This window comes from Pseudomonas oryzihabitans (genome assembly GCF_014522265.1).
Taxonomy (GTDB): domain Bacteria; phylum Pseudomonadota; class Gammaproteobacteria; order Pseudomonadales; family Pseudomonadaceae; genus Chryseomonas; species Chryseomonas aestiva.
Window position 1 is genome coordinate 227769 of record NZ_CP017024.1, and the last position, 55959, is coordinate 283727.

Annotated in this window: 48 protein-coding genes and 5 pseudogenes (2 of these 53 running past the window's edge); 36 read left to right on the forward strand and 17 right to left on the reverse strand. The window is 66.7% G+C overall.

Features of this window, described 5'->3' with window-relative positions; all coding sequences use genetic code 11:
* Window positions 1–1472, forward strand: a pseudogene (locus BGI51_RS01095) (putative bifunctional diguanylate cyclase/phosphodiesterase) (it extends 474 nt beyond the left edge of the window).
* A 375-nt stretch (window positions 1473–1847) separates the two neighbouring features.
* On the opposite strand, the gene BGI51_RS01100 reads toward BGI51_RS01095, so the two are convergent.
* Window positions 1848–2729 carry a LysR family transcriptional regulator gene (locus tag BGI51_RS01100; protein WP_187980056.1) on the reverse strand — a complete coding sequence of 294 codons (882 nt, stop codon included), beginning with the start codon at window positions 2727–2729 and terminating at the stop codon, window positions 1848–1850.
* 119 nt (window positions 2730–2848) lie between these two features.
* On the opposite strand from BGI51_RS01100, the pseudogene BGI51_RS01105 reads away from it, so the two are divergent.
* Window positions 2849–3945: pseudogene (locus tag BGI51_RS01105) on the forward strand (tRNA-dihydrouridine synthase).
* Window positions 3946–4108: 163 nt separating this feature from the next.
* Here the strand turns inward: BGI51_RS01105 and BGI51_RS01110 are convergent.
* Window positions 4109–4621: a GNAT family N-acetyltransferase gene (locus tag BGI51_RS01110; protein WP_187980057.1), complete on the reverse strand. Its 513-nt coding sequence runs from the start codon at window positions 4619–4621 to the stop codon at window positions 4109–4111.
* Between the two features lie 276 nt (window positions 4622–4897).
* On the opposite strand from BGI51_RS01110, the gene BGI51_RS01115 reads away from it, so the two are divergent.
* Window positions 4898–5113, forward strand: coding sequence for a hypothetical protein (locus BGI51_RS01115; protein ID WP_187980058.1), 216 nt, complete (start codon window positions 4898–4900; stop codon window positions 5111–5113).
* Window positions 5114–5140: 27 nt separating this feature from the next.
* On the opposite strand, the pseudogene guaA reads toward BGI51_RS01115, so the two are convergent.
* A pseudogene (guaA, locus tag BGI51_RS01120) lies at window positions 5141–6717 on the reverse strand (glutamine-hydrolyzing GMP synthase).
* Window positions 6718–6944: 227 nt separating this feature from the next.
* A pseudogene (gene guaB / locus BGI51_RS01125) lies at window positions 6945–8413 on the reverse strand (IMP dehydrogenase).
* Window positions 8414–8579: 166 nt separating this feature from the next.
* Between guaB and BGI51_RS01130 the strand changes: the two are divergent.
* The 6 genes from BGI51_RS01130 (at window position 8580) to BGI51_RS01155 (ending at window position 15897) form a co-directional block, all read left to right on the forward strand.
* Window positions 8580–10706 carry a TonB-dependent siderophore receptor gene (locus BGI51_RS01130; RefSeq protein WP_187980059.1) on the forward strand — a complete coding sequence of 709 codons (2127 nt, stop codon included), beginning with the start codon at window positions 8580–8582 and terminating at the stop codon, window positions 10704–10706.
* Between the two features lie 294 nt (window positions 10707–11000).
* Window positions 11001–11945 carry an ABC transporter substrate-binding protein gene (locus BGI51_RS01135; RefSeq protein ID WP_187980060.1) on the forward strand — a complete coding sequence of 315 codons (945 nt, stop codon included), beginning with the start codon at window positions 11001–11003 and terminating at the stop codon, window positions 11943–11945.
* Between the two features lie 59 nt (window positions 11946–12004).
* Entirely contained in the window at window positions 12005–12982 is a 978-nt protein-coding gene (locus tag BGI51_RS01140) for a FecCD family ABC transporter permease (RefSeq protein WP_187981247.1), read from the forward strand.
* Window positions 12979–13992: a FecCD family ABC transporter permease gene (locus tag BGI51_RS01145; RefSeq protein ID WP_187980061.1), complete on the forward strand. Its 1014-nt coding sequence runs from the start codon at window positions 12979–12981 to the stop codon at window positions 13990–13992. The genes BGI51_RS01140 and BGI51_RS01145 overlap by 4 nt, the downstream gene beginning before the upstream one ends.
* The gene (locus BGI51_RS01150) at window positions 13974–14780 is read left to right on the forward strand and encodes an ABC transporter ATP-binding protein (protein ID WP_187980062.1); all 807 of its coding nucleotides are present in this window, start codon (window positions 13974–13976) and stop codon (window positions 14778–14780) included. The genes BGI51_RS01145 and BGI51_RS01150 overlap by 19 nt, the downstream gene beginning before the upstream one ends.
* Window positions 14781–14925: 145 nt before the next feature.
* Window positions 14926–15897, forward strand: coding sequence for a D-2-hydroxyacid dehydrogenase family protein (locus BGI51_RS01155; RefSeq protein WP_187980063.1), 972 nt, complete (start codon window positions 14926–14928; stop codon window positions 15895–15897).
* A 221-nt stretch (window positions 15898–16118) separates the two neighbouring features.
* Here the strand turns inward: BGI51_RS01155 and BGI51_RS01160 are convergent, their stop codons facing one another.
* From BGI51_RS01160 to BGI51_RS01170, 3 genes are all read right to left on the reverse strand, one after another.
* The gene (locus BGI51_RS01160; RefSeq protein ID WP_187980064.1) at window positions 16119–17006 is read right to left on the reverse strand and encodes an alpha/beta fold hydrolase; all 888 of its coding nucleotides are present in this window, start codon (window positions 17004–17006) and stop codon (window positions 16119–16121) included.
* 212 nt (window positions 17007–17218) lie between these two features.
* Entirely contained in the window at window positions 17219–17989 is a 771-nt protein-coding gene (locus BGI51_RS01165) for a sulfite exporter TauE/SafE family protein (protein ID WP_133863164.1), read from the reverse strand.
* Between the two features lie 100 nt (window positions 17990–18089).
* Window positions 18090–19154: an SDR family oxidoreductase gene (locus BGI51_RS01170; RefSeq protein ID WP_187980065.1), complete on the reverse strand. Its 1065-nt coding sequence runs from the start codon at window positions 19152–19154 to the stop codon at window positions 18090–18092.
* 166 nt (window positions 19155–19320) lie between these two features.
* On the opposite strand from BGI51_RS01170, the gene BGI51_RS01175 reads away from it, so the two are divergent.
* The 4 genes from BGI51_RS01175 (at window position 19321) to BGI51_RS01190 (ending at window position 23717) form a co-directional block, all read left to right on the forward strand.
* Complete coding sequence (locus BGI51_RS01175) at window positions 19321–20253, forward strand: LysR family transcriptional regulator (protein WP_158896496.1); 933 nt, start codon at window positions 19321–19323, stop codon at window positions 20251–20253.
* Between the two features lie 253 nt (window positions 20254–20506).
* On the forward strand, window positions 20507–21574 hold the full coding sequence (locus tag BGI51_RS01180) for an NAD(P)-dependent alcohol dehydrogenase (RefSeq protein WP_133863167.1): 1068 nt from the start codon (window positions 20507–20509) through the stop codon (window positions 21572–21574).
* A 261-nt stretch (window positions 21575–21835) separates the two neighbouring features.
* Window positions 21836–22696: a KPN_02809 family neutral zinc metallopeptidase gene (gene ypfJ / locus BGI51_RS01185; RefSeq protein WP_133863168.1), complete on the forward strand. Its 861-nt coding sequence runs from the start codon at window positions 21836–21838 to the stop codon at window positions 22694–22696.
* Window positions 22697–22715: 19 nt separating this feature from the next.
* On the forward strand, window positions 22716–23717 hold the full coding sequence (locus tag BGI51_RS01190) for an alpha/beta hydrolase (RefSeq protein ID WP_187980066.1): 1002 nt from the start codon (window positions 22716–22718) through the stop codon (window positions 23715–23717).
* Window positions 23718–23719: 2 nt separating this feature from the next.
* Here BGI51_RS01190 and BGI51_RS01195 read toward each other — a convergent pair whose 3' ends face one another.
* Together BGI51_RS01195 and BGI51_RS01200 are read right to left on the reverse strand one after the other, a co-directional pair.
* Window positions 23720–25909 carry a hybrid sensor histidine kinase/response regulator gene (locus tag BGI51_RS01195; RefSeq protein ID WP_187980067.1) on the reverse strand — a complete coding sequence of 730 codons (2190 nt, stop codon included), beginning with the start codon at window positions 25907–25909 and terminating at the stop codon, window positions 23720–23722.
* 92 nt (window positions 25910–26001) lie between these two features.
* On the reverse strand, window positions 26002–26589 hold the full coding sequence (locus tag BGI51_RS01200) for an HAD family hydrolase (RefSeq protein ID WP_133863171.1): 588 nt from the start codon (window positions 26587–26589) through the stop codon (window positions 26002–26004).
* Between the two features lie 99 nt (window positions 26590–26688).
* Between BGI51_RS01200 and BGI51_RS01205 the strand changes: the two genes are divergently transcribed.
* From BGI51_RS01205 to BGI51_RS01230, 6 genes are all read left to right on the forward strand, one after another.
* Window positions 26689–27432, forward strand: a complete 744-nt coding sequence (locus tag BGI51_RS01205; protein ID WP_187980068.1) for a haloacid dehalogenase type II — start codon at window positions 26689–26691, stop codon at window positions 27430–27432.
* Window positions 27433–27486: 54 nt separating this feature from the next.
* Window positions 27487–28113, forward strand: a complete 627-nt coding sequence (locus BGI51_RS01210; RefSeq protein WP_187980069.1) for a CatB-related O-acetyltransferase — start codon at window positions 27487–27489, stop codon at window positions 28111–28113.
* A 69-nt stretch (window positions 28114–28182) separates the two neighbouring features.
* A complete protein-coding gene (locus BGI51_RS01215) occupies window positions 28183–28455 on the forward strand; it encodes a hypothetical protein (RefSeq protein ID WP_158896490.1) in 273 nt (90 codons plus the stop codon).
* A 31-nt stretch (window positions 28456–28486) separates the two neighbouring features.
* Window positions 28487–29182, forward strand: a complete 696-nt coding sequence (gene tsaA, locus BGI51_RS01220; RefSeq protein WP_187980070.1) for a tRNA (N6-threonylcarbamoyladenosine(37)-N6)-methyltransferase TrmO — start codon at window positions 28487–28489, stop codon at window positions 29180–29182.
* A gap of 119 nt (window positions 29183–29301) precedes the next feature.
* Window positions 29302–30678, forward strand: a complete 1377-nt coding sequence (gene ppnN / locus BGI51_RS01225) for a nucleotide 5'-monophosphate nucleosidase PpnN (RefSeq protein ID WP_187980071.1) — start codon at window positions 29302–29304, stop codon at window positions 30676–30678.
* 351 nt (window positions 30679–31029) lie between these two features.
* On the forward strand, window positions 31030–33267 hold the full coding sequence (locus BGI51_RS01230) for a putative bifunctional diguanylate cyclase/phosphodiesterase (RefSeq protein WP_187980072.1): 2238 nt from the start codon (window positions 31030–31032) through the stop codon (window positions 33265–33267).
* On the opposite strand, the gene BGI51_RS01235 is transcribed toward BGI51_RS01230, so the two are convergent.
* Both BGI51_RS01235 and fpr read right to left on the reverse strand, forming a co-directional pair.
* Entirely contained in the window at window positions 33264–33950 is a 687-nt protein-coding gene (locus BGI51_RS01235; protein ID WP_187980073.1) for a dihydrofolate reductase family protein, read from the reverse strand. The two genes, BGI51_RS01230 and BGI51_RS01235, sit on opposite strands and share 4 nt — an antisense overlap.
* A 137-nt stretch (window positions 33951–34087) precedes the next feature.
* Window positions 34088–34867: a ferredoxin-NADP reductase gene (fpr, locus tag BGI51_RS01240; RefSeq protein ID WP_187980074.1), complete on the reverse strand. Its 780-nt coding sequence runs from the start codon at window positions 34865–34867 to the stop codon at window positions 34088–34090.
* 120 nt (window positions 34868–34987) lie between these two features.
* On the opposite strand from fpr, the gene BGI51_RS01245 reads away from it, so the two are divergent.
* Window positions 34988–35920 carry a LysR family transcriptional regulator gene (locus BGI51_RS01245; protein ID WP_187980075.1) on the forward strand — a complete coding sequence of 311 codons (933 nt, stop codon included), beginning with the start codon at window positions 34988–34990 and terminating at the stop codon, window positions 35918–35920.
* A gap of 18 nt (window positions 35921–35938) precedes the next feature.
* Here the strand turns inward: BGI51_RS01245 and BGI51_RS01250 are convergent, their stop codons facing one another.
* Entirely contained in the window at window positions 35939–36376 is a 438-nt protein-coding gene (locus tag BGI51_RS01250) for a DUF4345 family protein (RefSeq protein WP_133863180.1), read from the reverse strand.
* Between the two features lie 183 nt (window positions 36377–36559).
* Between BGI51_RS01250 and pdxY the strand changes: the two genes are divergently transcribed.
* The gene (gene pdxY, locus BGI51_RS01255) at window positions 36560–37453 is read left to right on the forward strand and encodes a pyridoxal kinase PdxY (RefSeq protein WP_187980076.1); all 894 of its coding nucleotides are present in this window, start codon (window positions 36560–36562) and stop codon (window positions 37451–37453) included.
* Window positions 37454–38023: 570 nt separating this feature from the next.
* On the opposite strand, the gene dksA is transcribed toward pdxY, so the two are convergent.
* Complete coding sequence (gene dksA, locus BGI51_RS01260) at window positions 38024–38428, reverse strand: RNA polymerase-binding protein DksA (RefSeq protein ID WP_187980077.1); 405 nt, start codon at window positions 38426–38428, stop codon at window positions 38024–38026.
* A gap of 192 nt (window positions 38429–38620) precedes the next feature.
* On the opposite strand from dksA, the gene BGI51_RS01265 reads away from it, so the two are divergent.
* From BGI51_RS01265 to BGI51_RS01295, 7 genes are all read left to right on the forward strand, one after another.
* Window positions 38621–39325, forward strand: coding sequence for a FadR/GntR family transcriptional regulator (locus BGI51_RS01265; RefSeq protein WP_044341678.1), 705 nt, complete (start codon window positions 38621–38623; stop codon window positions 39323–39325).
* Window positions 39326–39347: 22 nt separating this feature from the next.
* On the forward strand, window positions 39348–40241 hold the full coding sequence (gene ltnD / locus BGI51_RS01270) for an L-threonate dehydrogenase (protein WP_187980078.1): 894 nt from the start codon (window positions 39348–39350) through the stop codon (window positions 40239–40241).
* A gap of 5 nt (window positions 40242–40246) precedes the next feature.
* Complete coding sequence (gene otnK / locus BGI51_RS01275; RefSeq protein ID WP_187980079.1) at window positions 40247–41539, forward strand: 3-oxo-tetronate kinase; 1293 nt, start codon at window positions 40247–40249, stop codon at window positions 41537–41539.
* Window positions 41536–42174 (forward strand): 3-oxo-tetronate 4-phosphate decarboxylase, encoded by a 639-nt coding sequence (otnC, locus tag BGI51_RS01280; protein ID WP_187980080.1) that lies wholly within the window; start codon window positions 41536–41538, stop codon window positions 42172–42174. Before otnK ends, otnC begins: the two co-directional genes overlap by 4 nt.
* Before the next feature lie 139 nt (window positions 42175–42313).
* Complete coding sequence (locus BGI51_RS01285) at window positions 42314–43774, forward strand: GntT/GntP/DsdX family permease (protein ID WP_133863186.1); 1461 nt, start codon at window positions 42314–42316, stop codon at window positions 43772–43774.
* A gap of 15 nt (window positions 43775–43789) precedes the next feature.
* A complete protein-coding gene (gene otnI, locus BGI51_RS01290) occupies window positions 43790–44569 on the forward strand; it encodes a 2-oxo-tetronate isomerase (protein ID WP_187980081.1) in 780 nt (259 codons plus the stop codon).
* 356 nt (window positions 44570–44925) lie between these two features.
* Window positions 44926–45894 carry an IS110 family transposase gene (locus BGI51_RS01295; protein ID WP_252977185.1) on the forward strand — a complete coding sequence of 323 codons (969 nt, stop codon included), beginning with the start codon at window positions 44926–44928 and terminating at the stop codon, window positions 45892–45894.
* A 64-nt stretch (window positions 45895–45958) separates the two neighbouring features.
* Here the strand turns inward: BGI51_RS01295 and BGI51_RS01300 are convergent, their stop codons facing one another.
* A complete protein-coding gene (locus BGI51_RS01300) occupies window positions 45959–46510 on the reverse strand; it encodes a sugar ABC transporter ATPase (RefSeq protein ID WP_158892809.1) in 552 nt (183 codons plus the stop codon).
* A gap of 102 nt (window positions 46511–46612) precedes the next feature.
* On the opposite strand from BGI51_RS01300, the gene xseA reads away from it, so the two are divergent.
* On the forward strand, window positions 46613–47992 hold the full coding sequence (gene xseA, locus BGI51_RS01305) for an exodeoxyribonuclease VII large subunit (RefSeq protein WP_187980082.1): 1380 nt from the start codon (window positions 46613–46615) through the stop codon (window positions 47990–47992).
* A 73-nt stretch (window positions 47993–48065) separates the two neighbouring features.
* Window positions 48066–49103, forward strand: coding sequence for a purine-nucleoside phosphorylase (locus tag BGI51_RS01310; protein ID WP_187980083.1), 1038 nt, complete (start codon window positions 48066–48068; stop codon window positions 49101–49103).
* Window positions 49104–49114: 11 nt separating this feature from the next.
* Here the strand turns inward: BGI51_RS01310 and BGI51_RS01315 are convergent, their stop codons facing one another.
* Window positions 49115–49294: a hypothetical protein gene (locus BGI51_RS01315; protein ID WP_187980084.1), complete on the reverse strand. Its 180-nt coding sequence runs from the start codon at window positions 49292–49294 to the stop codon at window positions 49115–49117.
* A gap of 157 nt (window positions 49295–49451) precedes the next feature.
* On the opposite strand from BGI51_RS01315, the gene BGI51_RS01320 reads away from it, so the two are divergent.
* From BGI51_RS01320 to BGI51_RS01330, 3 genes are all read left to right on the forward strand, one after another.
* Window positions 49452–50558: an L-dopachrome tautomerase-related protein gene (locus tag BGI51_RS01320; protein ID WP_187980085.1), complete on the forward strand. Its 1107-nt coding sequence runs from the start codon at window positions 49452–49454 to the stop codon at window positions 50556–50558.
* 76 nt (window positions 50559–50634) lie between these two features.
* Complete coding sequence (locus BGI51_RS01325) at window positions 50635–51456, forward strand: peptidoglycan DD-metalloendopeptidase family protein (RefSeq protein WP_187980086.1); 822 nt, start codon at window positions 50635–50637, stop codon at window positions 51454–51456.
* 97 nt (window positions 51457–51553) lie between these two features.
* Window positions 51554–51760: a hypothetical protein gene (locus BGI51_RS01330; RefSeq protein ID WP_187980087.1), complete on the forward strand. Its 207-nt coding sequence runs from the start codon at window positions 51554–51556 to the stop codon at window positions 51758–51760.
* Between the two features lie 74 nt (window positions 51761–51834).
* On the opposite strand, the gene BGI51_RS01335 is transcribed toward BGI51_RS01330, so the two are convergent.
* Entirely contained in the window at window positions 51835–52224 is a 390-nt protein-coding gene (locus tag BGI51_RS01335) for a DUF6491 family protein (protein ID WP_187980088.1), read from the reverse strand.
* A gap of 112 nt (window positions 52225–52336) precedes the next feature.
* On the opposite strand from BGI51_RS01335, the gene BGI51_RS01340 reads away from it, so the two are divergent.
* Together BGI51_RS01340 and BGI51_RS01345 are read left to right on the forward strand one after the other, a co-directional pair.
* Window positions 52337–53617 carry a mechanosensitive ion channel family protein gene (locus BGI51_RS01340; RefSeq protein ID WP_187980089.1) on the forward strand — a complete coding sequence of 427 codons (1281 nt, stop codon included), beginning with the start codon at window positions 52337–52339 and terminating at the stop codon, window positions 53615–53617.
* Between the two features lie 27 nt (window positions 53618–53644).
* A complete protein-coding gene (locus BGI51_RS01345; protein ID WP_133863197.1) occupies window positions 53645–54313 on the forward strand; it encodes a glutathione S-transferase family protein in 669 nt (222 codons plus the stop codon).
* A gap of 252 nt (window positions 54314–54565) precedes the next feature.
* Here BGI51_RS01345 and BGI51_RS01350 read toward each other — a convergent pair whose 3' ends face one another.
* Complete coding sequence (locus BGI51_RS01350; RefSeq protein WP_133862751.1) at window positions 54566–54997, reverse strand: DUF4174 domain-containing protein; 432 nt, start codon at window positions 54995–54997, stop codon at window positions 54566–54568.
* A 363-nt stretch (window positions 54998–55360) separates the two neighbouring features.
* Here BGI51_RS01350 and leuA point away from each other — a divergent pair.
* Window positions 55361–55959: pseudogene (gene leuA, locus BGI51_RS01355) on the forward strand (2-isopropylmalate synthase) (it continues 1071 nt past the right edge of the window).

Here is a 55959-nt window from a genome sequence, read left to right on the forward strand (position 1 = left end):
ACCGCCTTCGTGGTGTTCTTCGCCTCCACCACCATCAGCACCTTCGTGGCCACGGCGATCGACGTCCTGCTGGTGTCCATCGCCATGCTGGTCATCCTCAAGGCGCAGTACGGTGACTTCACCCGCCTGGTGAACATGCAGGCGCAAACAGCCAAGCTCAGCGAGGAAAACCTCAAGCTCGCCAACCAGGACAGCCTGACCGGCCTCGCCAACCGCCGGCAGTTCTTTGCCCGCCTCGATAGCCTGCTGGCCGATGCGCGCGCGCAGGGGACCCGCCTGGCCGTGGGCCTGATCGATCTGGACGGCTTCAAGCCGGTCAACGATATCTATGGCCATAGCGTGGGCGACCGGCTGCTCTATCAGGTCGGCCAGCGCCTGAGCGGACGGCTCGACGAGGACGTCCACCTGGCCCGCCTGGGCGGCGACGAATTCAGCCTCATCATCACCCGGGTCTTGAACGACGAGCAGCTGCGGACCTTTGGCGAAAAGGTCTGCGCCAGCCTGCGCGAGCCCTTCCTGCTGGTGGACATGCCCATCCAGATCAGTGGCTCGCTGGGCATCGCGACCTTTCCCGACCAAGCCTTTACCGCCACGGACGTCTATGAACACGCCGACTACGCCCTGTACCAGAGCAAGCGCCACCGCCCCGGCACGGCCTGCCTGTTCAGCACCGCCCATCGCCAGCAACTCAATCGTGAAGGCCTGACCGAACAGGCCCTGCGCCGAGCCGACCTGGAGCGCGAGTTCTACATGGTCTTCCAGCCCATCGTGGACATCCACAGCAAGCAGACGGTGGCCTTCGAGGCCCTGGCGCGCTGGGAAAGCCCGGAGCTGGGCAACGTGCCACCGGGTGATTTCATCGCCACCGCCGAGCGCGTCGGCATGGTCAATCGCCTCACCCTGCCCCTGCTGAGCAAGGCCCTGAACGCGGCCGTACGCTGGCCCACGGGCATCCGCCTGGCCTTCAACCTCTCCGCCCACGACTGCGGCTCGGAAGAGGCGGCCCAGCAGATCGTCGAACTGATCAAGCACAGCGGCTTCGACCCGGCCTGCCTCGACCTGGAAATCACCGAAACCGCCGCTATCCAGGACCTGCCCCAGACCCAGCGCGCCATCAGCCGCTTTCGCGAACTGGGCTGCGGCATCTCCCTCGACGACTTCGGCACCGGCTATTCCAGCCTCAGCCAGATCCACGCCCTGCCGCTGACCAAACTGAAGGTGGACCGCACCTTCGTCACCGACCTTCACCTCGACCCGGCCAGCTTTAAGATCGTCAAATCCCTGATCGCCCTGTGCCAGGACATGCAGCTGGAATGCATCGTGGAAGGGGTGGAGACCGCTGCGGAACTGGGGCGCTGAAGAATCTAGGCTGTACTTGGGCCCAGGGCTATCTGTTCGCCAAGCCTATGCGCGCGAGTGATATCAGGGGTTGGTTGGAAGGGGAGCATTTGGCTGAGGTGTTGGCGGTTTGATTCGCAAAGGTATCAGGTGCGACGCGAGCTCTTGTCCAGGCAGCGACCTCTGGTTCAGCCACGCCCGTTCACAACCGTACCCCTCAACACCTTGCTCTGCTTGGGTTACTTAGGCACTCATGCCACTTCATTCAGAATCTTCAAGAAGTTTAGGTTAGGCCGTTGAGCATGGGCTTAACCCTGCAATCCTGAAGCCCCCGGAAAGCCGATAGAGACATACTCGCTTACGCGACACACTTGGCCCGCCGGGCCTAGAACATGAATACCGTGATGTGATCAGCCCATGGCTGCTGGCGACAAGAAGCGGACGTCGACAAGCGACCGCTATCGACCCATAGCGGACGTTGGCGGTGAGCAGCTACCGGCCAATAGCGGTCACTTCGGACGGCTCAGGGATGCCTCTAGCTGGTCGAGGAAAATACGTACACGATGCGGTACCTGTTGCCGGGTTGGAAGCACAGCAGTGATAAAGAGTTGCTCGGGAGTAGCGTCGTCCAGCTCCACTAGCCGCAAGCTGCTCTTCTCAATATCGTCACGAACATCCCAATAGGTGAGCATTGCTAACCCCAGCCCCTGTTTGCTCGCGGTGCGTACTGCTTCGACGCTATTCGCAGAAAATACGCTTTCACCTTTGAAGCCGACTATTTTCCCTTCCCGTACGAAAGGCCAATGCGGCATACCGTGAAGCGCTATGCAGCGATGGCGGTACAAGTCGTCGTACGTCCTAGGCACGCCGTGCTGCTCTAGGTAAGCGGGGCTTGCGCACAGCACGCGGGGATTGGGAGCCAGCGGGCGAGCAACCAAAGCGGAATCGCGCAGGGTCGCGATACGAATGGCCACGTCGATTCCCAGGCTAACAATATCCACGATGCTGTCCGAAAGGTGCAGGTCGACTTGCAGCGCAGGATGGTCGGCCAGCAATGACGAGATAAGCGGCATGACGACGGCCTGGCCGAACACTGTCGGCGCAGTCACCTTCAACACGCCGCTGGCAGTTCCTGCGTTTGTCTTCAGGGCGACTCTCGCCGCCTCGCTCGCGCTGACAAGCGTCTTTGAAAATGGCAGAAAAACCTCCCCTTCAGGCGTGAGCGAAACTGAGCGAGTGGTGCGGTGCACCAATCGCACACCCAACTCTTGCTCAAGAGAAGCAAGCCGCCGTGACACGGTCATGGGAGACAGCCCAAGTCGCCGAGCCGCACCAGAAAGACTGTAGCTTTCAGCAATAGCCGCAAACACTTCAACGTCTGAAATCTGCATGTTTGTATCGCTTTCTGTTAAAGCGCCTTATCCGGTTCGCCCGATTCCCATTACCGTCATCAATGTCTAGCCTTTTCACCTTGCCTTGATCGGCAAAAAAGCACAGAGAGGATACGACGATGCCTAACCCACAAACTCTAACTCCATATGATATTGCAGGCCGCTTGTTGAGGAACCGCTTGGCGGTAGCTCCAATGACGCGCGTCAGCGCCACCGAGACAGGTCACGTAACCCAGGAAATGGCTCGGTACTACGAGCGTTTTGCCCGAGGAGGCTTTGGCCTGGTCATTACGGAAGGCATCTATACCGATCAAAAGCACTCGCAGGGTTACCCCTTCCAGCCCGGCATTACCGATGATCAGCAGGCACAGGCTTGGCGAGCAGTTACCGACAGTATCCACGCTCACCACGGTGCAGTCTTCGCGCAGATCATGCACGCAGGGGCCCTCAGCCAGGGCAACCGCTTCGTCGACGCTCCGGCTGCACCCTCGGCACTGCGCCCGAAAGGAGAACAGATGAAGTTTTACTACGGCGAGGGTCAGTACCCCCTACCCCGCGCCATGAAAGAAGAAGATATTGCCGACGCCATCGAGGGCTTTGCTCGGGCTGCAACCCTGGCCATCGAATCCGCTAATTTCGATGGCATCGAAATCCACGGAGCGAACGGATACCTGCTTGATCAATTCCTCACTGACTACACAAATCAACGTAACGACCGTTGGGGCGGCTCCGTACAGGCTCGAATCTCCCTGACCCTCGAAGTGATAAAAGCGGTGAGGAAGGCGGTAGGCACTGTGCCTGTGGGCGTTCGAATCTCGCAGAGCAAGGTCAATGATTACGAGCACAAATGGGCCGAGGGAGAGCAGGCTGCTGATGTGATCTTTGGCTCACTCAACGATGCTGGAGTGGACTTCGTTCACGTCACGGAACACGAAGCCTGGAAACCGGCATTTCCTTCCGGCCAGAGCACCCTTGTCTCTCTCTCTCGTCGCTATGCCCGCAGGTGACGTTGATTGCAAATGGTGGCTTGCATACGCCTGAGCATGCGTCATCCGTGATGGAGGAAGGTGCCGATATCATTGCAATCGGAAAGGCTGCGCTTGCAAACCCGGATCTGCCGCAGCGGCTAGCCAGAAAAGAACCTCTAGATGAGTTTGACGCCTCGATCTTGGGGCCTATCGCGAACATCAAGAGTAGCGAGCTGACTTTGGCTTAATAGCAATGTCAGAAGCGGGCGAGAATGTCCGCTTTTGGCCGCTAGCCGCCCTAAGGCAATAACAGCTTTGGCGCTCTACAGCTAGTGATGACAGGCTGCCGCTCTCCTGAGTGCGTTGAGCGGATGGCAAATAAGTCCTAGGGTGCCTGGAATGATTCGCTTATCAATCGCATAGGATGCGCCATAACGTTTCTCGGGTTGTGGCATCCAGGGTTAGCCGTTGGCGAGCCATAACCTGTTTTAATCCTTCACCTATGCAAGCAGCGGGCATCGTAAAAAATCCGTGCTTTCGGAACCAAGGCCCATTCCAAGGAGGCTCACGAAAGGTCGTCAGACTTACCGCGCGAACCCCAAGGCTTTTAGCATGCTCTATGACTACCGAAAGCAGCGTTGCCCCAATGCCCATCCCTGAAGCACTCGATTCAACGGATATGTTGTCTAGATACAAAAGCTCGTCCAGCACCCGCATTGCGACAAATCCAAGTATCTTCTGGCTCTCGCTATCGAGCGCAACCACGACACGACAGGCTTCAAGCCTTGCAGGTGACAATGCAGGTGTCTCAGCGATGTGCGCAAGAGACGGAAAAGCCCTGTAGCGCAAGCGTGCCTCAGCTGAGATACGACATAAATCCGCCGTGTCTTGTATACGACTCAACCGCAGGTAGTAGGAAGGCATGCGTTACGATCTTTCAGGCCTACTGGATGTGGCTTCCGATTTTACCTCGCACACCTCAGGCGAGCATCCACCTGTACGGAAGCTACGGCTCGGTAGCGGGCGCTGGTCGACGTCCGCTTCTGGCCGCTAGCCGCCCTACGCTAACGGCTGCTTTGGGTCGATTCCTGCCGGTCAAGACCTACCCGTGGGGTTAGTCACATCCGATGCAAATGGCTGGTCAAGTCAGATGCAACTTTCCACCTAAGAGTCTAGACACTCCTGTGGCGCGCTCGACGTATGATTGCTGGCCGTGCGGCGCAATTCGTAGAGCCTGCCAGGATTCACCCTCATCAAAAAGCCAAAAGCCAAAAGCCAAAAGCCAAAAGCCAAAAGCCAAAAACCAAAAACCAAAAACCAAAAACCAAAAACCAAAAACCAAAAACCAAAAACCAAAAACCAAAAACCAAAAACCAAAAGCCCGCAATTACGCGGGCTTTTGGTTTCTTCTGCTAGACGTACCGGTCTATGCCGGACGCGGGATCACTCCCACTCAATCGTCGCCGGCGGCTTGCTCGAGACGTCATAGGTGACGCGGGAGATGCCGTCGATTTCGTTGATGATGCGGTTGGAGACCTTTTCCAGCAGCTCGTAGGGCAGATGGGCCCAGCGGGCGGTCATGAAGTCGATGGTTTCCACCGCGCGCAGGGCGACGACCCAGGCGTAGCGGCGGCCGTCGCCGACCACGCCGACGGATTTCACCGGCTGGAAGACGACGAAAGCCTGGCTGACCTTATGGTACCAGTCGGCCTTGCGCAGTTCACTGATGAAGATATCGTCGGCGCGACGCAGCAGGTCGGCGTATTCCTTCTTCACTTCGCCGAGGATGCGCACGCCCAGGCCCGGACCCGGGAAGGGGTGGCGGTAGACCATGTCGTAGGGCAGCCCCAGTTCCAGGCCGATCTTGCGCACCTCGTCCTTGAACAGTTCGCGCAGCGGCTCGACCAGCTTGAGGTTCATCTCCTCGGGCAGGCCGCCGACATTGTGGTGGGACTTGATGACGTGGGCCTTGCCGGTCTTGGCGCCGGCCGACTCGATGACGTCGGGGTAGATGGTGCCCTGGGCCAGGAACTTGATGTTGTCGAGCTTGCTGGCTTCGGCGTCGAAGACGTCGATGAAGGTGCGGCCGATGATCTTGCGCTTCTTCTCCGGGTCGGCTTCGCCTTCCAGGTTGGTCAGGAAGCGCTGCTCGGAGTTGGAGCGGATCACCTTGACGCCCATGTTCTCGGCGAACATGGCCATCACCTGGTCACCCTCGTGCAGGCGCAGCAGGCCGTTGTCGACGAAGACGCAGGTCAGCTGCTCGCCGATGGCCTTGTGCAGCAGGGCCGCGACCACAGAGGAGTCGACGCCGCCGGAGAGGCCCAGCAGCACGTTGGCGCTGCCGACCTGGGCGCGCACCTGGGCGATGGCGTCCTCGACGATGTTGGCCGGGGTCCAGAGGGCTTCGCAGCCGCAGATGTCCTTCAGGAAGCGCGAGAGGATGCGCCCGCCCTGCTTGGTGTGGGTCACCTCGGGGTGGAACTGCACGCCGTACCAGCCGCGCTCGTCGTCGCCCATGGCGGCGATGGCGCAGCTGGGGTGCTGGCGACGACGTGGAAGCCGTCCGGCAGCTTGCCGACCTTGTCGCCATGGCTCATCCAGACGTCCAGGCCGAGCACGCCGTCGTCGTCGAGGTGGTCCTGGATGCCTTCGAGCAGGCGGCTCTTGCCGACCACGTCGACCTTGGCATAGCCGAATTCACGGATGTTGGAGCCTTCGACCTTGCCGCCGAGCTGCTCGGCCATGGTCTGCATGCCGTAGCAGATGCCGAACAGCGGTACGCCCAGGTCGAACACCGCCTTGGGTGCGCGCGGGCTGCCGGCCTCATGGACCGACTCGGGCCCGCCGGCGAGGATGATGCCGCGCGGAGCGAAGGCGCGGATGTCGGCGTCGTCCATGTCGAAGGGGTGCAGCTCGCAATAGACGCCCAGTTCGCGCACGCGGCGGGCGATGAGCTGGGTGTACTGGGAGCCGAAGTCGAGGATGAGGATGCGGTGGGCGTGGATGTCTTGGGACATGGCCAGGTCTCGATAGCGCTAGGTTCAGACGATTCGGGGCTGTAAGACAGCCCCGAATCGCAACGTAAGAACTAAGAGCCTGTTAGAAGTCCGCTGCGCGTCGGCCAAACCGCGTTGAAAATGGCTTCGGAATGCTCATTTACCCTTTGTAAACTTCGCTTCCTCAGCCATTTTCGCCTTGTTTGTCACTAGCTCGCGGCGCTTTTAACAGGCTCTTGAATCAGGAATCAGCTAACGCGGTAGTTAGGCGCTTCCTTAGTGATCTGCACGTCGTGGACGTGGGATTCGGCCATGCCGGCGCCGGTGATGCGCACGAACTGCGGTTTGGTACGCATCTGCTCGACGGTGGCGCAACCGGTGTAGCCCATGGAGGCACGCAGGCCGCCCATCAGCTGGTGGATGATCGCCGCCAGCGGGCCCTTGTAGGGGACGCGGCCTTCGATGCCTTCCGGGACAAGCTTCTCGGCGCCGGAGGCGGAGTCCTGGAAGTAGCGGTCGCTGGAGCCCTGGGTCTGGGACATGGCGCCCAGGGAGCCCATGCCGCGATAGGACTTGTAGGAGCGGCCCTGGAACAGCTCGACCTCGCCCGGGGCCTCTTCGGTACCGGCGAACATGGAGCCCATCATCACGCAGTAGCCACCGGCGACGATGGCCTTGGACAGGTCACCGGAGAAGCGGATGCCGCCGTCTGCGATCAGCGGCACGCCGGTGCCTTCGAGGGCGGCGGCGACGTTGGCGATGGCGGAGATCTGCGGCACGCCGACACCGGCAACGATGCGGGTGGTGCAGATGGAGCCCGGGCCGATGCCGACCTTGACCGCGTCGGCGCCGGCGTCAGCCAGGGCCTTGGCGGCTTCGGCGGTGGCGATGTTGCCGCCGATCACCTGCACCTGCGGATAGGTTTCCTTGACCCAGCGCACGCGCTCGATCACGCCCTTGGAGTGGCCGTGGGCGGTGTCGACGACGATGACGTCGACGCCAGCGGCGACCAGGGCGGCCACGCGCTCGGGGTCTCGGAACCGGTACCGACGGCGGCACCGACGCGCAGGCTACCGGCGTCGTCCTTGCTGGCGTTGGGGTAGGCCTTGGCCTTCTCGATGTCCTTGACGGTCATCATGCCCTTGAGGGCGAAGGCTTCGTCGACGATCAGCACCTTCTCGATGCGGTGCTTGTGCAGCAGCTCGCGGACTTCCTGCTTGTCGGCGCCTTCGCGCACGGTGACCAGGCGATCCTTGGGGGTCATGACTTCGCGCACCGGCACGTCGAGACGGGTCTCGAAGCGCACGTCGCGGGAGGTGACGATACCCACCAGGTCACGGCCGGAGATCACCGGGACACCGGAGATGTTGTGCAGGCGGGTCAGGTCGAACAGATCGCGCACGCTGGCGTCGGCGTCGATGGTGATGGGGTCCTTCACCACGCCGGCCTCGAAGCGCTTGACCTTGCGGACTTCCGCGGCCTGCTGCTCGACGGTCATGTTCTTGTGGATGATGCCGATGCCGCCTTCCTGGGCCATGGCGATGGCCAGACGGGACTCGGTCACGGTGTCCATGGCGGCGGACACCAGGGGAATGTTCAGCTCGATGCCACGGGTCAGGCGGGTCTTGAGACTGACGTCTTTCGGCAGGACATCCGAATAGCCGGGGATGAGGAGAACATCGTCGAACGTCAGGGCTTCTTGGCTGATGCGCAGCATGGCGGGCGCTCCCGGGCGGGAAAATTTAGGAGCGCGACATTATACCTGCGCTTGGGGATGGGCGGCAACGCACTCGGACACCAACGGTAAGAGGATTCGATTTACGTGAGAATGACTATCAACATAGAATCGCCGCCACTTTACCCGCCCCCTGCCGAGAACGCCCTTGAACACGCCGCCCAGAGCCCTTCGCCGTTTCGCGCCCTTCGCCTTCAGCACCCTGGCCCTGGCAACCAGTTCGGGCCTGCTGGCCGCGGAAAACGCCAGTCTCGCCCCCATGGACATTTCCGCCACGGCCAGCGAGGCGGACGACAGCTATCGGGCGGCTACCGCTTCCACGGCGAGCAAGAGCGATGTGCCGATCAGGGAAGAGGCGCAATCGGTGCAGACCGTGACCCCGCAGCTGATCCAGGACTACGAGGTGCGGACCCTGGACGACGCCTCGAAATTCGTCAGCGGCGTGACCCAGGGCAACACCCTGGCCGGGACCAAGGATGCCTTCGTCAAACGCGGCTTCGGCAGCAACGCCGATGGCTCCATCTTTCGCGATGGGGTGCGCTCGAATCTGTCGCACAACTTCGACGCCACCGCCGAGCGCGTGGAAGTCCTGAAGGGCCCCGCCTCGCTGCTCTATGGCGCCCTGGAGCCCGGCGGTCTGATCAACGTGGTCAGCAAGCAGCCGCAGTACCAGCAACGCACCACCCTGAGCGGCTCGGCCTATAGCGAAGGCGGCGGCAATCTCGGCATCGACACCACCGGCCCCCTGGGTGACAGCGGCTTCGCCTATCGGCTGATCGCCGAGCGCCAGAGCGAAGACTATTGGCGCAACTATGGCGTGGATCAGCACAGCCTGGTGGCGCCGTCGCTGTCCTGGACCGGCGAGCGCGCCAGCCTGACCCTGGCCTATTCCTATAACGATTACACCGGCCCGGTGGATCGCGGGACGGTGTTCGTCAATGGGCATCCCAGCAGCGCCAGCTACGACAAGCGCCTCGACGAGAAATGGTCCGAGAGCAAAGGCATCACCGAGACGGCTAGCGCTCGCTACGAGTACCAGCTCAGTGATGACTGGAAGACGCGGCTGATCTACGCCTGGAACAACGACAGGTACAGCCTGGACTTCGCCCAGCCGGTCTCCTTGGCCGCGAATGGCAATCTGCTGCGGACGGCCAATGGCGCCCATTACGATTACGAGACGACGTACGCCAGTTGGGACTTCATCGGCCGGCAGGATCTGCTGGGCCAACGCCATGATCTGCTAGTGGGCCTCGATCACGAGGATAACGACCAGTACCGTGGCAACACCTACCGCAACAACAATGCCTCGCGCCGCAACATCAATATCAACGCGCCGGTGTACGGCAGCCTGGCAGCACCCAGCCTCCTGAGCACGACCCAGAGCGATCAGGACAGCAGCCTGGAATCCACTTCGCTGTACTTCAAGGACAACTGGCACCTGAACGATCGCTGGATCCTGGTGCTGGGCGGCCGCTACCAAAGTTTCAAGCAGTACAGCGATCAAGGCCTGGGCCGGGATTATGTCGTCAATCTGGACAAGCACGATCACGCGGCCCTGCCGCTGGCCGGTGTGGTGTTCCAGGCCACCGATACCCTGTCGCTATACGGTAACTACAGTCGATCCTTCGTGCCGAACACCACCGTCGACGACCGCGGCAACACCTTCGATCCCGAAGAAGGCCGCAGCTTCGAGGTGGGTGCCAAGTACGACCTGACGCCTGGTCTGAATCTGAACGTGGCGCTGTACGACATCCAGAAGAAGAACGTGGTGACCACCAGCAACGTGGCGGGTGTGAGCGTGAGCGAAGCCGCCGGCAAGGTCGGCTCGCGGGGCCTCGAAGTGGACCTCACCGGCCATCTGGCCGAGCGCTGGGACATGATTGCCACCTATGCCTACGATCACACCGAGGTGCTCGATGATCCCAGCAACGAGGGCAAGCGCCTGCCCCAGGCACCCAAGCACAGCGGCAGTCTCTACCTGACCCACCACCTGCTGGTCCCCTCCAACCTCGGTGGCTGGCACCTCGGCGGCGGCGCGCGCTACGTCGGAGAGCGGGCCGGCGATGCGGCCAACAGCTTCTACATGAGCAGCTACACCGTGGCCGACGCCTTCCTGCGCTGGGACCTGCCGGTGACCGGCTACCAGACCCGCCTGCAGCTCAACGTCGACAACCTGTTCGACAAGCAGTACTACCCGTCGAGCGCCAACAGTCCGCTGCAGGTGGCGGTGGGCGAGCCGCGGACGGCGCGGTTGAGTGCCACGGTGAGCTTCTAAGCCAGCGGCCTGCCCTCACCCCAGCCCTCTCCCAAGGGGAGAGGGAGCGGATCGAAACGTGCAACACAGTGGAAAACGCTTCGCGGTCTTCCACGCTACGCCCAAATTTGCATCACCTGTAGGAGCGGCCCATGGCCGCGATCCGCTAGCAGCCTGCGCTCACACCAAAGGGAGAGGGACCGGCCCGGCGTCCTTAGCGGATGCCAGGCCCGTAGCGATGCTCTATCCTAGCCGCCCCGCTCGGGGCCTCGGCCCGCCTGACGGGGCTCTTTCAGTCTTCAGCCAGTCGCCTTCATGCTCGATCGTCGCGCCTTTCTCCAGCTCGCCACCGGTACCGTCCTGCTCGCCGGCCTGTCCGGTCGGGTGTTCGCGCGTGCAGCGGTCGTCGATGGCGAGTTCCCGCGGCAGGTGGAGCATGTGGTGGGCAGCACCCTTATCCCCCGCCAGCCCCTGCGGGTGGCCGTGATCTCCACCGGCCAGCTGGACGCCGCCCTGAGCCTGGGCGTGATCCCGGCGGGCACCACCCGGGTGGACAATCGCGAACTGGCCCCCGGCTATCTACGCAGCGCCCTTGCCGGCCGCGCCGGCGAGCTGGACGCCATGGTCGATCTGGGCAGTCGCCAGGCGCCGGATCTGGAAGCCCTGGCGCGCCTGGCGCCGGATCTGATCGTGCTCAACCGCACCGTGCTCAAGGCCGGCGGCCTGGAGCTGTTTTCGCGCATCGCCCCCACGGTGGTGGCGCGCGGCACCGGTGGCAACTGGCGGCCGGACTTCCTCGTGCTGGCTGATGCCCTGGGGCGGCGCCAACAGGCCGAGCGCCTGTTGGCGGACCTGGATCGGGATCTCGCCGGCATCACGCAGCGCCTGGGAACTCAGCCGCCCTCCGCCTCGCTGCTGTTTTCCAGCGGCGCCCGGCTGCGTCTGATGGGCGCGGATTCCTTTGCCGGCGGCTTGCTGCAGGCCATGGGCGTGACCCGCCCGGCGGCGCAGCGCTTCAAGGGCACCTCGCGGGATGTCAGCGCCGAGTTGCTGGATCTGGCCGACGCCGACTGGCTGTTCTACGCCGAGCAGGGCACCGCCCTGGCCAGCCTGGAGCGGCAACCGCTGTGGCCGCGGCTGACTGCGGTGAGTCAGTCCCGGGCCGTTCGCGTGGATACCGACGCCTTCTATCTCAACGCCGGGCCCCTCGCCGCCCGCCAGGTGATCGGCACGGTCGCCGGCGCCCTGGGGATGACATGACCCCGCCGGCCCGCCCCGCGCCTCTTGCGCAACGGGCATCCGCCGCCCGCGGTGGCCTGGTGCTGGTCCTGCTGCTGAGCGTCCTGGCGCTGGCGGTGGTGGCGAGTCTGGGCATAGGCGCACGGTCGCTGTCGGCGGCGCAGATCCTGCACCTGCTGGTTGCGCCCGATGACTCCACCGAGGCCGTGGTGCTCTGGGAGCTGCGTCTGCCGCGTACCCTGCTCGGGCTGCTGGTGGGCGCCGCCCTAGGCCTGGCCGGCGCCCTGATGCAGGCGTTGACGCGCAATCCCCTGGCCGACCCCGGACTGCTGGGCATCAATGCCGGAGCGGCCTTCGCCGTGGTGGCCGGGTTGTCGCTGGCAGGGCTTGACGACGCCCCGACGCGCCTGGCCTGCGCCCTGCTGGGGGCAGCCCTGGCCGCCGGCCTGGTCTATCTGCTCGGTGGCAGCGCTCCGGCCCGTGGCCAGCCGCTGCGACTGATCCTGGCCGGCATCGCCCTCAGCGCCAGCCTCAACGCCTGCACCGGCATCATTACCCTGTTCGATAGCGCGGTGTTCGACAGCTACCGCTTCTGGGCGGTGGGCGCCCTGAGCGGCCAGACGCCGGGCGGCGCCCTCGGCATCCTGCCGCTGCTGCTGATCGGCCTGCTGCTGGGTCTGCCCCTGGGCAGCCGCCTCAACGCCCTGGCCCTGGGCGACGACCTCGGTCGCGCCCTGGGCGCCCGCCCCGGGCAACTGCGGCTGCTCGCCTTCGTCGCCATCGTGCTGCTGTGCGGCGCCGCCACCGCGGTGGCCGGACCCATCGGCTTTCTCGGCCTGGTGGTGCCCCACGCCCTGCGCCTGCTGGTGGGCGCCGACTGGCGCTGGATTCTGGCCCTGGCGCCCCTGGCCGGGGCCAATCTGCTGTTGCTGGCCGACACCCTGGGCCGCCGCGTGGCCCTGCCAGGTGAACTGGAGGCCGGAATCGTCTGCGCCCTGCTCGGCACCCCGGTGCTCCTCGCGCTGATCATCCGTTCCGCCCGGCGGGTGCGCCCTTGAGTCGTCATCGCTTCGCCCCCCGCCGCTCGGCGCGCTTCAAGGCCTGCCTGTTGCTGCTCCTGCTGGCGGCCATCGGCATCTGTGCCCTGACCCTCAGCGGCGGCGCCTTCGCTCCGGCGCCGCACCGGGTGGCGGCCACCCTGCTCGGTCGGGGCGACGCCCTGGCCAGTCTGATCCTGCTGGAGCTGCGCCTGCCGCGACTGCTGGCGGCCTTTGGCGTCGGCGCGGCCCTGGGTGCCAGTGGCGCCATCTTCCAGCGGCTGGCGCGCAATCCCCTGGCCAGTCCGGATCTGGTGGGCTTCACCGTCGGATCGGCCAGCGGTGCGCTGATCACCCTGCTCTGGCTGCAACTGGGCGGCGCGGCGCTGATGCTGGGCGCCCTCAGCGGCGGGCTGCTGGCCGCGGCACTGGTCGCCGGCCTGGCGGCTCTGGCGGGTATCCGTGGCGAGCGGATGATCCTGCTGGGCATCGCCGTCAGCGCCCTGCTCGCTTCGCTCAACGAATACCTGCTGACCCGCGCCGAGCTGGATGAAGCCCAGGAGGCCCGGCTCTGGCTGTTCGGCAGCCTCGACATGCTGACCTGGAGTCGCACCCTGACCCTGCTCGCCGGTTGCCTGCTGCTCCTGCCGCTGGCCGCCTGGCTGGCGCGGCGGCTGCGCCTGCTGGAGCTGGGCGACGACCTGGCCCGCGCCCTGGGCCTGGCCGTGCTGCCCAGCCAGAATCTGCTGCTGGCGGTCGCCGTGGCCCTCGCCGCCCTGGCCATCGCCACCGCCGGCCCCATCGGCTTCGTCGCCCTGGCGGCGCCCCAGCTGGCCCGCCGCCTGACCCGCAGCGCCGATCTCGGCATCCTCGCCCCCGCCCTGCTCGGCGCCTGCCTCACCGCCCTGGCCGACCTGCTGGCCCAGCGGCTGCTGGCGCCCTTCCAGATTCCGGTCGGGCTGCTGACCGGCGCCCTGGGCGGCCTCTATCTGATCTTCCTGCTGAGCCGCGAATGGCGGCGGACCCCATGAGCCAAGACGCCCCCTCCAGTCGCCTCGCCGCCCACCGCCTCACCGTGGGCTACGGCGGCCAGCCGATCTGCGCCGACCTCGATGTGCGCCTGCCCGATGGCCGCTTCACCGTCATCATCGGCCCCAACGGCTGCGGCAAGTCGACCCTGCTGCGCAGCCTGGCGCGGCTGATCCGCCCCAGCGCCGGCGAGGTGCGCCTGGACGGCCGGCTGATCCAGGACCTGCCGACCCGCGAGGTGGCCCGCCGTATCGGCCTGCTGCCGCAGAGCGCGGTGGCGCCGGACGACATCCTGGTCAGCGACCTGGTGGCCCGCGGGCGCCATCCCCATCGCCAGGCCTTCGCCGGCTGGACGGAGGCCGACGAGCGCGCGGTGCAGCACGCCCTGGAAGCTACCAATACCCTGGCACTGGCCGAGCGCGCGGTGGACAGCCTTTCCGGCGGCCAGCGCCAGCGGGTGTGGATCGCCCTGGCGCTGGCCCAGGAGACCCCGCTGCTGCTGCTCGACGAGCCCACCACCTTTCTCGACATCGCCCACCAGGTGGAGCTGATGGAGCTGCTCTGCCGGCTCAATCGGGAGGGTGGCCGCACCCTGGTGGCGGTACTGCACGACCTCAACCAGGCCTGTCGCTACGCCGACCACATCATCGCCCTGCGCGCCGGCCGCATCCTCGCCGAAGGGCCACCCGCGGAGATCATCACCCCCGAGCTGATCGAGGCGCTGTACGGCCTCAGGTGCGCGGTGATCGAGAATCCCCTGGCGGGCACGCCGCTGGTGATTCCCTATTAGCCGCAGGCCCCGGAAAACGCTGCGCGGTTTTCCAGGCTACCGCTAGGGTGGACAAGGGCGCCGCCTCGTCCACCGTTGCACCCCATCTTGTCGGACGACCCCGCAGGTGCTCCACTGGCGATCCAGAACAACAACGGAGCCCGCCATGCATATCGTCATCCCGGACGACTACCAGCACGTCGTCGAAACCCTGGATTGCTACCCCCTGCTCCAGCGCGCCGGGCATCAGGTGACGCTCTATCACGACGCCGAGCGTGATCCCAAGGTGCTGGTGGAGCGCTTCCGCGATGCCGATGCCCTGGTGCTGACCCGCGAGCGCACCCGTATCGACGCCGAGCTGCTGGCGCACCTGCCACGCCTCAAATTGATCAGCCAGACCGGCAAGGCCACCGCCCACCTCGATGTGGCCGCCTGCACCCACCGGGGAATAGCCGTCTGCGAAGGCAGTGGTTCGCCGGTCTCCACCGCCGAGCTGACCTGGACGCTGATCCTCATGGCCCGGCGCAAGCTCAAGCCGGCCATCGACGCCCTCTATGCCGGACGCTGGCAGGTCAACCTGGGCGAACGGCTGGATGGGCAGCTCCTCGGCATCTGGGGCTACGGCAAGATCGGCCAGCGCCTGGCGCGCTACGGGCAGGCCTTCGGCATGCCGGTGCTGGTCTGGGGCAGCGAGGCCTCGCGCGCCCGCGCCGAAGCCGACGGCCATCGCGCGGCGACCAGCCAGGCGTCTTTCTTCGCCGAGGCCGATGTCATCAGCCTGCATCTGAGATACAGCGAGCGCAGCCGCGGCTGCGTGCGGGCCGAAGACCTGGCGCGGATGAAGAAGAGCGCCCTGCTGGTCAACACCGCCCGCGCCGGCCTGATCGAACCCGGCGCCCTGCTCACGGCGCTGGAACAGGGTCATCCCGGCCAGGCGGCGCTGGATGTCTTCGAGCAGGAGCCGGTGGCGCCGGACGATCCCCTGCTCGCCCATCCCCAGGTGCTCTGCACCCCGCACCTGGGGTACGTGGAAAAGCACAGCTACGAACTCTATTTCGGCGAGGCCTTCGCCAACCTGGTGGGCTTCTTCGCCGGCGAACCGACGGGGCTGGCCAATCCGGAGGTGTTGGGGCGGTAGGCTTGGGGGCGCGTGGATAAGGCTGCGCCGTTATCCACTCTACGCAGCGCTCTGTTGGGCGCAGCGAGGCCTGACAACTGCACCCTCACCCCAGCCCTCTCCCAGAAAGAGAGGGGGAAAAGCGGTGTACACCTCGCAGGTTGGGTTGAGCGCAGCGAAGCCCACCATTGTCCAGGCTTGAGCGCTGTTGGGTTTCGACGATGAAGCCGTCTCAACCCAACCTACGACAACCGCTCCCTTACCGCGGCGGCGAAGGCGGCGGGGGCTTCCTGGGGGATGTTGTGGCCGCAGCCGGGTAGCACCTCGTAGCGGAAGGGTCCGCTGAAGTGCTGCGCCACCCTGGCTTCACCCTGCACCTTGGTGACCCCATCGTCGGCGCCCGCCAATACCGTGGTGGGCACGGGGATGGGTGGCTGCGCGGCGAGCCGGCGCTCGGTCTCGGCATAGGCCGGAGCATCCGGGGCCAGGCCGTAGCGGTGGCGATAGGAGTGGATCACGGTGTCGACGAAATCGGGATTGTCGAAGGCCGCGGCGGTAAGCGCATAGGTGGCGTCGCTGAAGCGCCAGCTGGGTGACCACAGCGACCAGAGCAGTCGACAGAAGTCGCGGCGATGTTCCGCCAGGCCGGCGCGCCCTCGTTCACCGTGGAAATAGTACTGGTACCAATAGCGCAGCTCCGCCGCCGGCTCGGCCGGCTGGGTCGCCGCGGCGGCGATGTCCTGGATCGGATAGCCGTCGCCCAGCACCAGCCCCGCGACCCGTTCGGGCCAGAGGGCGGCGACGATGCCGGCGGCGCGGCCACCCCAGTCGTAACCGGCCAGGGTCGCCCGCTCCAGGCCCAGGGCATCGAGCAGCGCCAGGACGTCATGGGCCAGGGCCGCCTGCTGGCCGGAGCGCGGGGTATCGGCGCTCAGGTAGCGAGTGGCGCCGTAGCCGCGCAAATAGGGCACATAGACCCGGCAGCCAGCGGCGGCCAGTTCATCGGTCACCTCGGCGTAGGCGTGGATGTCGTAGGGAAAGCCATGTAGCAGCAGGACCGGCGCGCCGCCGTCCGGTCCCTGGACCTGATAGGCCACGTCCAAGACGCCGGCCTGGATGGAGATGAGCATCAGAGTTCTCCGCAAAGGGTGTTGTAGAGCGGAGAGGTGGGTGGGCCTGGGAGTTCCCAAGGTGGCCACTTCGCGTGGAAAACGCCAAGCGGTTTTCCACCCTACCGGGCTACGGCGTCTGAGAGCATCGCGGCCATGGGCCGCTCCTACAGCGAAGGGTGACTCCGTAGGAGCGGCCCATGGCCGCGATCGACATGACCATGACAGGTCCGCTACCCCGCCAGATACCGCCCGATCAGGGTCACGCCGGAGACCAGCACCAGCCAGGTCACCAGGCGGGTGAAGCGTTCGCGGGACAGGCGCCGTTGCAGGTGGCGACCGATCCAGCCACCGAGCAGCATGGCGGGCAGCAGGCAGACCGCGAGGAGCAGCAGGCGGCCGTCGCTGTAGGCGCCGGCGATCAGCAGCAGGACGATGCGGATGGAGGCGCTGCAGCCGATGAGAAAACTCTGGGTGCCGCGGATGGCGTTCTTGTCTTCCAAGCGACCGTTGAGATAGAGCGCATAGAGAAAGCCGCCGCTGCCGAACAGGGCGCCACAGAGGCCCCCGACCCCGCCCGCCGGGATCGACCAGGCCGGCGCCAGTTGGCGAAAGCCTTTGGGGGTGAGCAGGCTGTAGGTGGAATAGACGACCACGAAGAGGCCCAGCCAGAGCATCAGCAGCCGGGCATCGGTGCGCATCAGCAGGTAGGTGCCCAGGGCCGCGCCGAGCAGCAGCATCGGCAGCAGCCGTCCGAGTTCGCGGCCGGCGATGGCGCGGCGATCCGGCAGCCAGTTGTGGAAGGAGGCGAGGAAATCCAGCATCACCAGCAAGGGCACGATGCGCGACAGGGGCATCCAGCTGGTGAGCAAGGGACCGGCGACCAGGGCGCTGCCAAAGCCGGCGACGCCAAAGATCAGATAGGCCAGGACCACGATGGCTTCGATGAACAGCCAGTCGATGGGGCTGAAGGCGGGAATCAGGGCAGCGAGGGTTTCGAGCATGGGGCGCATCCTGCGACAGAAAGCTCATTCTGCGCCCCGGGAACAGCCGGTGAAAACCGCCGGCCACCCGCGTTCACGGGGACCGGCGAGCCAGAGCGGCTCAGGGAATCAGGCGCTGGGCCCGCAGCCGGGTGAAGAGGTCGAGAAAGCTCGCCCGGGTGTCGCGATAGCCGAAGAAGCCCAGGTCACGACTCTTGGTCATGTCGTTGAGGCACTCGATCTCGCGGCCCAGGTCGGCGTCGCTGTGCCACCAGGAGGCGAGATTGTCGACGTCGGCTTCCACCAGGTCGTGCTCCTCGGCGAGCTTGCGCCACAGCGCCGGCGCCACGTCCTTCAGCCGCGCTTCCAGCGGCATGGGCTGCTCGGGATAGGGTGCCGGCTCCAGCTCGAAGAAGGCGGCGATCTCGCCCCACAGCCAGCGCCAGCGGAAGACGTCGCCGTTGACGGTGTTGAACGCCTGGTTGCGCGCCGCCGGCGCCAGGGCGGCCCATTCCAGTTGCTCGGCAAGCAGACCGGCGTCGGTGACGTCGGTGATGCCGTCCCACTGAGTACGGGAACCGGGGAAGACGAAGGGCTGCCCAGTGGCCTTGCACAGGGAGGCGTAGACCGCCAGGGTCAGGCCCATGTTCATGGCGTTGGTGCCCTTGGCCTGGCCGATCATGCTATGGGAGCGGTGCACGCTCCAGCCGAAGCCGTGCCGCTCGGCGGCGGCGAAGAGGATGTCTTCCAGGGTGTAGTAGAAGTTGGCGCCGGCCTGGCGCGGTTCGCTTTCACGGAAAGGCGTCTCGGCCTTGCCACTGCCGTATTCCTCGAAGGAACCCAGGTAGTGCTTGGTACCGGTGACCAGCGCCAGGTGCTGCAGCGGCGCGCCGTCCAGGGCCTGGCAGAGGTTGTCCATCATGGCGCCATTGGCCTCGACGTTTTCCTTCTCGGTGGCACGCCGGGTCCAGGTGCAGAAGAACACATGGCTGATCGGCAGACCGGCCAGGGCCTGGCGGGTGGACGCGGCGTCGAGCAGGTCGGCGGCGACCGGGATGACGCCTTCCTGCGCCACCGGCTTGCGTGCCAGACCGTAGACGGTCCAGCCTGAGGCGACCAGGGTGTTGGCCAGGTTGTAGCCGGAAATGCCGGTCACGCCGACGATGAGAGCGGTGCCCTTGCGCATGAAACCTCCAAATAGGGGTGAGAGACGGCCTGCGACGGTCGCAGGCGCTGTAGATAAGGGAGTGCCTTGTCTCAGGGTTGATTCCAGCCTATTGGAGAATTAACGGCGTATCCTGGGTATAAATTCCTGTTTAACAGGAATCAGATTCCGTAATCGGGAGCCAGCCTTGTATTCCTCCGAACGCCTCAAGGGCCTCGACGTCTTCGTCACCGTGGCCGACCTCGGCAGCTTCACCGCGGCCGGCGAGCGCCTCAATCTCACCGGCTCGGCCATCGGCAAGAGCGTGGCCCGCCTGGAGAGCCGCCTGGGCGTGCGGCTGTTCCAGCGCACCACCCGCCGCCTGACCCTGACCGAGGCCGGCGCCAGTTTCTATCGCACCTGCACCGGGGTGCTGGCCGAGCTGGAACAGGCCGAGCTGGGGCTGACCGCCCAGGATGGCGAGCCCCATGGCCGGGTGCGCATCGACCTGCCCGCCTCCTATGGCCGCCTGCATGTGCTGCCACTGATCCTGGAGCTGCTGCATCGCTATCCGCTGTTGCAACCGGATCTGTCGCTGTCGGATCGCTTCGTCGATCCGGTCCACGAGGGCATCGACATCCTGGTGCGCATCGGCGGCTCCGACGCCTGGCCGGCCAGCCTGGGGCATCGGTTCCTCGGCACCCAGCGCCAGGTCTTCTGCGCCGCTCCGGCCTATCTCGCCCAGCATGGCCGACCCCGGACCCCGGCGGAGCTGGTCGATCACCAGTGCATCGGCTTTCGCCAGGCCGACGGCCTGATCAGCCCCTGGCAGTTGCGCGGCGAGCAGCCCGGCGACAGCGAACGCTGGGTGTTCCAGCCGCGCCTGGTGGTGGGTGATGGCGAAGGCGAGGTGCTGGCCGCCCTGGCCGGGCATGGCATCGCCCAGTTGCCGACCTGGCTGATCGCCACGCACCTGGCCAGCGGCGCCCTGGTGGACGTGCTGCCCGAGCACGGCGTCGAAGGCTCGCCGATCAACCTGGTGTGGCCGCGCAGTCGCGAGACCCTGCCGCGGGTCCGGCTGTTGCTGGAGCATCTGGCCAGTCGCCTGCTGCCTACCGTGGCACCGAAGCTTGCGCGCTAGCCACGACCGCGCGACGACCGGTCCCGGCTGCCGCGCCGGGAGCGGGAACATCCGCGCGGGCACCCCGGTCGTAAACTCTCGCACCCCCGCCCGTCCATGAGTTCCATCGATGGGCGGCATGACGATTATCGAGACGATCGATTGGCGCCGTCGGCTCTGGCTCAGCAGGATCGGCGGTTTGTCACCTGGCCAGGTCCGCCTAGCCGCGACGTTCCACCCCCCCCCCGGTTCCACCACCTAGATGAGGTATCTCATGAGCCAAGCCCAAGGCTACGCTGCCCAGTCCGCCGACCAGCCCCTGGCGCCCTACTCCTTCGAGCGGCGCGAACCCGGCGCCCACGACGTGCAGATCGACATCCTCTTCTGCGGCGTCTGCCATTCGGACCTGCACACCGCACGCAACGAGTGGAACAACACCCTCTTCCCCTCCGTGCCCGGCCACGAGATCGTCGGCAAGGTGACGGCGGTCGGTGCCCACGTGAAGAACTTCAAGGTCGGCGACAGCGTCGGCGTCGGCTGCATGGTCGACAGCTGCCAGCACTGCGCCCCCTGCGATGCCGGCGAAGAATCCTATTGCGAGAACGGCTTCACCGGCACCTACAACGGCAACCTCTACGGCGGCAGCGAGAACACCCAGGGCGGCTACTCCGACCACATCGTGGTCAACGAGAAGTTCGTGCTCAAGGTGAGCCACACCGAGAACCTGGCCGCCGTGGCGCCGCTGCTGTGCGCCGGCATCACCACCTATTCGCCGCTGGCCCACTGGAAGGTCGGTCCGGGCAAGAAGGTCGGCATCGTCGGCCTGGGTGGCCTGGGCCACATGGGCGTGAAGATCGCCCATGCCATGGGTGCCCACGTGGTGCTCTTCACCACCAGCGCCAACAAGAAGGACGACGCCCTGCGCCTGGGCGCCGACGAGGTGGTGGTGTCGAAGAACGAAGACGAGATGGCCGCCCACGCGAACAGCTTCGACTTCATCCTCAACACCGTGGCCGCGCCGCACAACCTGGACGCCTTCCTCACCCTGCTCAAGTGGGACGGCACCATGACCCTGGTCGGCGTACCCGCCGAGCCGCACCCGGCGCCCAGCGTGTTCAACCTGGTGATGAAGCGCCGCCAGCTGGCCGGTTCGCTCATCGGTGGCATCCGCGAGACCCAGGAGATGCTGGACTTCTGCGCCAAGCACGGCATCGTCTCGGACATCGAGCAGATCGCCATCCAGGACATCAACGAAGCCTATGAGCGCATGCTCAAGAGCGATGTGAAGTACCGCTTCGTGATCGACATGCAAAGCCTCAAGCAGGGCCAGACCGCGGCCTGATCCCGCGCTCCGCTCCGCCGTCAACGCCCGCGCCCGTCGCGGGCGTTGTCATTTCCGGTAACGCATTTTTGGCGCGCCCTGCGGTCCTAGCTTCTGTCCGAAAAGTCGTCGAGCGAAGGTCAGGCGAGGCGAAAAGTCCTGAGGAAGCGGAATTTACGAGCGGTAAATGAGCATTCCGAAGGGCTTTTCAACGAAGCATCACCGAGCGCAGACACTTTTCGGGTAGAAGCAAGCGATAACGACAATCACGAGGCGGCCGCCATGCAGTGGGACAAGGGACAACGTAGCGACAACGTGCAACAGGCCAGCGGTGGACGCGGCATGAAGATCGGCGGCGGCCTCGGGCTGGGTGGCGTGGCCCTGGTGGTGGTGTTCGGCCTGCTCAGCGGCCAGAGTCCGACGCAGATCCTCGGCAACCTGATCAGCCTCAGCGGCCAGAGCGCGCCGAGCCAGCAGGAGACCACCGCGCCGGCCGACAATCGCCAGGTGGACTTCGTCCGCGTGGTGCTGGGCGAGACCGAAAACACCTGGACGCGCATCTTCCAGGCCCATGGCGAGCAGTATCAGCCGCCCAAGCTGGTGCTGTTCAACGGCCAGGTGCAGTCCGGTTGCGGTGGCGCCACCGCGGCCAGCGGTCCCTTCTATTGCCCGGTCGACAGCAAGGTCTACCTGGACCTCACCTTCTTCCAGGAACTGCAGCAGCGCTTCGGCGCCGATGGCGATTTCGCCCGTGCCTACGTGATCGCCCACGAGGTCGGCCACCATGTGCAGAACCTCACCGGCACCACCAGCAAGATGGAAGCGGCGCGCCGTCGCGGCATTCCCACCGAGGGTGCCACCGGATTGTCGGTGCGCCTGGAATTGCAAGCCGACTGCTATGCCGGGGTCTGGGCCAACGATGCCCAGAAGCGGCTGAACTGGCTGGAGCCGGGTGACCTGGAGAAGGCGCTGAACGCCGCCAACGCCATTGGCGACGACCGCCTGCAACGCCAGTCCCAGGGCCGCGTGGTACCGGATTCCTTCACCCATGGCAGCTCCGCGCAACGGGTCAAGTGGTTCCGCGCGGGCTTCGACAGTGGCAAGGTGGAGAGCTGCGACACCTTCGCCGCCAAGACGCTCTGACCTCTACCGGGAGCCCTCGATGCGTCGCCTGCTCGCGCTGTGCCTGGCCCTGGCCTGGGGCTCCGCCCTGGCGGCGCCTCGTGAGGGGGTCGCCCGCATCGTCAGCGACCGGCTACCGATCGGCCAGGCGCAGGCTACCCTGCAGCTGTCGGCGGACTGGAGCCAGCCCCATCCGGAAATCCGCCGCGCCCTGGTGATCGTGCATGGCCGTCTGCGCAATGCCGCGACCTATTTCCGTTCCGGCGAGACGGCCACGGCGGCGGCCGGCGCCGCGGCGGACACCCTGGTGATCGCCCCACAGTTCCTCAACGAAACGGATGTCCAGCGGCATCAGCTGCCGGACACCCTGCTGCGCTGGCAGGGCAATGCCTGGATGGGTGGCGAACCCGCCCTGGGTCCGCAGCCGCTGAGCAGCTTCGCCGTGTTCGACGCCCTGCTCGCACGGCTGGCGGAGCGCCGGTTGCTGCCCAATCTGCAGGAGGTGGTGATCGCCGGGCATTCCGGCGGTGGCCAGGTGGTGCAGCGCTATGCCGTGCTCGGTCAGGGCGAGCGCGCCCTCGCCGCCCGCGGCATCCGCCTGAGATACGTGGTGGCCAATCCGTCGTCCTATGCCTATTTCGATGCCCGCCGTCCGGATGCCCAGGGCCAGCCCGGGCCCTTCGCCGACGCCGCCAGCTGCCCGGATTTCGACACCTGGAAATACGGCATGCAGGGCCTGCCGGCCTATGCCGAAGGACGCCCGGCGGCGAGCCTGGAGCAGCACTATGCGGGACTCGACCTCACCTATCTGCTGGGCGCCGAGGACACCAATCCCAACCATCCGGCGCTGGACAAGGGCTGCGCCGCCGAGGCCCAGGGTCCCTATCGCCTGGCCCGCGGGCTGAATTACTACCGTTACCTGCAAGGCCGTCATCCGGGGCTGCGCCAGCGGCTGGTCGAGGTCCCCGGCGTCGGCCACAACGGCGACGCCATCTTCACCTCGCCCGCCGGACGCCGGGCGCTGTTCGGCGCCGACGACTAGCCTCAGCGCTCCAGGGCCGCAGGCGCGTCCAGCAGCTCCTGCACCTGGGCGACCAGGGCCTCCAGGGTGAAGGGTTTGCCCAGCAGCGCCATGCGCTCGCCGACCAGGGGCACGGGCGGTTCGTTGCCCGCCGCATAACCGGTGATGAAGAGAATCGGCAGGTGGGGTCTGAGGGTACGGGCCGCCCCGGCCAGCAAGCGGCCGTTCAACCCCGGCAATCCGACATCGGTGATCAGCAGGTCGAAGCCCTCGCCTTCGCGCAGCGCCGCCAGCGCCGCTTCGGCATCGACGGCGTCGCGATAACGCCAGCCGAGGTCGACGCACAGCTGCGCCAGCAACTGGCGAATGACCGCATCGTCTTCCACCAGCAGCACCCGCACATCGGGCAGCGCTCGGGCGGTCGGGGCGCTGGCCACGGCAAGGGCGGCCTGGACGGCCAGGGCCGGATGGCGCGGCAGCAGCAGCCTCACCCGGCAGCCCTGCCCCGGCGCGCTGGTCACGCTGACCTGGCCACGGGACTGGCGGACGAAGCCATAGATCATGGACAGCCCCAGGCCCGAGCCCTGGCCCACCGGCTTGGTGGTGAAGAAGGGCTCGAAGACCCTTTCCAGAACCGATGGCGTCATGCCCACGCCATCGTCGCCCACCTCGATCAGCAGGTAGTCGCCCGCCGGCAGCGCCGGATCGGCGTCGGACTGCACCCAGTTGCGTGCGCGGATGGTCAGGTTACCCCCCGCCGGCATGGCATCGCGGCTGTTGATGGCCAGGTTGAGCAGGGCATTTTCCAGCTGGTGCGGATCGGCATCGACCAGCCAGAGTTCGGCGTCCAGTTCGAGCTGGCAGCGGATCTGCGGCCCCAGGCTGTGCCGCAGCAACTCCTGGAAATCGCCGATCAGCCGGGTGACGTCCACCGCCTGGGGATTGAGCGTCTGGCGGCGGGAAAAGGCCAGCAGCCGATGGGTCAGACTGGCGCCCCGGCCCACCGACTGGGTGGCGGTATCGAGCAGACCGCCGACCCCGCTCAGCGCCTCCGGCGCCAGGCGGCGGCGCATGAGATCCAGGCTGGCCTGGATGCCGGCCAGCAGGTTGTTGAAGTCATGGGCGATGCCGCCGGTGAGCTGGCCCACGGCTTCCATCTTCTGCGCCTGGCGCAGCAGCTCCTCGGCCTGGGCGCGATTCTGCATCTCTTCGCGCAGCTGGCGATTGCGCTCCTCCAGTTCGGCGGTTCGTGCCCGCACCTGGAGCTCCAGGGTGGCGCGTTCGCGGCGCAGGGCTTCCTCGGCCTCGCGGCGGTCATCGATGTCTTCGCTGGTGCCATACCAGCGGATCACGGCGCCCGCTTCATCGCGCCGCGGATAGGCACGGGTGCGCAGCCAGCAGTGGCTGCCGTCCGCCACCCGTACCCGGTGCTCCCGGTCGTAGGCCTGACCGGCGCTGCGCGCGGCGTCCCAGGCCTGCCGGGTCGTCCGGCGGTCGTCCGGATGCAGCAGCGCCCAGAAGCTCTCGGCTTCCAGTACCGGCTGGCCGGTCAGCTGCTGCCAGCGCGGCGAGAAAACCATGCGCCGACCACCGGGATCGCAGGTCCAGGTGTATTGGGGATTGAGTTCCACCAGGTGCCGATAGTGGTCTTCACTCTCGCGCAGCAGCAGATCCGCCTGATGGCGCTCGATGGCCAGGGCGGCGGTCTCGGTGACCAGGCGGAAGGCGTCGCGCTCGGCGGCCAGGGGGCGTCGCGGCTCGAGGAAATAGTTGGCGAAGGTGCCCAGCAACCGACCATCCAGGGCCAGCAGCGGCATCGACCAGCAGGCGCGCAGGCCATAGCGCAGCGCCAGGTCGCGAGCGCCAGCCCATAGCGGATCGCAGGCGATGTCCTCGACATAGACGGCTTCGCGGCGGTAGGCGGCGGTGCCACAGGAGCCCGCCAGCGGGCCGATCTCCAGGCGACCGAGATCGCGGCTGTAGGCGTCCGGCAGACTCGGCGCGATGCCGTCCTGCAGATAGCGACCATCCTCGCTGAGCAACAAAATGCAGGCATGCAGGCGGACCTGGGCCAGGGCCTCCACCCGCTGCAGCAGCGCGTGCAGCACCTGGGTCAGGGGCAGCCCGGTGGCAAGGCTTTCCAGCGTCTGGCGCTCGTACTGGCGCAGATCGCCGGAGAACGGCTGATCGCTCGAAAGCGTGTGGAGGCTCATACGGCTGGCACGACCTGGACCCGAAGTCGGCATCTTAGCCAGCGACCCGGTAAACAACAGACTATTTACGCCTAACGGGCAGATTTCCAGCGTCAGAGCGCCGCCAGTATCTCCGCGCAGGTGTCGAAGCGCTGGTCACGCGCCGCCGGCCAGGGATCGCCCGGCTGATTGACCTGCAGGGTGTGGCAGCCCACGGCCCGTCCGCACTCCAGGTCGTAGCGGTGATCGCCGACCATCACCAGGCGGGCCGGCGCCACCTGCCAGAGGTCGGCCAGCCGCAGCAGGCCACCCGGATCGGGCTTGGGCGCCGCCTCGTCGCGCCCCAGCACGGCAGGCGGATCGAAGCAGTCCTCCAGGCCGATGGCGGCCAGGGTCAGCAGCGCCAGGTCGCGGGCATTGCGGGTGAGGATGCCCAGCGGGCGACCCTCTTCGTGCAGGCGACGGATCAGGGCCACCGCACCCGGTGCCGGGCGCGCGGCGACGGCCAGTTCGCGTTCGTGCTCGAACAGCCAGGCGTGCTTGGCCTCGCGCTCGGTGGCCGGCAGCTCGGCCAGGTGGTGGAGGATGTCGGCCTGCTCGGGAATGCCCAGGTGCCGGCGAATGGCGGCGAAGTCGTGTACCGCCAGGGTCAGGGTGCCGTCCAGGTCGAACACCCAGTGGCTGAGGTGACGCAGTGTCATGCAGGGATCCTTTGGCGAGAGGTGACCTTCGGGCACTCCGGGGAACCCCGGTCATGCGTGCTCCGTCTGGTGGAGACAACCTTCCGCAGGAGTCTACCCATGACGACGACCGTTCGGGCGCTACTTTTCGATGTCTTCGGCACCGTGGTGGACTGGCGCGGCAGCCTGGTCGAGGGCCTGCAGGGGCTGTCGGCCAAGCATGGCGTCCGGGGCGACTGGGAGCGGCTGGCCGATGCCTGGCGTGCCGAAGCCTACGAGGCCATCCTGCCGCAGATCGCCGCCCGCAGCCTGCCCTGGCTGCCCCTCGACGAGGTCCATCGCCTGGCGCTGGACGAATTGCTGCCACGCCATGGGCTGGTGGGCCTGACCACCGCCGAGGTGGCCTGGATCAATCGCCTCTGGCACCAGCTGACCCCCTGGCCCGATGCCGTGCCGGGTCTCACGCGGCTGCGCCAGGGCTATCCGGTCTGCGCCCTGTCCAATGGCAACGTCAGCCTGCTGCTGGACATGGCCCGCCATGCCGGACTGCCCTGGGACATGCTGTTTGGCGCCGATCTCTTCCAGCGCTACAAGCCGGCCGCGGAGGTCTATCTGGGCGCCTGCGCCCTGCTCGACCTGCAACCGGAACAGGTAATGCTCTGCGCTGCCCACAACGGCGACCTGCAGGCGGCCAAGGAGCTGGGGCTGGCCACCTCCTTCATCCAGCGCCCCCGGGAAAAGGGCCCGGCGGGTGGCGAGGTGTCCAGCGGCGGCTGGGATCTGGAAGCCAGTGATCTCCAGGATCTCGCCGACCAGCTGGGCCTGCCGGTGCTCGCGGGCGATCAACCCGACCCCGACGATTGAGCGCGGCCCGGGCGCTTCGGTATCCTGCCGGATACTTTTCGCCAGGGCATCGCCATGGGTTTTCTCGACAAGCTGCGCAAGAAACGTGAACGCCAGGCCCTGGCCGCCCTGCCCCGCCTGCATCAGCGCACGGCGCGCCTGCGCCGCGAGTTGCCCGACTACGAGATCGGCGCCGGCACCTATGGTGCGCCAAAGGTGTTCGATCTCAAGGAAGGCGCCACCCTGCGCCTGGGTCGCTACACCTCCATCGCCGAGGGCGTGCGCATCCTCCTCGGCGGCCTGCACCGGCTGGACTGGGTGACCACCTATCCCTTCCCCGCCTTCGTCGACGATCTGGCTCACATCAGGGACTACGGCGGCACCCGCGGCGACGTGGTGATCGGCAGCGACTGCTGGATCTGCACCGATGCGCTGATCCTCTCCGGCGTCACCATCGGCCATGGCGCCGTGGTGGCCGCCGGTGCCGTGGTCACCCGCGACGTACCGCCCTATGCGGTGGTGGGCGGCAATCCGGCACGCTTCATCAAGTGGCGCTTTGCCGAGGCCACCTGCCAGGCGCTGCTCGACATCGCCTGGTGGGACTGGCCCGAAGCCGAGATCCTGGCTGCCGGCGAACACCTGTGCAGCGCCGATATCGACGGCTTCATCGCCTACGCCCGAGCGCGCCACCCGGCGCCCTGAATCCGGCGCCCGGAACTCGGAACGCTTTCCAAGGCTCACCTTCATTAGTCATTCTTTTGAAGGTTCTCCATGGAAGCGCTCGATCTGCTGCAATGGCCGGCCATGGCCATCACCCTGCTCGCCGCCTGGCTGGTGGCCTCCCAGCGCCAGGGCCGGCGCAACCTCGGCTTCTGGGTCTTCCTGCTGAGCAACGGCCTGTGGATCGCCTGGGGCCTGCAGGCCGAGGCCTATGCCCTGATCGTGCTGCAGCTGGGCCTGGCGGCGATGAATCTGCGCGGGGTGCGCCGCAACGCCGGCGAGGCGTCGGCCGCGGCGGTCGCGGAGGCTTCGGGCAGGGCATAATGACCGGCCCTGCGTCAGACGGCCCCGCCCCATGCAGTACAGCGTCACCCCCATCGGCCACGTCCGCTCCTGCTTCAAGGAGAAATTCGCCATTCCCCGGCAACCCGCGCTGGCCCCGGCCGCCCGTGGCGTGCTGGAACTGCTGCCGCCCTTCGACCGGCCCGAGGCGGTGGAGGGCCTGGCAGGCGTCAGCCATGTCTGGCTGCTGTTCCTCTTCCACCAGGCGCTGGAAAGCCAGCCGCGCCTGCGGGTGCGGCCACCGCGCCTGGGGGGCAATCGCTACCTGGGCGTCTTCGCCACCCGCGCCACCCACAGGCCCAACGGCATCGGCCAGTCGGTAGTCCGCCTCGACGGCCTGGAACCGGGGCGGCTGCTGCTCTCGGGGATCGATCTGCTCGACGGCACCCCGGTGCTGGACATCAAGCCCTATGTCCCCTACGCCGACAGCCCGCCGGGCGCCCGCAACGCCATCGCCGAGGCGCCGCCGCCAGCCCTGGCGGTGGGCTGGGCGGATGCGGCGCGGGTCCAGGCCGAGGCCCACGGCCAGCGCCTGGGCGAGCCCCTGGCCGAGCTGATCGAGCAGTGCCTGGCCCAGGACCCCCGGCCGGCCTACCAGGTGCCGGCGCCCGAGCGCCGCTACGGGGTGCGCCTCTGGGATGTGGAGGTGCACTGGCACTATCCGACCGCGCATCAGATCCGGGTGCTGGATGTGACCGCGGCGTCCTGACGCCGCCCGGTTTGCATTCCGGCGGCCAAGGCCCCAACAATGACATTGCCGGATCGCATGAGGCGATCCGCACCCGGCTACGGCCGCCGTTCGGCCGTATCACCGATAGGGAAGCATCTATGGCTCCAAGCAGACAGGTCATCAACGCTCAGGTCAGCCCCAAGGGCAGCCTGGAGACCCTTTCCCAGCGCGAGGTCCAGCAGCTCAGCGCCGCCGGCTCGGGCAACCTCTACCAGCTCTTTCGCCAGTGCGCCCTGGCCATCCTCAACACCGGCGCCCACAGCGACAACGCCAAGACCATCCTCGAGGCCTACCAGGACTTCGAGATCCGCATCCATCAGCAGGACCGCGGCGTACGCCTGGAACTGATCAACGCCCCGGCCGACGCCTTCGTCGACGGCGAGATGATCGCCAGCACCCGCGAGATGCTGTTCAGCGCCCTGCGCGACATCGTCTACACCGAGAGCGAACAGAGCAGCCTGCGCATCGATCTGGAAAGCTCCGAGGGCATCACCGACTACGTCTTCCACCTGCTGCGCAACGCCCGCACCCTGCGCGCGGGCGTCGAGCCGAAGATGGTGGTGTGCTGGGGTGGTCACTCCATCAGCACCGAGGAATACAAGTACACCAAGAAGGTCGGTCACGAACTCGGCCTGCGCAGCCTGGACATCTGCACCGGCTGCGGCCCGGGCGTGATGAAGGGGCCGATGAAGGGCGCCACCATCGCCCACGCCAAGCAGCGCCTGCAGGGCGGTCGCTACCTGGGCCTTACCGAGCCAGGCATCATCGCCGCCGAGGCGCCCAATCCCATCGTCAACGAACTGGTGATCCTGCCCGACATCGAGAAGCGCCTGGAGGCCTTCGTCCGCGCGGGCCACGGCATCATCATCTTCCCGGGCGGCGCTGGCACGGCGGAGGAGTTCCTCTACCTGCTGGGCATCCTCATGCACCCGGACAACCAGGACATCCCCTTCCCGGTGGTGCTCACCGGGCCGCAGAGCGCCGCGCCCTACCTGGAGCAGCTGCACGCCTTCATCGGCGCCACCCTGGGCGAAGCCGCCCAGCGCCACTATCAGATCGTGGTCAACGATCCGGTCGAGGTGGCCCGGCAGATGGCCCAGGGCCTCAAGGCGGTCAAGCAATTCCGTCGCGAGCGCCACGACGCCTTCCACTTCAACTGGCTGCTGCGCATCGAGGAAAGCTTCCAGCGTCCCTTCGATCCCACCCACGAGAACATGGCCGCGCTGCAGCTGACCCATGCCGTGCCGCCCCATGAGCTGGCCGCCAACCTGCGCCGCGCCTTTTCCGGCATTGTCGCCGGCAACGTCAAGGCCAAGGGCATCCAGCTGATCGAGGAGCGCGGGCCCTACGAGATCCATGGCGATCCCGACATCATGCGTCCGCTGGATCGGCTGCTGCAGGCCTTCGTCGAGCAGCACCGCATGAAGCTGCCGGGCGGCGCGGCCTACGAGCCCTGCTACCGGGTGGTCAGCTGAATCCTTTCACGTCGGCCCTTTTTGGCCGGTTTCCCGCTTCCGTGACCGTTCGTCAGCACCCTGTTCGACGAACGGTCATCATGCTAGCCAGGTGATATCAAAAAGTCGCTAGCTAGCTATCCAGAGCGCTTCCCTGACCTGCGTCTGCCGGGTGGCGAAGTGACTTTTCCGCTTCAAAAACACCTCGCGCGCTAACTGCATGACGCTGGCCTCAAGCCCCTCTTCACCACGCCGATAGGGCAAGGCAAGCTAACCTCAGAGCGCAGGTTGCCGTGGTGAAACCTACCCGGACGGAGATCCCGCCGGGCCGTCTTCATCCAGCCGCGCCAGACTTCCTGCCGAGGCCACGGAATGAACAATTGGCTGGGACTCGACTTCCTTGTCGCCCCTCTTGCCCAGGAGCAGGTGCACCTGCACGGCCAGCATGATGGCTGGCTGGTGACGCTCGCCTATCTCGTCGCGGTCAGTGCCTGCTACGTCACCCTGGTGTTCGCCGAGCGCATCGGCCAGACCCGTACCCTGGCGCGGCGGCGTGCCTGGAGTCTGATGGGCGCCCTGAGCTTTGGCTTTGGCGTCTGGGGCATGCACTTCATCGCCATGCTGGCCTTCACCGTGCCCACCCGGGTGCACTACGACCTCTTCATCACCGTGGCCTCGCTGCTGATCGTGGTGCTGGCCGGACTCATGGCCATGCCCGCCCTCAGTCAGCCCGACCTCACCCTGGGTCAGCGGCTCAAGGCCGGCACGGTGCTGAGCCTGGGCATCGTGCTCATGCACTACACCGGCATGGCCGCGGTACATACCGAGGCGGTGGTGCTCTATCGCCCGCTGCCCTTCCTGTTGTCGATCGGCATCGCCGTAGGGGCCAGCTTCGCCGCCCTGCAACTGATCCAGATCTTTCGCCGCCACTACACCGGCATCTATCGCTGGCTGCGCATCGCCACCGCCCTGGTGATGGGCCTGGCGATCGCCGCCATGCATTTCACCGGCATGTGGTCCATGGTGCTGATCGCCCCCGCCGAGACCGAAAGCACCCTGCAAGGCGCCAGCAATTCCTGGCAGCTCGGCGTCGGCATCGCCATCATCGCCCTGCTCCTGGGGATCGGCGGCCTTGGCGCGGCCTGGGCGGATCGCCAGCTGCAGCGCAAGGAAAACGACCTGGAGCGGGTCAATTCCCTGGTCGGCCAGCTCGACGAAGCCCGCGCTTCGCTGCAACAGGCGGCGCACTACGATCCCCTCACCGACCTACACAATCGCCGCGCCTTCAACCAGGCCTTCGCCGAGATCCTCGAACGCCACGCCCAGCAGGGGCGCAGCCTGGGGGTGATGTTTCTCGACATCGATCACTTCAAGCGCATCAACGACAGCCTCGGCCACGACGCTGGCGACCAGCTGCTGGTGGCCATGGCCAGGATCATTCGCGACGCGGTGCGCGAAGGCGATCTGGTGGCCCGCTTCGGCGGCGACGAATTCTGCATCCTCGCCAGCCTCGCCGGCCCCGAGGAAGCCCGGCACCTGGCCCAGCGCATCCTGGAGCGGCTGCGCAATCCGGTCACCATCGGCAACCGCACCCTGGTGATGACCACCAGCATCGGCATCAGCCTCTATCCCCGCGACGGCGGCTGCTGCGAAGAACTGCTCAAGAGCGCGGATCTCGCGCTCTATCTGTCCAAGGGCAATGGCCGCAACACCTACAGCTTCTTCGACGAGACCCTGCGCGAGAAGATCTCGCTGCAACTGGAGCTGGAAGCCGAATTGCGCGAGGCGCTGGTCGAGGAACGCGGCCTGCAGCTCTACTACCAACCGATCCTCGACGTCGCCAGCGGCCAGCTGGACAAGGCCGAAGCCCTGATCCGCTGGGATCATCCGCGCCTGGGCATGCTGGCGCCCAACTGCTTTCTCGGCGTGGCCGAGGCCAACGGCTTCATCGAGGAGCTGGACGCCTGGGTGCTCAAGCGCGCCTGCCAAGACCTGGCCGAGCTGAGCGCCGCCGGCCTGGCGGACCTGCGCATCGCGGTGAATTGCTCGGCGCTCAGCCTGAGCAACGACGCCCTGCCCGGGCAGATCGCCTGGCGCCTGGACGACCACCAGCTATCGCCGCGACGGCTGGAGCTGGAGGTCACCGAGAACGCCCTGGTCAAGAACGTCCAGCCCACCGCCGAATTGCTGCAGCGCATCCGCGACCTGGGCGTGACGGTGTCCATCGACGACTTCGGCACCGGTTACTCCTCGCTGGCCTATCTCAAGCGCCTGCCGATCGACACCGTGAAGATCGATCGCTCCTTCGTCACCGGGCTGGCCGAGGGCAATGCCGATCACCAGATCGTCCAGGCCATCATCGGCATGGCCCGACCGCTCAAGCTCAAGGTCACCGCCGAGGGCGTCGAACACCTGGAGCAGCTACGGCTGCTGTGCGCCCTGGGCTGCGACTTCATCCAGGGCTACCACATCAGCCGCCCGGTGCCCCTGGCCCAGGTGCCCGAGGTGATCGCCCGCTATGCCAGCGGGGTCTGTCCGTTGCAGGCCCAGGCAGAAGCCCAGGCGGAAGCGGATGCCGACGCCCTGGCCCTGGCCAAGGCGCTCGGCTAGCCGCGGCGATAACGCAGCCAGACGCTGCCGTCGTCCTGGGCTTCGGCCGCGTCCAGCTTGAGGTAGAGCGGCTGTTGCCAGGCCTGCTCGGCGATCTCGAAGGAGGCCGGATGGGCACCGCGGCCATCCACCAGCGGGATGATCAGCACGCTGATCTCGTCCACCAGGCCGGCGGCGACAAAGGAGCCGCTGACGTGGGGGCCGCCCTCCACCACCAGGCGCTCGATGCCCAGTTCGGCGTTCAGCAGCTCCAGCACGGCGCTCAGATCCAGTTCGTCCTTGCCGCCGAAGACATAGGAGGCGTCGATGTTCTGCAGGTGCGTCAGGTAGTCGTCGCTGACCCCTTCGGTGAGCACTGCCACCACATGGGAATCCAGGGCCTCATTCTTCTTCCAGGCCACCTTGCCCTGGGGATCGATGGCGATGGCGTACTTCGCGGCGTCGCGCCGGGCGAAATGGTGGGTACGCGGGATGGGCGCCTGGGCGACGCCGGTGGGATAGCCCTCGCCGTGGGCGATCTCTTCCATGGTCACCCGGCCACAGGCCCAGGCGTCGAATTCGAAGCGCTCGGCCAGGCGCTCGTAGGTGGCATCGGCCTGTTTCTTGACAGCGCGGTCCCAGCCGTCGGTGAGGGCGTGACCGTCGACCGACGACATCATATGGCAGATCACATAGGGCTTCATGGGGGCTCCCGGCAATGGCGTGTCGCCATGACACGCCTTGCAGCAACCGACCGGTCCGGCGCCGGGGGAGTTCAGCCCACCGGGCCGCGGAAACGAAAAACCCGCCGGAGGGCGGGTTTTCGGGGAGCCGGGTCGCGTTACTTCTCGACGAAGGCGCGCTCGATCAGGTAGTCGCCCGGATCGCCCATGCGCGGCGAGATGGTCAGGCCGAATTCGTTCAGCACGGCGCTGGTCTCGTCCAGCATGCTCGGGCTGCCGCAGATCATGGCGCGGTCGTCCTGCGGATTGATCGGCGGCAGGCCGATGTCCGCGAACAGCTTGCCGCTGCGCATCAGGTCGGTCTGACGACCCTGGTTGCGGAATTCCTCGCGGGTGACCAGGGGGTAGTAGACCAGCTTCTCGCGGACCAGGTCGCCGATGAATTCGTGCTCCGGCAGGGTCTTGGTGATGAAGTCGGCGTAGGCCAGTTCGTTCACGTAGCGCACGCCGTGGACCAGGATCACCTTCTCGAAGCGCTCGTAGGTCTCCGGATCCTGGATGGTGCTCAGGAAGGGCGCCATGCCGGTGCCGGTGCTCAGCAGGTAGAGGTGCTTGGCGGGCTTCAAGTCACTGAGGATCAGGGTGCCGGTGGGCTTGCGGCTGACCATCAGGTTGTCGCCTTCCTTGAGGTGCTGCAGGCGCGAGGTCAGGGGGCCGTCCGGTACCTTGATGCTGAAGAACTCCAGGTGCTCTTCATAGTTGGGGCTGGCGATGCTGTAGGCACGCATCAGCGGACGACCGCCTTCGGTCTCCAGGCCGATCATCACGAACTGACCGTTCTCGAAACGCAGGCCCGCATTGCGGGTGGTCTTGAAGCTGAACAGGGTTTCGTTCCAGTGATGAACGCTCAGGACGCGCTCGGTGTACAGGTTGCTCATCGATGACTCCAGGAAAAATCGGTACAGCCCGGGGCTGGATAGAAATTGCGCGACAGTTTATAGAGGGGGAAAATATCCGTGAAATGAATAATTCGAATATAGGTTATCCAAAAGGCAGATATGAGATTTACGTTGCGTCAACTCGAGGTCTTCGTCGCCGTGGCCCGCCAGGAAAGCGTTTCCCGGGCGGCCGAGGCGCTCAGTCTGTCGCAGTCGGCCACCAGTACCGCCCTCGGCGAACTGGAACGGCAATTCGACTGCCGGGTGTTCGACCGCGCCGGCAAGCGTTTGACACTCAACGCCCTGGGCCGCCAGTTGCTGCCCAAGGCGGTGGCCCTGCTTGATCGCAGCGCCGAGGTGGAAAACCTGCTGCGCGGCAAGACCGGCTTCGGCTCCCTGGAGGTCGGCGCGACCCTTACCATCGGCAACTACCTGGCCACCCTGCTGCTGGGCGACTTCATGCAGCGCCATCCCGACTGCCGGGTGCGGCTGCACGTGCACAACACCGCCAGCGTGGTGCAGCGCATCGCCAACCATGACATCGACCTCGGCCTGATCGAGGGCGACTGCCAGCATCCGGATCTGGAGGTGCAACCCTGGATCGAGGACGAACTGGTGGCGTTCTGCGCGCCCGGACACGCCCTGGCAGGCAGACAGGCCGCCCAGGCCGAGCTGGAAGCCCAGGCCTGGATCCTGCGCGAACAGGGCTCCGGCACCCGCCTGACCTTCGACCAGGCCATGCGGCACCATGCCCAGCCACTGGACGTGCGCCTGGAACTGGAACACACCGAGGCCATCCTGCGCGCGGTGGAGTCGGGGCTGGGCATCGGCTGCCTGTCGCGGCTGGCGCTGCGCGATGCCTTCGCCCGCGGCACCCTGGTGCCCATCGCGACGCCGACCCTGGATCTGCGTCGCCAGTTCTGCTTCATCTGGCACAAGCAGAAGTACCAGACCGGGGCCATGGTCGAATTCCTCGACCTCTGTCGCCAACTGACCCTGGGCCTGAGCCGCAGCGATCAGATCGACACCGCGCGGCCCCGTCCCGGACGCTAGCGGCTGGCGCCGGTCCGCCTACTGGCCCTGGTAGAGGCGGCGATTCTCCAGCTCCCGCTGCTCGTGGCGGCGGTGGGCGCGCAGCGCCAGCAGGGCCAGGATGCCGATCACCAGGCGATAGCCCTGGGAATAGAGATCCAGCTCGGCGGTGGCCGACTCGCCCAGCACGCCGCTGATCAGCCGCACCACGAACAGCGTCAGCTGCACGAAGGCCACCAGCAGCAGGCCGGCCGACAGCCATTCCGCTCGGCGAAAGGCCAGCACGGCGAACAGCGCCAGGGCGAATTGCATGCCGCCGTACCAGACCCGCGCCTCGGCCACCGACGCCGAATCCATCAGTACCATGCCGCGGGCATTGGCCATCTCGTAGGGATAGAACCAATGCGCCAGGGCGAGGCCAAACCAGACCAGGGCCTGCAGACCCAACACCAGACGTGCGAAGCGAAGCTCGGACATTCCCCGTTTCTCCTTGGGGCTAGGGACGAATGACAGCCGCTCCAGTGTAGCCAGCGCCGGGAGCGATCTGCACTGCCGATGCAGACCGCCACAGGCGGGTTAGGGTTCGCCGGAAGGGCTGGGGTAAGCTGCAGGCCTCCACCCTTCCGGCTCCTGCCCGAGCCCGTCGCCCGAGAGATCGCCATGCCCGCCGCCCTGCCCGCCCAGCCGCCGCTGGTGCTGTCCATCCAGTCCCATGTCGCCTACGGCCACGTCGGCAATGCCGCCGCCACCCTGCCACTGCAGCTGCTCGGCCTGCAGCCGGTGGTGGTCAACACGGTGCAATTCTCCAATCACACCGGCTACGGCGAATTCAAGGGCCAGGTCTTTCCGCCCGAGCATATCCACGACGTGCTCGACGGCCTGCGCGCCCGCGGCGTGCTGGAGCGCTGCGTGGCGGTGCTCTCCGGCTACCTGGGCGACGCCGCCATCGGCGAGGTGATCCTCGGCGTGGTGCAGGAGATCCGCCGTCAGCGCGGCGACTTGCAGTATCTCTGCGATCCGGTGATGGGCGACGTCGGCCGCGGCATCTTCGTCCGCCCCGGCATCCCCGACTTCCTGCGCCGCCGCGCCATCGAACAGGCCAGCCTGATCACTCCCAACCAGTACGAATTCGAGCTGCTGCACGGCCAGCCACTGGCCGACACCGCCGACGCCGTGAACGCCGCCCGGCTGCTGCTCGGTCGTCGCGGCCAACCGGGCCCTACGACCATCGTCATCACCAGCCTGCGCACCCCGGACCTGCCCACCGACGTCCTCAGCACCCTGGTGGTGGAGGCGGCGGATGCCTGGCTGGTGCAGACGCCCTACCTGGACCTGCAGCCGCTGCCCAATGGCATGGGCGACGTCTTCTCCGCGGTGCTGCTGGGCCAGTTGCTCAACGGCCAGTCCACACCCGCCGCGGCGTCCCATGCGGTCAGCGCCCTCTACGCCCTGGTCGCCCGCACCGGCCCCGGCAGCCGCGACCTGCCGCTGATCGCCGCCCGCGAGCAAATCGTGCGGCCAGGCGAATTGTTCGAAGCGCAGCGGCTGGCGTAGGTTGGGTTGGTCGCCAGCGAAGCCCAACGGGGCCAGGCGCTGTTGGGCTTCGACGATGGGGCTGTTTCAACCCAACCTACGGGTTCGCTTTGCCTCTTCTCCCCCTGGGAGAGGGCTGGGGTGAGGGTAACCCCTGAACGCGTGGAAAACGCTGCGCGGTTTTCCACCCTACCCGCCTGTTGGGCTTCGACGGTGGAGCTGTCTCAACCCAACCTACGGGTGCGCTTTGCCCCTCTCCCCCTGGGAGAGGGCTGGGGTGAGGGTAACCCTGAACGCGTGGCAAACGCTGCGCGGTTTTCCACCCTACCCGCCTGTTGGGCTTTGACGATGGAGCTGTCTCAACCCAACCTACGGGTGCGCTTTGCCTCTTCTCCCCCTGGGAGAGGGCTGGGGTGAGGGAAAGCCGTCATGCCTGAGCCATTGAACGCGTGGAAAACGCTGCGCGGTTTTCCACCCTACCCGCCTGTTGGGCTTCGACGGTGGAGCTGTCTCAGCCCAACCTACGGGTCCGCTTCGCCCCCTCTCCCCCTGGGAGAGGGTTGGGGTGAGGGAAAGCCCGGCTACCGCCCCTCACGACGACTGCAGATGCCGCTCGCGCTGCTCCTGGCGCTCCTTGGCTTCCACGCTGAGGGTCGCGGTGGGTCTCAGCAGCAGGCGGGCAAGGCCTATGGGTTCGCCGCTCTCCTCGCACCAGCCGTAGTCGTCGCGGGCCAGGCGCTCCAGGGCTTCGTCGATCTTGTCCAGCAGCTTCTTTTCCCGTTCCAGCTGGCGCAGTTGCCACTGGCGTTCCCGCTCGGCATTGCCGACATCGGCCGGATCGCCGTGGGTGTCCAGGCCGCGCAGGTCCTCCACCTGCTCGTCGATCAGGCGTTGCAGGTCGCCACGCTGGGTCAGCAGCAGTCGACGAAAGAATTCCCGCTGGACCTCGCTCATATAGTCCTCGGCAGGTTGTGCCAGGAGTTCTTCAGGGGTCATGAGGCAGCCCTCCATCCGTAAATGTTATATTATAACACTTATTAATGGCTCTAGCCTGCATCTGCCAGCCGTAGAACCCATCACAAAAATTCCGTAGTGCCTCCGTCAAAACCACTACACAACGGCAAAAGCCTGTGCGAAAGTAGCGTCACAACCTGTATGACAACCTTACAACCACATAAGCAGGTCTCCATGTTCGCCAAGGTTCCCGCCAATGTGCTGAGCGACAGCGTCGCTCAGCAGCTGCTGGACAAGATCGAAGCCGGCGTCTTCGCCCCCGGCAGCAAGATTCCCAGCGAAGCCCTGCTCTCCGAAGCCTTCGGCGTCAGCCGCACCGTGGTGCGCGAGGCCATCTCGCGGCTGAAGAACGAAGGCGTGCTGCAGCCCCAGCAGGGGCGCGGCATCTTCGTCACGGCCCACGCCAGCATCCGCCCGCTGCGCATCGACGCCGACGAAGCCAGCCTGCCCGGCAGCGTCTTCCACCTGCTGGACCTGCGGCGCGCCATCGAGGCCGAGATCGCCTCAGAAGCCGCCATCAACCGCAGCGAGACCGATCTGGTGGCCATCGACGAGGCCCTGGCCGCCATCGACGAAGAGGTCGCCGACGGCCATGACGGGGTCCGGGCCGACGTGGCCTTCCATCGCACCATCGCCCAGGCCACCGGCAATCCCTACTTCATCAGGACCCTGGAATTCGTCAGCCAGTACCTGGAGACGGCCACGCGCATCACCCGCACCAACGAGGCGCGGCGCGAGGACTTCTCCCGCCAGGTGCACGAAGAACACCAGGCCATCGTCGCCGCCATTCGCCTCGGCGATCCCCTGGCCGCCGCCAACGCCGCCCGCCAGCACATCTACAACGCCGCCCGCCGCCTGCGGCAGGCCGGCTTCGCCTGACCTTTTTACGGAGAACAACAAGATGCAAGACAACGTCGGTGTCATCGGCCTCGGGGCCATGGGTCTGGGCGTCGCCCGTTCGCTGCTGCGGGCCGGCTTCGCCGTGCATGCCTGTGACGTGCGCGCCAGCGTGCTGGAAAGCTTCGCCAGCGAAGGCGGCGTAGCCTGCACCTCGCCTGCGGCCCTGGCCGACAGCTGCGACATCCTCATCACCGTGGTGGTCAATGCCGAGCAGACCGAAGCCGTGCTGTTCGGTGAAGGCGCCGCCGCCTCTGCCCTGCGGCCGGGCAGCCTGGTGATCGCCTGCGCCACCGTGGCCCCGGCCTACGCCGTCGAGCTGGGCGAGCGCCTGGCCCAGCGCGGCATCCTGCTGCTGGACGCCCCGCTCTCCGGGGGCGCCGCCAAGGCCGCCAGTGGCGAGATGACCATGATGACCTCCGGCACCGCGGAAGCCTATGCCAAGGGCGAGGCGGTACTGGCCGCCATGGCCGGCAAGGTCTATCGCCTGGGCGATGCGCCCGGCCAGGGTTCCAAGGTCAAGATCATCAACCAGCTCTTGGCCGGGGTGCATATCGCCGCCTCCGCCGAGGCCATGGCCCTGGGCCTGCGCGAAGGCGTCGATCCGGACGCCCTCTACGAGGTCATCACCCACAGCGCCGGCAACTCCTGGATGTTCGAGAATCGCGTACCGCACATCCTCAAGGCCGACTACACCCCGTTGTCCGCCGTGGACATCTTCGTCAAGGACCTGGGCCTGGTGCTGGATACCGCGCGCACCTCGAAATTCCCGCTGCCGCTGTCGGCCACCGCCCACCAGATGTTCATGCAGGCCTCCACCGCCGGCTACGGTCGTGAAGACGACTCGGCGGTGATCAAGATCTTCCCGGGCATCGAGCTGCCCAAGGCCGCGGAGTGAACCCCATGAGCCAGACCGAGACCCGCCCGCTGCTGGGCTGCATCGCCGACGACTTCACCGGCGCCACCGATCTCGCCAACATGCTGGTGCGTGGCGGCATGCGCACCGTGCAGGTGATCGGCGTGCCCGCGGCCGACGCCGAACTGGACGCCGCCGACGCCGTGGTAGTGGCGCTGAAATCCCGCACCACGCCGGCGGCCGAGGCGGTGAACGAATCCCTGGCCGCCCTCGCCTGGCTGCGCCAGCGCGGCTGCCGGCAATTCTTCTTCAAGTACTGCTCGACCTTCGATTCCACTGCCGCAGGCAACATCGGCCCGGTAGCCGAGGCCCTGCAGGAGGCACTGGACTGCGATTTCACCCTGGCCTGCCCGGCCTTCCCGGAAACCGGGCGCACCCTGTTCCGCGGCCACCTGTTCGTGCAGGACCAGCTGCTCAGCGAGTCCGGCATGCAGCACCACCCGCTGACGCCCATGGGCGACGCCAACCTGGTGCGGGTGCTGCAGGCGCAGAGCCGCGGCAAGGTAGGGCTGCTGCGCTACGATCAGGTCGCCAGGGGCCCCGAGGCCGTGCGCGCAGCCATCGCCGAATTGCGTACTTCGGGTCATCGCCTGGCCATCGCCGATGCCCTGTCCGACGCCGATCTGCACACCCTGGGCGCGGCCTGTGCCGAGCTGCCCCTGGTCACCGGTGGCTCGGGCATCGCCCAGGGCCTGCCGGAGAATTTCCGCCGCGCCGGCCTGCTCCAGGCCCATGACGCTGCCGCCCTGGCGCTGCCCGCCGGTGGCGAAGCCGTGCTGGCCGGCAGCGCTTCCCAGGCCACCAATGGCCAGGTCGCCGCCTGGCTGGAAGCCGGTCGCCCGGCTCTGCGCCTGGACCCGCTGGCCCTGGCCCGGGGTGACGACTCCATCGACGCCGCCCTTGCCTGGGCGCGTGAGCAGGGCCAGGCCGTACTGATCTATGCCACCAGTCCCGCCGACGAGGTCAAGGCCATCCAGCGCGAGCTGGGCGTTGCGCGCGCCGGTGAACTGGTGGAACGCGCCCTCGGCCTGATCGCCCGCGGCCTGTTCGACAGCGGCGTACGCCGTCTGGTGGTGGCCGGTGGCGAAACCTCCGGCGCCGTGGTCCAGGCCCTGGGCGTACAGGCCCTGCGCATCGGCGCCCAGATCGATCCGGGCGTGCCGGCCACCCTCGGCCAGGTGCAGGGCGAACCCCTGGCCCTGGCGCTCAAGTCCGGCAACTTCGGCAGCCGCGACTTCTTCGCCAAGGCGTTGCGCCAGCTGGCAGGAGAGCAGGCATGAGCGTCGAAGCCCGTCTGCGCGAAGAGATCTGCACTGTCGGCGCCAGCCTCTATGCCCGCGGCTACACCGTGGGCAGCGCCGGCAACATCAGCGCCCGCCTGGAAGACGGCTGGCTGATCACCCCCACCGATGCCTGCCTCGGTCGCCTCGATCCGGCGGCCATCGCCAAGGTCGGCCTGGAAGGCGACTGGGTCTCCGGCGACAAGCCGTCCAAGACCCTGGCCCTGCATCGCCAGGTCTACGACCGCAATCCCGGCGTGGGCGGCGTGGTGCATACCCACTCCACCCACCTGGTGGCCCTGACCCTGGCCGGCGTCTGGCGCCCGGACGACATCCTGCCACCCATCACCCCCTACCAGGTGATGAAGGTCGGCCATATCCCGCTGATTCCCTATGCCCGCCCCGGCGCCGCCAGCGTCGCCGAGCAGGTGGCGCAACTGGCCAACCGGGTAAGGGGCGTGATGCTCGAACGCCTCGGTCCGGTGGTCTGGGAAAGCAGCGTGAGCAAGGCCAGCTTCGCCCTGGAGGAGCTGGAAGAAACCGCGCGGCTGTGGCTGCTCAGCGAGCCGCGCCCGGCGCCGCTCGATGCCGCCGCCCTGGCCGAACTGGCGGAGACCTTCGGCGCCGTCTGGTGACCTGAAGCCCGCGCTACCGCAACACCCCCACGATGGCCCTCGCCGGCCGTCGCGGGATCGGCTTGCCCTGGAAAAACAACAATAGCGAGGAAAGTGCCATGTCCCCCGTCGTCAGCCCTACCCGCCCGGAGTCCCGCTCATGAGTCCGTTGCTGCTGGTCCTCATCGCCGCGGCGGGCATCGCCCTGCTGCTGTTCCTGGTTCTCAAGTACAAATTCCAGCCCTTCGTGGCGCTGATGCTGGTGAGCATCCTGGTGGCCCTGGCCGCTGGCGTGGAACCGTCCAAGCTGGTCGCCACCATCGAAGGCGGCATGGGCAAGATCCTCGGCCACATCGCCATCATCATCGCCCTGGGCGCCATGATCGGCCGCATCATCGAACTCTCCGGCGGCGCCGAGGCCCTGGCCAAGACGCTGATCGAGCGCTTCGGCAACAGACGTACACCGCTGGCCCTGACCCTGGCCGGCTTCCTGGTCGGCATCCCGGTGTTCTTCGAAGTCGGCGTGATCGTGCTGATGCCGTTGGCCTATGGCATCGCCCGCACCGCGCGCAAGCCGCTGATCGTCTTCGCCCTGCCGATGTGCGCCACCATGCTCACGGTGCACGCCATGCTGCCGCCCCACCCGGGCGCCGTGGCCGCCGCCGGCCAGCTGGGCGCCGATCTGGGTCGGGTGCTGCTGTTCGGCCTGCCGATCACCGCCGTGCTGGCCCTGATCGGCTGGTGGGTGGCCGGGCGCATGACCCGTCGTCACTACCCCATGACCGACGACATCCGCAGCGACGTCTATGGTCCGCAGATCACCGACACCCACCTGCAGCAATGGGGCCGCGGCCAGGACATGGCCCCCGGCCTGCCCAGCCTCGGCGCCGCCGCGGTCAAGGTCGACGAGACCCCGGCCGGCCTCGCCGCCGGCCTGCCGCCCGCCCCGGCCCCCGGCTTCGGCCTGGTGGTGACCCTGATCCTGCTGCCCATCGTGCTGATCCTGCTGGGCACCCTGGCCACCAGCTGGCTACCGGCCGGCAACCTGCTGCGCGACATCTTCACCGTGATTGGCGCGCCCCTGGTGGCGCTGCTGATCGACACCCTGCTGTGCGCCTATGTGCTGGGTTTCCGCCGCGGCTGGTCGCGCGAACAGGTCTCGGACGTCATCGGCTCGGCGCTGCCCGGCGTGGCCATGGTCATCCTCATCGCCGGTGCCGGCGGCGTCTTCGGCAAGGTGCTGGTGGACACCGGTATCGGCGCGGTGGTCTCGGAGCTGCTGCGCGCCACCGGCCTGCCGGTGCTGGCGCTGGGCTTCGTGCTGACCCTGCTGCTGCGCGCGGTCCAGGGTTCCACCACCGTGGCCCTGGTCACCACCGCCGGCATCCTCGGCCCGCTGATCGCCACCCTGGACCTCTCGGCCAACCACATGGCCCTGCTCTGCCTGGCCATGGGCGCCGGTGGTCTGGCCGTGTCGCACATCAACGACGCCGGCTACTGGATCTTCACCAAGCTGGTCGGCCTGAGCGTCGCCGACGGCTTGCGTACCTGGACCGTCCTGACCACCCTGCTGGGGTGCCTGGGCTTCGCCATCACCCTGCTGCTCTGGCCCTTCGTCTGATCTGGGAGACAAGCCATGCCCCGTTTCGCCGCCAACCTCAGCATGCTCTACCCCGAGCATGCCTTCCTCGACCGCTTCGCCGCCGCCGCGGCGGATGGCTTCCAGGCCGTGGAATACCTCTTTCCTTATGAGCACACCGCCGCCGAGATCAAGACACGCCTGGACGCCGCGGGCCTGACCCAGGTGCTGTTCAACGCCCCGCCCGGTGACTGGGCCGCGGGTGAACGTGGCCTGGCCGCCCTGCCCGGTCGCGAAGCCGAATGCCGCGCCGGCATCGACCGCGCCCTGGACTACGCCGCCGTGCTGGGCAATCGTCTGGTGCATGTGATGGCCGGCCTGCTGCCCGCCGGAGTCGACCGGGCCCGCGCCCGCGACACCTACCTGGGCAACCTGGCCCATGCCGCCGAACAGGCGGCCAAGGCCGGGGTGACGATTCTCATCGAGCCGATCAACCCGCGCGACATGCCCGGCTATTTCCTCAATCGCCAGGACGACGCCCAGGCCATCCGCCAGACCATAGGCGCTGACAATCTGAAGGTGCAGTTCGACTGCTACCACTGCCAGATCGTCGAGGGCGACGTCAGCAAGACCTTCGAGCGCGACTTCGCCGGCATCGGCCACGTGCAGATCGCCGGGGTACCCGATCGCCACGAACCGGATCTGGGCGAGCTGCACTATCCCTATCTGTTCGAGCGCTTCGACGCCCTCGGCTACGACGGCTGGATCGGCTGCGAATACCGTCCGCGGGGCGATACCTCGGCGGGGTTGGAGTGGTTGCGCAAGCTCAGGGCCTGAGTCCCTGTTGGGCTTCGACGATAGAGCCGTCTCAGCCCAACCTACGATCAGGTTTGTAGGGTGGACAACGGCGCAGCCTTGTCCACCGTCAGGCACCTAGGCCCGGTGGAAAACGCTGTGCGGTTGTCCACCCTTGTATCTCGACGACAGCCTCCTCAGGGGGCATAGTCCCCGGCTGATCATCGGGGAGGATGGCAGGCCGTGTCCACCCTTAAGCCTTTGAGCTTGCAACGTAGATAGGCTGCCTCCTCCACACCCATCCCCGAGTCCGAACGGTATCTAGAGCCTCCAGAGCTCGTATTGCACAAGGTTGGACGGGATGACGTGATCGTGTCGCATCTGAAGGAGGAGACATCATGGCCGTAATCGGTGTTGATATCGCCAAGCGCAGCTTCGATCTGGCGGTCCTGCAATCCAATGGCAAGCACCGGACCAAGGGCAAGCTGAGCAATGATCCGTCAGGCTTCGCGGTCTTTGCCGACTGGCTGCAACAGCATGCCGAGCCAGGCGCTTGGATCGTGATGGAGGCCACGGGCACCTATCACGAAGCGCTCGCCGAGCATTTCCATGCGCTGGGCTACCGAATCGCCGTGCTCAATCCGGCACAGATCGCTCGCTATGCGCAAAGCCAGTTGCAGCGCAGCAAGACGGACAAACTCGACGCCAAGCTGATCGCCACCTATGGCCAGCGGCATGAAGACAGCCTGCGGGCCTGGCACCCCGAGCCTGTGTCCATCCGCACGCTTCGCGCGCTGACCCGGCGCCTGGAGGATCTCCAATCGCTACGGCAGATGGAACTCAATCGGCTCGAGGTCAGCCCGGAAAAAGTCCAAAACTCGATCCAGGCGGTCGTGCAGCGGCTCGATGAGCAGATCGCCTGGACGCTCGAACAGATCAAACGGCATATCGACGATGACCCGGACCTGAGCGGCAAACGTGATCTGCTGGTGAGCATAGACGGCATCGCCGACAAGACCGCCGCCCTGATCCTGGCGGAGCTCGGCGATATCGGTCGCTTCGCCGATGCCCGCGCCGTGACCGCCTTTGCCGGTTTGAACCCACGCCTACAGGAATCAGGTCTTTACCGCGGCCATACCGGCATCTCGCGCATGGGATCGGTCCGCTTACGAAGTGCGCTATACCTACCCGCCGTCGTGGCGCTGACCTACAACCCGGCTATCAAGGCGCAAGCCGAGCGTCTGAAAACCAGGGGGAAGAAAGGTAAACAAACCGTCTGCGCCGCCATGCGCAAGCTGCTGACCATCGCCTATGGCGTGCTCAAATCAGGCAAGCCTTTCGACCCTGCTTTAGCGATTGCACACTGAGGGGCGAAGACGGTATCTACGGGGCTATCGCGGACCGCCATGGCCGCGCTAAAAACGCTCGCCCCTACACCTCCACCACCGCCAACGGCTGCCCCAGGCGTCGGCGGAATTCCTCCAGGAAGGCCGGGGCGAAGGCCCGCGCCGGCCAGTGGTTGAAGATGAAGCCCAGGTCGGAAAAGGCGCAGGGCTGGGGGAAATCGAAGCCGTTGATGTCGTCTTCGTGAGCGCATTCCGGGCAGGCGAAGTTGTCGCTTTCCGCCGGCATCCAGACTTCCAGGTGCTCGAACAGCGCCTCGCCAATCTCGCGGCGGCAGGCGGGGCAGCGGGCGCGACCCTCGAAGCCGGCCAGCGGGGTGAAGATGCAGCGTTCGGTGACGATCTCCAGGCCGCCGTCGGCGAAGTCGCGCGGATCGTCCATGCCTGGCGCCAGGCGCAGCACCTCGGTCAGTCGCGGCCCCGGCGCATGGCCACGCCGGCCGCGACTGGGCAGGCAGGGCGAGGCCTCGGCCCTGACCACGCCGCTGGCGGCGAGCCAGCCAAGAATCTCCACGGCGGTGCGCTCCACCCGCGGATGGCTGGAAATGCGGGGAGCGAGGATGGTCTGGCGCAGGGTCATGGAACACGCGTCTCGAAGGAAGGGGCGCGCAGCTTAATGGGCTGCTCGCCGCGCGCCCAGAGCTGCTAAGGTGAGGCCGACGAAAGCCACAGAAAGCGCCCCATGTTCAAGGATCCCTTCGCCCGCCTCGGTCTCGATCGCGAGGTGCTCAGCGTCAGCCAGCTCAACAGCCGCGCCCGGGTGCTGCTGGAAGATGTCTTCGCCCAGGTCTGGGTCGAGGGCGAGATCTCCAACCTGGCCAAGCCCGCCTCGGGCCACCTCTATTTCACCTTGAAGGACGGCCAGGCCCAGGTGCGTTGCGCGCTGTTCCGCCAGCACGCCAGCCGGGTGCGCCAGGCGCTACGCGACGGCCTGGCGGTCAAGGTGCGCGGCAAGGTCTCGCTGTTCGAAGGCCGCGGTGACTACCAGCTGATTCTCGACAGCGTCGAGCCGGCCGGCGACGGCGCCCTGCGCCTGGCCTTCGAGGCGCTCAAGGAGCGCCTCGCCGCCGAAGGACTGTTCGCCGCCGAACGCAAGCGCGCACTGCCCGCCCATCCGCAGCGCATCGGCATCGTCTCCTCGCCCACCGGCGCGGTGATCCGCGACATCGTCAGCGTGTTCAAGCGACGGGCGCCCCAGGTCGAACTGACGCTGATCCCCACCGCGGTGCAGGGCCGCGAGGCCACCGCCCAGATCGTCCGCGCCCTGCAACTGGCCGATCGCCAGGGCTTCGATGCGCTGATACTGGCGCGCGGCGGCGGCTCCCTGGAAGACCTCTGGTGCTTCAACGAAGAACCCGTGGCCCGCGCCCTGGCCGCCTGCCAGACCCCGGTAGTGAGCGCCGTGGGGCACGAGACCGATGTCTCCATCGCCGACTTCGTCGCCGATGTCCGCGCCCCTACCCCGTCGGCGGCGGCGGAATTGCTCGCCCCCCACAGCGCCGACCTGCGCCAGCGCCTGGACGGCGTGCATCGCCAACTGCTCTTGCGCATGCGCGAACGGCTGGCCCGCGAACGGCTGCGCCTGGACGCCTGCAGCCGGCGCCTGCGGCATCCAGGCGAGCGCCTGCGCCAGCAGGCCCAACGGCTGGACGATCTGGATCTACGCCTGCGCCGCGCCTATGTCATCGCCCAGAATCGCCGTCGCGATCGCCTGGCGCACCTGGACACCCGGCTGGCCGGCCAGCATCCCGGGCGCCAGCTGGCCCTGCTGCGCCAACGGCTGGAGCAACTGGCCGAACGCCTGCCGCGGGTCATGCAGCGGCAGCTGAAGGAGCGTCAGCAGCGCCTGGCCGGTACCGTCCAGACCCTGCAGATCGTCAGCCCCCTGGCCACCCTGGGTCGCGGCTACAGCATCCTGCTCGACGAACGCGGTCACGCCGTGCGTGCCGCCGCCGAGGTCGCCAATGGGCAGAAGCTCACTGCCCGGCTCGCCGAGGGTGAATTGGCGGTGCGGGTACTGGACAATCACCAGGAACCCACCACTCTGTCTCTGTTGGACTAATCGGTCCAACCCGGACCGATGGTGGCATGCATCTTGAACCCTCGGTCAGGATTTCCCCCTACCGAGGCCCTCCATGCATTCCCTTCTGCGCGCTTCCCTGCTCCCCCTCACCACCGCCCTGCTGGCCGGCGCGGCCCAGGCCACGACCCCGCCCGCCGCGCCGCTGCAACCCAAGGTCATGCTCGTGGCGATGTTCGCCCCCGAGGCCCAGACCTGGATCGATCGCCTCAAGCTCACCCACAAGGTCGCCGTCGACGGGCTGTCCGCCGACTATCCCGATGTGCTCTGCAATGAGGCACGGGTGTGCCTGATGACCACTGGAATGGGGCATGCCAACGCCGCCGCCTCGACCCTGGCGCTGACCCTGTCGCCCAAATTCGACCTCAAGCACACCTACTTCCTGGTCGCCGGTATCGCCGGGATCAGTCCCAAGGAAGGCACCCTGGGCACCACCGCCTGGGCGCGCTATCTGGTCGACTTCGGCATCCAGTGGGAGCTCGATCCCCGTGACGTGCCCAAGGACTGGCCCACTGGTTACCTGGGCATCAATACCCGCGGGCCTGGCGAGAAACCGCCGCTCGACTACAAGACCGAGGTGTTCGAACTCAATGTGCGGCTGAGAGACAAGGCCTATGCCCTGTCCCGCCAGGCCGAGCTGACGGAAAGTACGGAATCCAAGGCCTGGCGCCAGACCTACGACTACGCCCCGGCCAACCAGCCGCCGGTGGTGACCCGTTGCGACACCCTGGCCGGCGATACCTGGTATTCCGGCACCCGCCTCTCCGAACGGGCCGAGGAATGGACCCGCCTGGTCACCGACGGCCAGGGCCGCTACTGCACCACCCAGCAGGAAGACAACGCCACCTACGAAGCGCTGCTGCGCGCTAGCCGCCTGGGCAAGGTCGACCTGCAACGGCTGGCGGTGGTCCGCGCCGGCTCCGACTTCGACCGTCCGGCCAAGGGCGCCTCCGAGGTGGCCAATCTGCTCGACTACGCCAAGCAGGGCGGTTTCGCCCCGGCTTTGGAAAATCTCTATCGCACCGGCAATCCGCTGGTGCAGGAGATCGTCGAGCACTGGGACGTCTGGGAAAAGGGCGTGCCGGCGAGCTGAGACTCCGAGCGCTACCGGCGGGGCTGCTCCATGGTCCGCTCGGGTGACTGGGCGGCCGGATCGCTACCCGGTGCGCTCTTCTGTACCACCTCGCTGCGCTGGGATGGCGGCCTTTCCGGTGACTTGTCGCAACCGGCGAGCAGAGCGCCGAGGGTCAGCAACGCCAGGCTACTGGTGATCAGACGAGGCATGGTCTTCTCCTTGGGGTTTGAAGGAGGCCCCGGGATTTCCCCAGACGTTCCCGCGCAGGCCAAGGCCGGCCGGCTGTCGGCCCTGGCGATCTTCCAGGTGGATGGCGCAGTCGTACCTGCAGGACCGGCCTCTCCGGTCACCTATCAGGAATCCGCCATGCCCAGACCTGCCCTCTCCCGCCTCGCCCTGGCCACCCTGCTGAGCGCCCTGCCCCTGGCACCCTTCGCCCTGGCCGCCGAATCCGGCGCCAAACTGGAAAAGGTCGCCAGCTTCGATCACCAGGTCACCGGCGTGACCGTCAGCGAGAGCGGACGGATCTTCGTCAACTTCCCGCGCTGGACCGAAGACAGCGAGGTCTCGGTGGCCGAACTCAAGCCCGACGGCAGCCTGGTGCCCTATCCGGACCCGGCCTGGAACGGCTGGCGCAATGCCAAGCGCGACGAGCTGACCCCGGGCAATCACTGGGTCTGCGTGCAATCCGTGGTGGCCGACGGTCGTGGCAGTCTCTGGGTGATCGACCCGGGCGCCCCGGCCCAGGCGCTGGTGGTGCCCGGCGCACCCAAGCTGGTCAAGATCGACCTGGCCAGCAATCAGGTGAGCAAGGTCTATGCGCTGGACGAGAGCGTGGCACCCCAGGGCAGCTACCTCAATGACGTCAGATTCAGTCCGGATGGCCGCCACGCCTATATCACCGACTCCGGTGCCCGCGGCGCCCTGGTGGTGCTGGATCTGGAGAGCGGCAAGGCCCGCCGCGCCCTAGATGGCGATCCGAGCACCCAGGCCGAGAAGGGCGTCAAGGTCAAGGCCGATGGCGATCCGCTGGTGCGGCCGGACGGCCGTGGCGTGGAATTCTCCGCCGACGGCATCGCCCTCTCCCCGACCGGCGACTACCTCTACTGGCAGGCGGTCAAGGGCAATACCCTCTACCGCATTCCTACCGCGGCGCTGCAGGGTGACGAACTTGCCAGCCTGCCGGCCAAGGTGGAAAAGGTCGGCGAGAACGGTCCGGCCGATGGCCTGCTGATGGACCCGCAAGGGCGCCTCTATGTCAGCTCGGTGGAAGAGCATGCGGTGAAGATCCGCGAGAACGGCCAGCTCACCACCCTGGTGCAGGACAAGAAACTGGTCTGGCCGGACACCTTCGGTCGCGGCCCGGATGGCACCGTCTATGTCACAGATTCGCGCATCCCCGAGATGAGCTTCTTTGATCCCAAGCAGAAGCCGGCCTTGGAAACAGTGCTCTACAAGATCGTCCCCAACTGACCAAGGGGGCCTGGGGCGCCTTGCCCTGCGGCCCTCGCCTGCCCCAGCATGGGCGTTTTCGCCACCGGATGCGCCCATGCCCCGCCTGTTCGCCCTGCTCTGCTGCCTGCTGCTGACCCTTCCCGCCCATGCGGGCACCTACCTGCAACGCCTGCTGGACAAGCCCGTGCCGGGCGGCGTCGCCGTGGTCCCCATTCCGGGTGACGCCGCGCCGCGGGTGCGCTACCAGGGCAAGCCGGTGCTGGTGGTCAAGGATGGCAACGGCTGGGTGGCCATCGTCGGCATCCCCCTGGGCACCGCCGCGGGTCGCCAGCCGCTGGAGGTCGCCGGCGCCGCGCCCCAGGCCTTCACGGTCGGCAGCCGGCACTACGCCGAGCAGCGCATCACCCTGAAGAACCAGCGCCAGGTCACGCCCAACCCGGAGGACCTCAAGCGCTTCGAGCGCGAACTGGCCGAACAGCAGGCCGCCTACCGGCTGTTCTCGCCGAACCAGCCCAGCAACCTGCTGCTGGACAAGCCGGTGGAGGGTCCGCTCTCCAGCCCCTTCGGCCTGCGCCGCTTCTTCAACGGCCAGGAACGCAACCCGCATTCAGGGCTGGACTTCGCCGTGCCCGCCGGCACGCCGGTCAAGGCCCCGGCCGCTGGCAAGGTGGTACTGGTGGGTGACTACTTCTTCAATGGCAAGACGGTGTTCGTCGATCACGGCCAGGGCCTGATCAGCATGTTCTGCCACCTCTCGCGCATCGATGTCCAGGTCGGCCAGGAGGTCCCGCGCGGCGGCGTGGTCGGCCGCGTCGGCAGCACCGGCCGCGCCACGGGTCCGCATCTGCACTGGAACGTCAGTCTCAATGACGTGCGGGTCGACCCGAGCATCTTCATCGGCGCCTTCAAGCCCTGACCGGCAGCAAACAATTGGTTGCAGTCGGGGCATTGCCAGGCGTCCGGCGCTGGCTTAAAAGGGACGCCCTCCTCTGGCCCGACCTGGAACCGCCGCCATGACCCCAAGACCTCGCTTCGGCAGCGCCCTCGGCAGCATCCTGCTGGTCACCGCGGCCTGCTACCTGCTGGTAGGCTTCTCCCAGGGCTTCGTGCTGTCGGCCTGGTCCTGGCGCACCTGGGTGGTGTTCGCCGTCATGGTGACGATCTATCCGGTCGGCCTGTTCGCCGGCTGGTGGAAGAAGCGCGAGCCGGTGGAGCGCTAGGCCGCTCGCAGGCAAGACGGATCGCCGGCCACAACCGGATTCCGGGCTGTGCGAGCTGGTCAGCCCTGCGCCACTCAGCGCACGGGATCGAGGCGATACAGGCCGCCGATGGGGCACTCCATCCGGCTGCCCCGGGCATCGGTGGACACCAGGAAGTCGCCCGGACGCAGGCCGGCGGCGCGCGAGCGATAGCCGAGGCGATTGCCGGCGGCCAGGTTGCGACAGGGCACGGCGAAGTCCACCAGGTAAGCGCGGCCCAATCCCGTCCCCAGCGCCAGGTGCCGGGTATCCAGGTAGTGCCAGCCGGAGAGGTCGAAGCCCAGAATGGTGTCCATGGCGGCGCCCTGCCGATAGTCGAGTTCGGCCAGGCGATCGTCCAGGGTCGGCGGTCCGAAGGGACGCCCGGCGCAACCGGCGAGCAGCAGCACGGCGACGAGGGTAAAAAAGGCAGGGAGGACGCGCATGGAAATTTTCCTGGAAGGGCTGAACCTTGGACCGACCCCGGGCGCCGAATACGGCAAGCGGGGCGCAGCTTTGCTAACGTGGCGTCCGTAGTATCCCGTCAAGAGACCCCCTATGCCCACGGCCCTGACCCGACTGATCGACGACCTCGAAAAACACCCGCAACTGCTCACCCTGGTCGCCTGCCTCGGCCTGTTGCTGGCGGCCTGGGTGCTCAACTGGATCGTCAAGCGCATCCTGGTGCGCGGCTTCTATCGCCTGCTGCGCAGCACCTCCTTCGGCCAGGATCACGAACTCAATCACCATCGCGTCATCGGTCGGCTGGCCAATATCGTCCCGGCCCTAGTGCTGTCGATCGGCATCGAACTGGTGCCCGGGCGTCCCGAGGCCCTGGTCACCGTGGTGCAGAACGTCTGCAGCGCCTTCATCGTGCTGACCATCGCCCTGGCCCTGGGCAGCGCCCTGAACGTGGTCAACGTGCTCTATTCGCGCCGGCCCTCGGCGCGGCTCAAGCCGATCAAGGGCTATGTCCAGGTCAGCAAGATCGTCATCTACGCCATCGCGGTCATCCTGATGATCGCCACCCTGATCGATCGCTCGCCGCTGATCCTGCTCTCCGGCCTCGGCGCCATGGCCGCGGTGCTGCTGCTGATCTTCCAGGACACCCTGCTCTCCCTGGTGGCCAGCGTGCAGATCTCCAGCAACGACATCATCCGCGTCGGCGACTGGATCGAGATGCCCCAGCTCAACGCCGATGGCGACGTCATCGACATCGCCCTGCACACGGTCAAGGTGCAGAACTTCGACAAGACCATCACCACCATCCCCACCAAGAGATTCATCACCGACTCCTTCCGCAACTACCGCGGCATGCAGGAAGCCGGTGGCCGCCGGATTAAGCGCGCGCTCAACATCGACCAGAACAGCGTGCACTTCCTCAGCGACGCCGAGCGCGAGCACCTGCACCGCTTCAACCTGCTGGACGACTACCTCACCGCCAAGGAGCAGGAACTGGCGGACTGGAATCGCAAGCTGGAAAAGCGCGGCCAGGAGCCGGTCAACACCCGCCGGGTCACCAACCTGGGGACCTTTCGCGCCTATGTCGAACGCTACCTGCGCGCCCATCCCGGGGTGCATCAAGGCATGACCCTGCTGGTCCGCCAGATGCCGCTCTCCGGCGAGGGTCTGCCGGTGGAGATCTACTGCTTCACCAACACCACGGTGTGGGCGCAATATGAGGGCATCCAGGGGGACATCTTCGATCACCTGCTCTCCATCCTCCCGGAATTCGGCCTTCATGTGTTCCAGCACCCGAGCGGACGCGACTTCCGCGGGCGGCTGGAACCGCGCGAGGCCATGACCTCCCTCGGCGAACCGGGCACCCCGGCGCCCTGATCGCCCGCCCCGGCCTAAGGAAAGACCATGATCGTCGTCCACCACCTGAACAACTCCCGCTCCCAGCGGGTGCTCTGGCTGCTCGAAGAACTCGGCATCGAGTATCGGGTGCAACGCTACGAGCGAGCGGCGGGCGGCCTGTTCGCCCCGCCGGAGTTGCGCAAGGTGCATCCGCTGGGCAAGTCGCCGGTGATCGTCGACGGTGAGCTGACCCTGGCCGAATCCGGCGCCATCGTCGACTACCTGGCACGGCGCTACGGGCCGCAACTGCTGCCCGCCCAGGACAGTCCGGAGTTCGTGCGCTACACCTACTGGCTGCACTACGCCGAAGGCTCGGCCATGACGCCGCTGCTGCTCAAGCTGGTGTTCGACCGCATCGCCACCTCGCCCATGCCCTTCTTCGCCAGGCCCATCGCCAAGGGCATCGCCGCCAAGGCCACCGCGAGCTTCATCCAGCCGCAACTGGACCTGCACCTGGACTACCTGGAAAGCCAGCTGGGCGCCAGCGGCTGGTTCGTCGGCGACCGCTTCACCGCGGCCGACATCCAGCTCAGCTTCCCGCTGGAAGCCGCCGCCAGCCGGGCCGGCCTGGACAACGGCAAGCGCCCCAAGCTGGTGGACTTCCTCAAGCGCATCCATGCCCGTCCGGCCTACCAGCGCGCGCTGGAACAGGGAGGGCCCTACGTCTACGCCTGAAGCTGGGCCTGTTGGGCCGCGCTAAACGCTCAACCCAACCTAGGGTCCTGCGCCTCATCTCCCTCGGGGAAAGGCTGGGGTGAGGGGAAACTCCAGCCCCGTAGCGTGGAAAACCGCGCCAGCGTTTTCCACTGACGGCCCGGTGCCTTAGCCGCGTGGACAAGGCTGCGCCGTTGTCCACCCTACACGGCGTCCGGCTGGTCTCGGAAAACCCCCTCTCCCCCGGGAGAGGGCTGGGGTGAGGGTCCTGCCCTACCGCCGCATCGGCATCCGGTCGACCGTGCCGAACAGCGCCTTGAGCGACCACCCCTGCTGCTCTCGCACCTTGACCCCGCCGTCCTTGCCGACCAGATAGAGCGTCGCCGGCTGGCCGGTACGGGCGTCCAGCGCCTTGAGCAGGGCCCGGGTCTGCTCCGGCCGCAGCGGCTCGTCGTTGCGACTACCAGCGTCGCCCACCACCGTATAGAGCACCATCTCGCGCTCGACGAAGGCTTCGCGGTTGGCCGGCTGCGCCAGTTCCTCGCGGAGCTTCGCGACCTGGGGATCATTGGCCGTCGGCGCGACCAGGATCAGTGGTCGCGTCTTCCAGCGTTCCGCCTCCAGAGGGTTGTCGGCCGCCTGGGCCGTCGAGGCCAGACCGGCGACCAGGGTGGTCGCCAGGCCTACCAGTGCGAGAGTCTTCATGGACGCCTTCCTTTCGTTCGGTTGCCGGGAATCGTCCAGCATTGACCCCGGCCCGGCGCCAGGGGTCGCTTCGGCGATCTCGGGTTACACAAAAAACACCTCTCCTCCCATTTATAAATCACCAATACACAGCCACAACCGGCAATAAATCTCCACTAAAACCCCTTATGCGAACATTCCTGCCAATTTTAAAAAGAACATTGCGAGACCTGCCCTGGGCGGACTAACGTTAGCGCCATGCACAACGCCCATACCCTCATCCTCCTCCGGCAGCACCGCTGCCTGCGACTGGTCAGTCCACGACTGCGAAGCTCGACCGCGTTCGCTTCGTAAGTCCCGACCCCGCCCAAGGAAAGAATCCCCATGACCATGCTCAAAGATCCCTCGCAGAAGTACCGTCCCTTCACGCCCGTCGCCCTGCCCGACCGTACCTGGCCGGACAAGGTCATCGACAAGGCGCCGATCTGGCTGTCCACCGACCTGCGCGACGGCAACCAGTCGCTGATCGAGCCGATGGATGCCGAGAAGAAGATGGCCTTCTTCAAGTGCCTGGTCGCCGTGGGCCTGAAGGAGATCGAGGTGGGCTTTCCCTCCGCCTCCCAGACCGACTTCGACTTCGTCCGCGAGCTGATCGAGGGCGGTCATATCCCGACGACGTCACCATCCAGGTGCTGACCCAGGCCCGTGACGACCTCATCGAGCGCACCTTCGAATCGCTCAAGGGCGCCAAGCGCGCCATCGTCCACTACTACAACGCCTGCGCGCCGAGCTTCCGCCGCATCGTCTTCGGCCAGGACAAGGCCGGTGTCAAGGCCATCGCCGTGGCCGCCGGCCAGACCATCGTGCGCCTGGCCGCCGAGCGGCCGGAGACCCAGTGGGGCTTCGAGTATTCCCCCGAGGTGTTCAGCTCCACCGAGACCGACTTCGCCGTCGAGGTGTGCAACGCGGTGATCGCGGTGTTC

What these genes read in the sequence shown, in the direction of transcription:
- BGI51_RS01100 (WP_187980056.1), bottom strand. Translation starts at nt 2,729, where the DNA reads ATGCAGATTTCAGACGTTGAAGTGTTTGCGGCTATTGCTGAAAGCTAC.
- BGI51_RS01110 (WP_187980057.1), bottom strand. Translation starts at nt 4,621, where the DNA reads ATGCCTTCCTACTACCTGCGGTTGAGTCGTATACAAGACACGGCGGAT.
- BGI51_RS01115 (WP_187980058.1), top strand. Translation starts at nt 4,898, where the DNA reads ATGATTGCTGGCCGTGCGGCGCAATTCGTAGAGCCTGCCAGGATTCAC.
- BGI51_RS01135 (WP_187980060.1), top strand. Translation starts at nt 11,001, where the DNA reads ATGCTCGATCGTCGCGCCTTTCTCCAGCTCGCCACCGGTACCGTCCTG.
- BGI51_RS01150 (WP_187980062.1), top strand. Translation starts at nt 13,974, where the DNA reads ATGGCGGCGGACCCCATGAGCCAAGACGCCCCCTCCAGTCGCCTCGCC.
- BGI51_RS01155 (WP_187980063.1), top strand. Translation starts at nt 14,926, where the DNA reads ATGCATATCGTCATCCCGGACGACTACCAGCACGTCGTCGAAACCCTG.
- BGI51_RS01160 (WP_187980064.1), bottom strand. Translation starts at nt 17,006, where the DNA reads ATGCTCATCTCCATCCAGGCCGGCGTCTTGGACGTGGCCTATCAGGTC.
- BGI51_RS01165 (WP_133863164.1), bottom strand. Translation starts at nt 17,989, where the DNA reads ATGCTCGAAACCCTCGCTGCCCTGATTCCCGCCTTCAGCCCCATCGAC.
- BGI51_RS01170 (WP_187980065.1), bottom strand. Translation starts at nt 19,154, where the DNA reads ATGCGCAAGGGCACCGCTCTCATCGTCGGCGTGACCGGCATTTCCGGC.
- BGI51_RS01180 (WP_133863167.1), top strand. Translation starts at nt 20,507, where the DNA reads ATGAGCCAAGCCCAAGGCTACGCTGCCCAGTCCGCCGACCAGCCCCTG.
- ypfJ (WP_133863168.1), top strand. Translation starts at nt 21,836, where the DNA reads ATGCAGTGGGACAAGGGACAACGTAGCGACAACGTGCAACAGGCCAGC.
- BGI51_RS01190 (WP_187980066.1), top strand. Translation starts at nt 22,716, where the DNA reads ATGCGTCGCCTGCTCGCGCTGTGCCTGGCCCTGGCCTGGGGCTCCGCC.
- BGI51_RS01195 (WP_187980067.1), bottom strand. Translation starts at nt 25,909, where the DNA reads ATGAGCCTCCACACGCTTTCGAGCGATCAGCCGTTCTCCGGCGATCTG.
- BGI51_RS01200 (WP_133863171.1), bottom strand. Translation starts at nt 26,589, where the DNA reads ATGACACTGCGTCACCTCAGCCACTGGGTGTTCGACCTGGACGGCACC.
- BGI51_RS01205 (WP_187980068.1), top strand. Translation starts at nt 26,689, where the DNA reads ATGACGACGACCGTTCGGGCGCTACTTTTCGATGTCTTCGGCACCGTG.
- BGI51_RS01210 (WP_187980069.1), top strand. Translation starts at nt 27,487, where the DNA reads ATGGGTTTTCTCGACAAGCTGCGCAAGAAACGTGAACGCCAGGCCCTG.
- BGI51_RS01215 (WP_158896490.1), top strand. Translation starts at nt 28,183, where the DNA reads ATGGAAGCGCTCGATCTGCTGCAATGGCCGGCCATGGCCATCACCCTG.
- tsaA (WP_187980070.1), top strand. Translation starts at nt 28,487, where the DNA reads ATGCAGTACAGCGTCACCCCCATCGGCCACGTCCGCTCCTGCTTCAAG.
- ppnN (WP_187980071.1), top strand. Translation starts at nt 29,302, where the DNA reads ATGGCTCCAAGCAGACAGGTCATCAACGCTCAGGTCAGCCCCAAGGGC.
- BGI51_RS01230 (WP_187980072.1), top strand. Translation starts at nt 31,030, where the DNA reads ATGAACAATTGGCTGGGACTCGACTTCCTTGTCGCCCCTCTTGCCCAG.
- BGI51_RS01235 (WP_187980073.1), bottom strand. Translation starts at nt 33,950, where the DNA reads ATGAAGCCCTATGTGATCTGCCATATGATGTCGTCGGTCGACGGTCAC.
- fpr (WP_187980074.1), bottom strand. Translation starts at nt 34,867, where the DNA reads ATGAGCAACCTGTACACCGAGCGCGTCCTGAGCGTTCATCACTGGAAC.
- BGI51_RS01245 (WP_187980075.1), top strand. Translation starts at nt 34,988, where the DNA reads ATGAGATTTACGTTGCGTCAACTCGAGGTCTTCGTCGCCGTGGCCCGC.
- BGI51_RS01250 (WP_133863180.1), bottom strand. Translation starts at nt 36,376, where the DNA reads ATGTCCGAGCTTCGCTTCGCACGTCTGGTGTTGGGTCTGCAGGCCCTG.
- pdxY (WP_187980076.1), top strand. Translation starts at nt 36,560, where the DNA reads ATGCCCGCCGCCCTGCCCGCCCAGCCGCCGCTGGTGCTGTCCATCCAG.
- dksA (WP_187980077.1), bottom strand. Translation starts at nt 38,428, where the DNA reads ATGACCCCTGAAGAACTCCTGGCACAACCTGCCGAGGACTATATGAGC.
- BGI51_RS01265 (WP_044341678.1), top strand. Translation starts at nt 38,621, where the DNA reads ATGTTCGCCAAGGTTCCCGCCAATGTGCTGAGCGACAGCGTCGCTCAG.
- ltnD (WP_187980078.1), top strand. Translation starts at nt 39,348, where the DNA reads ATGCAAGACAACGTCGGTGTCATCGGCCTCGGGGCCATGGGTCTGGGC.
- otnK (WP_187980079.1), top strand. Translation starts at nt 40,247, where the DNA reads ATGAGCCAGACCGAGACCCGCCCGCTGCTGGGCTGCATCGCCGACGAC.
- otnC (WP_187980080.1), top strand. Translation starts at nt 41,536, where the DNA reads ATGAGCGTCGAAGCCCGTCTGCGCGAAGAGATCTGCACTGTCGGCGCC.
- BGI51_RS01285 (WP_133863186.1), top strand. Translation starts at nt 42,314, where the DNA reads ATGAGTCCGTTGCTGCTGGTCCTCATCGCCGCGGCGGGCATCGCCCTG.
- otnI (WP_187980081.1), top strand. Translation starts at nt 43,790, where the DNA reads ATGCCCCGTTTCGCCGCCAACCTCAGCATGCTCTACCCCGAGCATGCC.
- BGI51_RS01295 (WP_252977185.1), top strand. Translation starts at nt 44,926, where the DNA reads ATGGCCGTAATCGGTGTTGATATCGCCAAGCGCAGCTTCGATCTGGCG.
- BGI51_RS01300 (WP_158892809.1), bottom strand. Translation starts at nt 46,510, where the DNA reads ATGACCCTGCGCCAGACCATCCTCGCTCCCCGCATTTCCAGCCATCCG.
- xseA (WP_187980082.1), top strand. Translation starts at nt 46,613, where the DNA reads ATGTTCAAGGATCCCTTCGCCCGCCTCGGTCTCGATCGCGAGGTGCTC.
- BGI51_RS01310 (WP_187980083.1), top strand. Translation starts at nt 48,066, where the DNA reads ATGCATTCCCTTCTGCGCGCTTCCCTGCTCCCCCTCACCACCGCCCTG.
- BGI51_RS01315 (WP_187980084.1), bottom strand. Translation starts at nt 49,294, where the DNA reads ATGCCTCGTCTGATCACCAGTAGCCTGGCGTTGCTGACCCTCGGCGCT.
- BGI51_RS01320 (WP_187980085.1), top strand. Translation starts at nt 49,452, where the DNA reads ATGCCCAGACCTGCCCTCTCCCGCCTCGCCCTGGCCACCCTGCTGAGC.
- BGI51_RS01325 (WP_187980086.1), top strand. Translation starts at nt 50,635, where the DNA reads ATGCCCCGCCTGTTCGCCCTGCTCTGCTGCCTGCTGCTGACCCTTCCC.
- BGI51_RS01330 (WP_187980087.1), top strand. Translation starts at nt 51,554, where the DNA reads ATGACCCCAAGACCTCGCTTCGGCAGCGCCCTCGGCAGCATCCTGCTG.
- BGI51_RS01335 (WP_187980088.1), bottom strand. Translation starts at nt 52,224, where the DNA reads ATGCGCGTCCTCCCTGCCTTTTTTACCCTCGTCGCCGTGCTGCTGCTC.
- BGI51_RS01340 (WP_187980089.1), top strand. Translation starts at nt 52,337, where the DNA reads ATGCCCACGGCCCTGACCCGACTGATCGACGACCTCGAAAAACACCCG.
- BGI51_RS01345 (WP_133863197.1), top strand. Translation starts at nt 53,645, where the DNA reads ATGATCGTCGTCCACCACCTGAACAACTCCCGCTCCCAGCGGGTGCTC.
- BGI51_RS01350 (WP_133862751.1), bottom strand. Translation starts at nt 54,997, where the DNA reads ATGAAGACTCTCGCACTGGTAGGCCTGGCGACCACCCTGGTCGCCGGT.